Origin of the sequence: Candidatus Lariskella endosymbiont of Hedychridium roseum, assembly GCF_964020185.1 — a bacterium.
Taxonomy (GTDB): Bacteria; Pseudomonadota; Alphaproteobacteria; order Rickettsiales; family Midichloriaceae; genus Lariskella.
The window spans coordinates 1-57,671 of record NZ_OZ026538.1 but is presented as its reverse complement, the minus strand read 5'-3'; the positions used below and the strand labels follow the sequence as shown (position 1 = coordinate 57,671).

General features: G+C 35.1%; 48 protein-coding genes and 3 pseudogenes. 28 read left to right on the top strand and 23 right to left on the bottom strand.

Annotated features, from left to right (window positions below; genetic code table 11):
- The first annotated feature begins 33 nt into the window (after nt 1–33).
- From coaE to mtaB, 4 genes are all read left to right on the top strand, one after another.
- A complete protein-coding gene (coaE, locus tag AACK98_RS00255; protein ID WP_339041392.1) occupies nt 34–750 on the top strand; it encodes a dephospho-CoA kinase in 717 nt (238 codons plus the stop codon).
- On the top strand, nt 744–1,433 hold the full coding sequence (dnaQ, locus tag AACK98_RS00250) for a DNA polymerase III subunit epsilon (protein WP_339042711.1): 690 nt from the start codon (nt 744–746) through the stop codon (nt 1,431–1,433). Before coaE ends, dnaQ begins: the two co-directional genes overlap by 7 nt.
- A gap of 432 nt (nt 1,434–1,865) precedes the next feature.
- On the top strand, nt 1,866–2,294 hold the full coding sequence (locus AACK98_RS00245) for a DUF2335 domain-containing protein (protein ID WP_339041390.1): 429 nt from the start codon (nt 1,866–1,868) through the stop codon (nt 2,292–2,294).
- A gap of 16 nt (nt 2,295–2,310) precedes the next feature.
- Entirely contained in the window at nt 2,311–3,600 is a 1,290-nt protein-coding gene (gene mtaB / locus AACK98_RS00240; RefSeq protein WP_339041388.1) for a tRNA (N(6)-L-threonylcarbamoyladenosine(37)-C(2))-methylthiotransferase MtaB, read from the top strand.
- A gap of 35 nt (nt 3,601–3,635) precedes the next feature.
- Here mtaB and AACK98_RS00235 read toward each other — a convergent pair whose 3' ends face one another.
- The 5 genes from AACK98_RS00235 to AACK98_RS00215 form a co-directional block, all read right to left on the bottom strand.
- The gene (locus AACK98_RS00235; protein ID WP_339041385.1) at nt 3,636–4,868 is read right to left on the bottom strand and encodes an MFS transporter; all 1,233 of its coding nucleotides are present in this window, start codon (nt 4,866–4,868) and stop codon (nt 3,636–3,638) included.
- A gap of 926 nt (nt 4,869–5,794) precedes the next feature.
- Nucleotides 5,795–6,787, bottom strand: a complete 993-nt coding sequence (locus AACK98_RS00230) for a DMT family transporter (protein WP_339041383.1) — start codon at nt 6,785–6,787, stop codon at nt 5,795–5,797.
- 120 nt (nt 6,788–6,907) lie between these two features.
- Complete coding sequence (locus AACK98_RS00225; RefSeq protein WP_339041381.1) at nt 6,908–7,342, bottom strand: transcriptional repressor; 435 nt, start codon at nt 7,340–7,342, stop codon at nt 6,908–6,910.
- A 97-nt stretch (nt 7,343–7,439) separates the two neighbouring features.
- Nucleotides 7,440–8,261 carry an inositol monophosphatase gene (locus AACK98_RS00220; RefSeq protein WP_339041379.1) on the bottom strand — a complete coding sequence of 274 codons (822 nt, stop codon included), beginning with the start codon at nt 8,259–8,261 and terminating at the stop codon, nt 7,440–7,442.
- On the bottom strand, nt 8,258–8,809 hold the full coding sequence (locus AACK98_RS00215; protein WP_339041377.1) for a cell cycle transcriptional regulator TrcR: 552 nt from the start codon (nt 8,807–8,809) through the stop codon (nt 8,258–8,260). The genes AACK98_RS00220 and AACK98_RS00215 overlap by 4 nt, the downstream gene beginning before the upstream one ends.
- Nucleotides 8,810–9,218: 409 nt before the next feature.
- Between AACK98_RS00215 and AACK98_RS00210 the strand changes: the two genes are divergently transcribed.
- The 3 genes from AACK98_RS00210 to AACK98_RS00200 are packed head-to-tail and all read left to right on the top strand — an operon-like array spanning nt 9,219 to nt 9,876.
- The gene (locus tag AACK98_RS00210; RefSeq protein ID WP_339041375.1) at nt 9,219–9,533 is read left to right on the top strand and encodes a hypothetical protein; all 315 of its coding nucleotides are present in this window, start codon (nt 9,219–9,221) and stop codon (nt 9,531–9,533) included.
- Nucleotides 9,470–9,601, top strand: a complete 132-nt coding sequence (locus AACK98_RS00205; RefSeq protein WP_339041373.1) for a hypothetical protein — start codon at nt 9,470–9,472, stop codon at nt 9,599–9,601. Before AACK98_RS00210 ends, AACK98_RS00205 begins: the two co-directional genes overlap by 64 nt.
- Entirely contained in the window at nt 9,598–9,876 is a 279-nt protein-coding gene (locus AACK98_RS00200) for an IS1 family transposase (RefSeq protein ID WP_339040346.1), read from the top strand. The genes AACK98_RS00205 and AACK98_RS00200 overlap by 4 nt, the downstream gene beginning before the upstream one ends.
- A 41-nt stretch (nt 9,877–9,917) precedes the next feature.
- Here the strand turns inward: AACK98_RS00200 and AACK98_RS00195 are convergent, their stop codons facing one another.
- Nucleotides 9,918–11,579, bottom strand: coding sequence for a cation:proton antiporter (locus AACK98_RS00195; RefSeq protein WP_410519909.1), 1,662 nt, complete (start codon nt 11,577–11,579; stop codon nt 9,918–9,920).
- Between the two features lie 1,347 nt (nt 11,580–12,926).
- On the opposite strand from AACK98_RS00195, the gene groES reads away from it, so the two are divergent.
- The 3 genes from groES (at nt 12,927) to AACK98_RS00180 (ending at nt 17,019) form a co-directional block, all read left to right on the top strand.
- Entirely contained in the window at nt 12,927–13,223 is a 297-nt protein-coding gene (gene groES / locus AACK98_RS00190) for a co-chaperone GroES (RefSeq protein ID WP_410519910.1), read from the top strand.
- Nucleotides 13,224–13,310: 87 nt separating this feature from the next.
- Nucleotides 13,311–14,951 carry a chaperonin GroEL gene (gene groL, locus AACK98_RS00185; RefSeq protein WP_339041369.1) on the top strand — a complete coding sequence of 547 codons (1,641 nt, stop codon included), beginning with the start codon at nt 13,311–13,313 and terminating at the stop codon, nt 14,949–14,951.
- A 775-nt stretch (nt 14,952–15,726) separates the two neighbouring features.
- Complete coding sequence (locus tag AACK98_RS00180; RefSeq protein ID WP_339041367.1) at nt 15,727–17,019, top strand: folylpolyglutamate synthase/dihydrofolate synthase family protein; 1,293 nt, start codon at nt 15,727–15,729, stop codon at nt 17,017–17,019.
- A 442-nt stretch (nt 17,020–17,461) separates the two neighbouring features.
- On the opposite strand, the gene obgE is transcribed toward AACK98_RS00180, so the two are convergent.
- The 3 genes from obgE to ndhC form a co-directional block, all read right to left on the bottom strand.
- On the bottom strand, nt 17,462–18,451 hold the full coding sequence (obgE, locus tag AACK98_RS00175) for a GTPase ObgE (RefSeq protein WP_339041365.1): 990 nt from the start codon (nt 18,449–18,451) through the stop codon (nt 17,462–17,464).
- Between the two features lie 13 nt (nt 18,452–18,464).
- Nucleotides 18,465–19,001, bottom strand: a complete 537-nt coding sequence (locus AACK98_RS00170) for an NADH-quinone oxidoreductase subunit B family protein (RefSeq protein ID WP_339041363.1) — start codon at nt 18,999–19,001, stop codon at nt 18,465–18,467.
- A gap of 588 nt (nt 19,002–19,589) precedes the next feature.
- Complete coding sequence (ndhC, locus tag AACK98_RS00165; RefSeq protein ID WP_339041361.1) at nt 19,590–19,955, bottom strand: NADH-quinone oxidoreductase subunit A; 366 nt, start codon at nt 19,953–19,955, stop codon at nt 19,590–19,592.
- Nucleotides 19,956–20,293: 338 nt separating this feature from the next.
- Here ndhC and AACK98_RS00160 point away from each other — a divergent pair.
- A pseudogene (locus tag AACK98_RS00160) lies at nt 20,294–21,287 on the top strand (IS481 family transposase).
- Nucleotides 21,288–22,003: 716 nt separating this feature from the next.
- Here AACK98_RS00160 and AACK98_RS00155 read toward each other — a convergent pair.
- Nucleotides 22,004–23,074 (bottom strand): transposase, encoded by a 1,071-nt coding sequence (locus AACK98_RS00155; RefSeq protein WP_339041359.1) that lies wholly within the window; start codon nt 23,072–23,074, stop codon nt 22,004–22,006.
- Nucleotides 23,075–23,278: 204 nt separating this feature from the next.
- Between AACK98_RS00155 and AACK98_RS00150 the strand changes: the two genes are divergently transcribed.
- From AACK98_RS00150 to AACK98_RS00100, 11 genes and pseudogenes are all read left to right on the top strand, one after another.
- Nucleotides 23,279–23,662 (top strand): hypothetical protein, encoded by a 384-nt coding sequence (locus AACK98_RS00150; RefSeq protein ID WP_339040485.1) that lies wholly within the window; start codon nt 23,279–23,281, stop codon nt 23,660–23,662.
- Complete coding sequence (locus tag AACK98_RS00145) at nt 23,566–23,937, top strand: IS1 family transposase (RefSeq protein WP_339042707.1); 372 nt, start codon at nt 23,566–23,568, stop codon at nt 23,935–23,937. The genes AACK98_RS00150 and AACK98_RS00145 overlap by 97 nt, the downstream gene beginning before the upstream one ends.
- A gap of 373 nt (nt 23,938–24,310) precedes the next feature.
- Entirely contained in the window at nt 24,311–24,724 is a 414-nt protein-coding gene (locus tag AACK98_RS00140) for a hypothetical protein (protein ID WP_339041173.1), read from the top strand.
- Complete coding sequence (locus AACK98_RS00135; RefSeq protein ID WP_339040222.1) at nt 24,646–25,020, top strand: IS1 family transposase; 375 nt, start codon at nt 24,646–24,648, stop codon at nt 25,018–25,020. Before AACK98_RS00140 ends, AACK98_RS00135 begins: the two co-directional genes overlap by 79 nt.
- A gap of 290 nt (nt 25,021–25,310) precedes the next feature.
- On the top strand, nt 25,311–27,692 hold the full coding sequence (gene topA / locus AACK98_RS00130; RefSeq protein ID WP_339041357.1) for a type I DNA topoisomerase: 2,382 nt from the start codon (nt 25,311–25,313) through the stop codon (nt 27,690–27,692).
- Between the two features lie 160 nt (nt 27,693–27,852).
- Nucleotides 27,853–28,251, top strand: a complete 399-nt coding sequence (locus AACK98_RS00125; protein ID WP_339041355.1) for a hypothetical protein — start codon at nt 27,853–27,855, stop codon at nt 28,249–28,251.
- 15 nt (nt 28,252–28,266) lie between these two features.
- A pseudogene (locus tag AACK98_RS00120) lies at nt 28,267–29,260 on the top strand (IS481 family transposase).
- A gap of 539 nt (nt 29,261–29,799) precedes the next feature.
- Nucleotides 29,800–30,534: a CDP-diacylglycerol--serine O-phosphatidyltransferase gene (gene pssA / locus AACK98_RS00115; RefSeq protein ID WP_339041353.1), complete on the top strand. Its 735-nt coding sequence runs from the start codon at nt 29,800–29,802 to the stop codon at nt 30,532–30,534.
- Between the two features lie 417 nt (nt 30,535–30,951).
- A complete protein-coding gene (locus AACK98_RS00110) occupies nt 30,952–33,657 on the top strand; it encodes an AsmA-like C-terminal domain-containing protein (RefSeq protein WP_339041351.1) in 2,706 nt (901 codons plus the stop codon).
- A 117-nt stretch (nt 33,658–33,774) separates the two neighbouring features.
- A complete protein-coding gene (locus AACK98_RS00105) occupies nt 33,775–34,251 on the top strand; it encodes a hypothetical protein (RefSeq protein ID WP_339041349.1) in 477 nt (158 codons plus the stop codon).
- Entirely contained in the window at nt 34,214–34,468 is a 255-nt protein-coding gene (locus AACK98_RS00100) for an IS1 family transposase (protein ID WP_339041347.1), read from the top strand. Before AACK98_RS00105 ends, AACK98_RS00100 begins: the two co-directional genes overlap by 38 nt.
- On the opposite strand, the gene AACK98_RS00095 is transcribed toward AACK98_RS00100, so the two are convergent.
- On the bottom strand, nt 34,448–35,221 hold the full coding sequence (locus tag AACK98_RS00095; protein ID WP_339040242.1) for an IS982 family transposase: 774 nt from the start codon (nt 35,219–35,221) through the stop codon (nt 34,448–34,450). The two genes, AACK98_RS00100 and AACK98_RS00095, sit on opposite strands and share 21 nt — an antisense overlap.
- A 528-nt stretch (nt 35,222–35,749) precedes the next feature.
- Nucleotides 35,750–36,620 (bottom strand): IS630 family transposase gene (locus AACK98_RS00090; protein ID WP_339040258.1). Its coding sequence is split into 2 segments (ribosomal slippage): nt 35,750–36,295 and nt 36,297–36,620, totalling 870 coding nucleotides; the frame shifts between segments, so codons are not numbered across the junction.
- A 767-nt stretch (nt 36,621–37,387) separates the two neighbouring features.
- Here AACK98_RS00090 and AACK98_RS00085 point away from each other — a divergent pair.
- The 3 genes from AACK98_RS00085 (at nt 37,388) to pdxT (ending at nt 40,416) form a co-directional block, all read left to right on the top strand.
- Nucleotides 37,388–38,206 carry a sulfite exporter TauE/SafE family protein gene (locus tag AACK98_RS00085; protein WP_339041345.1) on the top strand — a complete coding sequence of 273 codons (819 nt, stop codon included), beginning with the start codon at nt 37,388–37,390 and terminating at the stop codon, nt 38,204–38,206.
- A 105-nt stretch (nt 38,207–38,311) separates the two neighbouring features.
- The gene (tolB, locus tag AACK98_RS00080) at nt 38,312–39,658 is read left to right on the top strand and encodes a Tol-Pal system beta propeller repeat protein TolB (RefSeq protein WP_339041343.1); all 1,347 of its coding nucleotides are present in this window, start codon (nt 38,312–38,314) and stop codon (nt 39,656–39,658) included.
- Nucleotides 39,659–39,843: 185 nt separating this feature from the next.
- The gene (gene pdxT, locus AACK98_RS00075; RefSeq protein WP_339041341.1) at nt 39,844–40,416 is read left to right on the top strand and encodes a pyridoxal 5'-phosphate synthase glutaminase subunit PdxT; all 573 of its coding nucleotides are present in this window, start codon (nt 39,844–39,846) and stop codon (nt 40,414–40,416) included.
- Nucleotides 40,417–40,557: 141 nt separating this feature from the next.
- Here the strand turns inward: pdxT and AACK98_RS00070 are convergent, their stop codons facing one another.
- The 4 genes from AACK98_RS00070 to AACK98_RS00055 all read right to left on the bottom strand — a co-directional run bounded on the left by AACK98_RS00070 (nt 40,558) and on the right by AACK98_RS00055 (nt 45,721).
- The gene (locus tag AACK98_RS00070) at nt 40,558–40,827 is read right to left on the bottom strand and encodes an IS1 family transposase (RefSeq protein ID WP_410519987.1); all 270 of its coding nucleotides are present in this window, start codon (nt 40,825–40,827) and stop codon (nt 40,558–40,560) included.
- A gap of 142 nt (nt 40,828–40,969) precedes the next feature.
- Entirely contained in the window at nt 40,970–41,248 is a 279-nt protein-coding gene (locus AACK98_RS00065; protein ID WP_339041339.1) for a succinate dehydrogenase assembly factor 2, read from the bottom strand.
- A 651-nt stretch (nt 41,249–41,899) separates the two neighbouring features.
- Nucleotides 41,900–43,573, bottom strand: a complete 1,674-nt coding sequence (locus AACK98_RS00060; RefSeq protein ID WP_339042703.1) for an ABC transporter ATP-binding protein — start codon at nt 43,571–43,573, stop codon at nt 41,900–41,902.
- Nucleotides 43,574–43,687: 114 nt separating this feature from the next.
- Nucleotides 43,688–45,721, bottom strand: a complete 2,034-nt coding sequence (locus AACK98_RS00055) for an Rne/Rng family ribonuclease (RefSeq protein WP_339041337.1) — start codon at nt 45,719–45,721, stop codon at nt 43,688–43,690.
- Between the two features lie 1,610 nt (nt 45,722–47,331).
- Here AACK98_RS00055 and AACK98_RS00050 point away from each other — a divergent pair.
- A complete protein-coding gene (locus tag AACK98_RS00050; RefSeq protein WP_339041335.1) occupies nt 47,332–47,952 on the top strand; it encodes a hypothetical protein in 621 nt (206 codons plus the stop codon).
- A 165-nt stretch (nt 47,953–48,117) separates the two neighbouring features.
- Here the strand turns inward: AACK98_RS00050 and tnpA are convergent.
- From tnpA to lgt, 3 genes and pseudogenes are all read right to left on the bottom strand, one after another.
- Nucleotides 48,118–48,519 (bottom strand): annotated as a pseudogene (gene tnpA / locus AACK98_RS00045) (IS200/IS605 family transposase); the annotation flags it as partial.
- A 301-nt stretch (nt 48,520–48,820) separates the two neighbouring features.
- The gene (locus AACK98_RS00040) at nt 48,821–50,122 is read right to left on the bottom strand and encodes an ankyrin repeat domain-containing protein (protein WP_339041333.1); all 1,302 of its coding nucleotides are present in this window, start codon (nt 50,120–50,122) and stop codon (nt 48,821–48,823) included.
- 637 nt (nt 50,123–50,759) lie between these two features.
- The gene (lgt, locus tag AACK98_RS00035) at nt 50,760–51,557 is read right to left on the bottom strand and encodes a prolipoprotein diacylglyceryl transferase (protein WP_339041331.1); all 798 of its coding nucleotides are present in this window, start codon (nt 51,555–51,557) and stop codon (nt 50,760–50,762) included.
- Nucleotides 51,558–52,332: 775 nt separating this feature from the next.
- On the opposite strand from lgt, the gene AACK98_RS00030 reads away from it, so the two are divergent.
- Both AACK98_RS00030 and AACK98_RS00025 read left to right on the top strand, forming a co-directional pair.
- The gene (locus tag AACK98_RS00030) at nt 52,333–52,581 is read left to right on the top strand and encodes a hypothetical protein (RefSeq protein WP_339041329.1); all 249 of its coding nucleotides are present in this window, start codon (nt 52,333–52,335) and stop codon (nt 52,579–52,581) included.
- The gene (locus AACK98_RS00025; protein WP_339042701.1) at nt 52,485–52,856 is read left to right on the top strand and encodes an IS1 family transposase; all 372 of its coding nucleotides are present in this window, start codon (nt 52,485–52,487) and stop codon (nt 52,854–52,856) included. Before AACK98_RS00030 ends, AACK98_RS00025 begins: the two co-directional genes overlap by 97 nt.
- A 537-nt stretch (nt 52,857–53,393) precedes the next feature.
- On the opposite strand, the gene AACK98_RS00020 is transcribed toward AACK98_RS00025, so the two are convergent.
- The 4 genes from AACK98_RS00020 to hemE form a co-directional block, all read right to left on the bottom strand.
- Nucleotides 53,394–53,648 carry a DUF2312 domain-containing protein gene (locus AACK98_RS00020; protein ID WP_339041327.1) on the bottom strand — a complete coding sequence of 85 codons (255 nt, stop codon included), beginning with the start codon at nt 53,646–53,648 and terminating at the stop codon, nt 53,394–53,396.
- A 54-nt stretch (nt 53,649–53,702) separates the two neighbouring features.
- Nucleotides 53,703–54,761, bottom strand: a complete 1,059-nt coding sequence (locus AACK98_RS00015) for an AI-2E family transporter (protein WP_339041325.1) — start codon at nt 54,759–54,761, stop codon at nt 53,703–53,705.
- Nucleotides 54,762–55,113: 352 nt separating this feature from the next.
- Complete coding sequence (locus AACK98_RS00010) at nt 55,114–56,562, bottom strand: replicative DNA helicase (protein WP_339042699.1); 1,449 nt, start codon at nt 56,560–56,562, stop codon at nt 55,114–55,116.
- Nucleotides 56,563–56,592: 30 nt separating this feature from the next.
- Nucleotides 56,593–57,636, bottom strand: a complete 1,044-nt coding sequence (gene hemE, locus AACK98_RS00005) for a uroporphyrinogen decarboxylase (protein ID WP_339041323.1) — start codon at nt 57,634–57,636, stop codon at nt 56,593–56,595.
- Between the last annotated feature and the right edge of the window lie 35 nt (nt 57,637–57,671).

The window sequence follows — 57,671 nt, the reverse complement described above, 5'->3', positions numbered from 1 at the left end:
GTAGTTTTGCGGTATATTTGATGGCACTCTGGGATGCTTTTGATCAAGAATGGTGAGCTTATATTGAAGAAGTTCTCAAATATAGACAAGCTCGTTCCAAATAAAGGACAGATGATATTGCTCACAGGCGGTATTGCATCAGGAAAAACTTTCACTCTAAATTTTCTTAAAAACTGCGGGTTTGCTACTTTCAATACAGACGCTGCAACAAAAAGCATTACACAGTCTGATGCGCGCGCTATTGAAGAGGTGCTGGAGAATTTTCCGGAATGTAGAATTCCAGGAGATAATAAATCACAGTGCAAGCATTTTATAATAGATAGAGCAAAGCTTTCTGATGTGGTGTTTGCGAATTCAGCCAAAAGACAGCAACTTGAGAATATAGTCTATAAGTATATCAGATCTGCAAGGGCAGACTTTATTAGAAAGGTAAAACAGGAGTACGGCGTTTCTAAATCCATAGTTATAGAGATTCCGATGCTGTTTGAAAAACTTAAGATTTCTCCTGAACAATTTTATCCGATTTTTGCATTTGCAGAACGCTGTTTTATAGTATCTACCATATCAAGTATGGAGGCAAGATACGAAAGAGTCATGCAGCGAAAGAATATGACAAAAGAAAAATTTCATGCTACAGTCATGGTGCAAGTGTCAGATGATTACAGAGCAAATTTCTCGGATTATTTAGTGTCTACTGTGGGTACTGTATCTGGAACTCAACTATCAATTAGAGGCATTGTACAATTGTGAACAATTTGAGAGAAGTGGTGCTAGACACTGAGACTACAGGGCTTAGCGCAAAGGATGGGCATAGGATTATAGAAATTGGTTGTGTTGAATTAATAAACAGAGTGAAGACTGGCAAAACCTTCCATGCATATATAAATCCACAAAGACCTGTTGCGCCAAACGCTTTTGAAGTGCATGGAATATCAGATGAATTTTTAGCTGATAAACCTTTGTTTAAATCTGTCGTGAGTTCTTTTTTGAACTTTATAGGGAATAGCTCACTTATCATCCATAATGCGTTGTTTGATATGCAGTTTTTGAATAATGAACTGGCAATTATGGCATTTCCAACTCTACCTATGCATAGAGCTATTGATACACTGGTAATAGCAAAGAAGAAATTTCCTGGTTCTCAGTATAGCCTTGATGCACTTTGCCGCAGATTCAACATTAGTTTGCATACGCGAGAGAAGCATAGCGCACTTGTAGATTCTGAGCTCCTTGCTATGGTTTATCTTAGAATGCTTGCTCCGGAGCAGTCTATAATGCAGCTGCGCGCGAGAAGTGATTATTCTGCTCATGAGCAGAATACTGGTCGTACTGGTACTCGTCATAAGAGACACTTTAAAGTTAGTGACTTAGAACTTAGCGAGCATAGAGAATTACTTAGTAAGATTAAAAACCATATATATGGCAGTGATTGATATGACTACTTAACATCACCGCTTGATTATAAGCCTGAGGCAAAAAGAAGATGCTCTATTCTTAGAAGCGGGATTAGAAGAGGAGCTTTGTATTCAAGATGCCATAATATACATAATTTATAAAATCATTATTATATTTCTTCAGAAGATATATTTATTTTAGATAAAAATGGTAAGCGTTTTATACAGTGCAAGTAATACTTTGCAGAAGGCAGTAGGGGTTTATGCGATCTAAGCAGCCTAGTGAGTGTAATGATGTATGTGCTTTTAAAATGAAAGTCCTACTTAAAGGCTTTGCTTTTGCGCAGGCGTTCTACTATAAATTTATTTCATGTTATGGTATATACAGAAACGATTTCAATCCATTCATATCTGATTGCAGAATGGTGCGCAGGGAACTTGAGGGAGCGCTTACAAAATTAATGGGGAAGCATGAAAAAAGGTAACTACCACAGAAGTAGGTTTGGTCAGGGTTATAAGCAGAATCACCAAGATTTCTCTATATTACCACCACTAGCTTTGCTAGAAAATTACGAAGAAATGGCTCCAGGAATTACGCAAAAGCTTATGGATATGATGCAGAGCGAACAAGCAAATAGGCATAAAAGGCAAGAGCTCTACTTTAAAAACAAGAGCAATGTAATCAGATTTGGTCAGTTTTGTCATTTGATTGTCGCAATGATGATACTTATTACCACTGTTGTGCTTAGCAAATTTAATCTCTATCTTGCTGCGCTTGTTGTTATAGCTGGGTTTAGCTTTTTGCTACTTGTGCATATAAAAGCTATGAAGTACTATCCTTCTGACTCAGAGAGACGTAAGCATATTAGAAATAGTTCTAGTGAACGGAAAACGGCTTAAACCGCAAGTAGTTTTTATGAATGAAAAAGTACTAACCTTTGGGTGTCGCCTTAATATCTACGAAAGCGAACTAATCAGGAAACATTTATCTAGTCTAAAAGCTGGAGATGATGTCTTGGTTATGAATAGCTGCGCTGTCACAGCTGAAGCTGAGAGGCAACTACGACAAGCTATCAGAAAAGCTCATAAAGAAAACCCTGATTTAAAGATCGTTGTAACAGGCTGTGCTGCACAGCTTGACCCTCTTAAATACGCAGCGATGCCCGGTGTTTTACGTGTTATAGGGAACCAGGAGAAGTTAAGCGTAGAATCTTATAAGAATCTTAGTTCTGATGGCAATGATACTATAGCACAAGCACAAAAAATTTCTGTTAATGATATAATGTCAGTTAGTGATACTGCTTTGCATCTAATAGATGGTTTCGAAAATAATGTTAGAGGCTTTTTACAAATTCAAAATGGTTGCAACCACAGATGTACATTTTGTATTATACCATATGCAAGAGGAAATAGTAGAAGTGTACCAGTAACAGATATAATTGATCAGGCTAAGATCTTGGTTGATAGGGGATACAATGAGATAGTATTAACAGGGGTTGATATTACTGATTACGGTAATGATTTACCTGAAAAGCTTAGTTTAGGAGTTGCAGTTAAATCACTTTTAGATGGAGTTCCCAATTTGCAAAGGCTGAGATTATCTTCGATAGACGTAGCTGAAGTAGATGAAGAGCTAATCAAACTCTTTGCTTCAGATTCCAGAATGATGCCAAATATTCATTTGAGTCTGCAATCTGGAGACGACATGGTATTAAAGAGAATGAAACGACGCCATTTACGAGAAGATATAAAAAACTTCTACTACAAAATTAAGGAATTGAGACCTGAAATAACATTTGGCGCAGATATTATAGCTGGCTTTCCTACAGAAAGTGATCTGATGTTTCAGAATACTTATGATCTATTATCTGAACTCGATATTATTTTTATGCATGTATTTCCATATTCGGAACGCCAAAATACTCCTGCTAGCAGAATGCCACAAGTAGCAAAAGAAGTCAGGAGAGAGAGAGCAAAAGCTCTAAGATCGCTTTGTAATACGAAAGTGCTCAATCATTATAAAAACAGTGTACGAAAACGAGCAAAAGTATTGATTGAAAAAAATGGAGCTGGAAGAGCTGAAGACTTCTCTCAGGTGCGTATTGCTGGCGCGGAATCAAAAAATCGTGATTTAATTGGGAAAGTACTCCAAATATCTCTTACGGAACTCAGTTCTGACGGAGTATTACTTGGGAATATTGTATAAATATCACTCTGATAAAGAGTATATACTTATGAAAGCTATAGTTTAGCGCTATATTTAATAGCATAATTAACAAGTAAGAAAATTACTGCTATCGCTATAAGGTAATATGCAGGCGCATGCGGCCCAAATTTCTCAGCAAAAATGGTTTCTATACCAGGCGCTGTTCCACCAAATAAAGCATTGCCTATATTCCAACTAAAAGCAACACCAGAATATCTAAGTGAAGGGGTAAAATGTTGTATAGCATATGGATAGGCCGGGGCAGATACTGCAGCTGCCAGTATGCTAATCCCGAAAGTTCCAAGCAATACATGTGCTGCGTCTTGATGACTAAGCAATAAGAATATTGGCAGAGCTGTAAAAATCACAGCATAGCAACTAATATGCAGAAATCTGGAATAGCCTATTTTGTCCGCAGCAAGACCAAACACAGGCAATATAATTATAAAAGTTAACACTGCAAGAGAAGTAAGATATAAAGCTTCAAGATGAGTGTAATGTGTATATTCAACAAAAAACACTGCAAGATATCCACGAATAGTATAAGCAACAGACGTTGCAACACCCCCTATGCAAGCTACTATCCATATTCTACGCCATTTTTTCCGCAATACCTCTATTATTGGAACTACTGCGTTTTTATTAGTTCTAGCCCTAAATGCAGGAGTTTCATCTATGCTATGCCTTAGATAAAGACCAGACAGCCCCATTACCCCGCCAAAGAGAAAGCAATACCTCCAGCTAAAGTCATCATTGCCAAAGAAATGAGTGACAATTAAGCCAATAAATGTTGCAAAGAGTGTTCCAATCATGTTAGAAGCCATAACAAGACTTCCAATAAGTCCAGGTTTATACCCATCAAGATGTTCTAAAATAAAAATAGCAGAGCCTGCACCTTCACCACCAATACATACACCCTGTATTAGTCTTATTAGCACAAGCAAGAACGGCGCAAATATCCCTATTTTTTCATAAGAAGGAAGTAACCCTATACAAAAAGTAGCAAAAGCCATACCAAGAATAGAGGCTGTTAATGCTGTCTTTCTGCCGATCTTATCTCCTATATGTCCAAAAATGACTCCACCAAGCGGTCGCATTAAAAAACCAAATGCGAATATAGCGAAAGCTAAAAGCAATTGTATGAACGGATCGTGTGCAGGAAAAAATAATCTCCCTATTGTTGGCACAAATACAGCATAAATACCAAAATCGTAATATTCAATTATGTTGCCAACTATTGCCGAACCAACTATCTTATGTTTACGCATCCAAACCCAATAATCACTAATGTGAATAATCTTTCACTTTACTCATCAAAATTAACATCTACAATGCTAGAACCTTAAATAACAAAGTAGTATCATTTTCCTGCTCTAAAACCGATAAAATAATTAGTATAATAGCTTATTTGAACACATGTGATACGCGTTATCTTTGTCGTTTATATAGAAATCCTCAAACTTTGCTTGAGATCAATTATAAAATTGCAATTAAGATAAGGTACAATGAAATCTTAGCATTTAAATTTATAGCACTAGTAAAAAATCAAAAAAGTTAACACTAGTAGCAATACTATGAGATTCTAGTCTCCATAAATTATTTTGTCCATAGCAATCAACCTAATGAAGCTGTATAATGCAGTGTTTTTCATATATTTTTAGCAATTTATTTTGAAACGCAAAAATTGCTTCAGTTGCTTTAAGAAACTCAATCATCAACTTGTGAAGCGGAACACTGCTGCTAGAGCAGAATAATCATTCAACTTAATTCAGCTCTATTTTCTAAAATATTATGACATACAATCAAATTTCACATTACAGTGTGCAAATTTTCCTGATTCATAAATATACTCGTCATACTTTTCAAAATTGGCACCTTTAGAATGTTCCTTATATATTTTGTATACACATACATCCATATTCTTCTTAGCTTTTATACATATAACAAATACCAACTCTTCATTTATCAGAAATATGGCAGTGCTGGTGAAGTCATTCTGCAGATCTCAAATCTCATCTTAAATTTTCTAAAAAATACACAGCAAATATATGCTGTTATTTGTGAGAGCTGGTATTACTTCGTTAATTTCTTCGTAAATATATATAATATATGACTCAGAAATGAACTGATTCTCTAAAAAATATGCCTTTCAAATTCATGCGCGTGCACTTACTTAAGCCAGTGCCATAGCATATCACTTGTCTTTCTCTATCTTTGCCATCTTTTTTTTCATCTTTATTCGCTCTCTTCTCTTTCTATGCACTTCTTCAATAGCAAGCGCTTTACGTTCACTTTCCTGTGTAAAGCCTTTTTTCTTGGCTTCAGACTGAATAAGGTATAAACCACCAAATATTATCAAACAATAACCAATGATTGAATATTTATCTGGGACTTCACCGAGAAACATAAACCCTAATACGCCAGTAAAAATCAATCTTAGATAATCAAAAGGCATCACAATAGAAACATCAGCAAATTTAAATGCTTTAAATAGGGCGACAACATGAATGATATGAAAAATTGATAAAAAAGCTATATACTTAAGATGTGCAAACTCAAGAGGTTGCCAGACTTTGAGCGCGAGCTGGAATGATAGTATGGAGCCTACAAGCATCGTATAAAACAATTGAGGTTTTGTCCGCTCAGTTTTGCCTAAAATCTTGATCGCCACATTATTTATAGCCCAAAATACTAGAGCTAAGAACAGGTATATATAGTGATTATTGAATTCTTGAAATCCTGGCTTAATTACAAACAATACTCCTACAACACCAAATGTAATCAACACCACTTTTGCAAATGTAAGCCTTTCTTTGAAATATAATACGCCAGCAGTTAGGACCAAGGCATTTTCCAGATATGCAACAGCCGCCGCGTCCATTGCTTCAACCTTTGAAAGCCCATAGAAAAAACAAAGAGAGCCCAGCACACTGAATGTGCCCCTAGTTATATGTACTCCTAAACGAGTGGTACGAAGATTATTAATAAATCCACCTTTCATACACCAAGGTATTACAGCGATCAAAATGCTGAATTTATATAAGAAAGCTACTTGCTTAGGTGGAATATCATGCATTAGGTTCTTCGCAGCAATATACAATGCAGCCATTGAGGCTGCGTGCAACACCATCAGAAGAACGCCTGATATTGTGTTACCAAGCTTAAAATTGCGGATTTTACTATACATATTTTGATTTGCTCGCGAATTAAGTAACCCGGACGGCGGAATTATAACAGCGCTAAATGCGAATTGCAATAGCAACTCACATTTAAATAATATTTTTTCAATTTTTTTGAAATAAAAACTTCATTTTTTAATCTTCACACCGTACAACTCCAGCCTATGATCAACAAGCTTATACCCAAGGTTTCTTGCTATCGATACCTTTAATTCTTCAAGATTGCAATCATAAAACTCTATAATTTCACCAGTCTCTACATCCACTAAGTGATGATGATGTTCTCTTTCGCTTGTATTATCAATAGGTTCATACCTTGACTTGCTATCTTTTATTTCCAGCTTTTGAACTGCACCGCATTCTTCAAATACATTCATCGTTCTATAAACTGTCGTTAAGCTGATATTAGGATACATCTTGTGGGCCCTTTTGTGAATCTCATCTATATCTGGATGGTCTTTTGACTCTAATAAAACTTTGGCAACCACCATCCTCTGCTGCGTCATCTTAATGCCGCTTGCTATACATATGCGCTCTATGCTGGATATTTTCTTCTTTTTCATAAAAAGTTTTTACATGCATGTATCTAAGTAAGAAAAAGCATAAACCATTTACTAATATGATGCTATATCCTATTCTTCAGCTTACGCAACAACTTAACTAATAAATCTTATCACAAAGATCTGTATTAGACGTTATAATACTTGCGCCATCATCAAATGGAGTATTGCCTACTATATTGCGCACCACTCCTCCAGCTTCACGTATTAATAATAGCCCAGCTGCTATATCCCAAGGCTTCAGTTTTGAGTATACAGCCATATCAAGTCTACCACAAGCAACATACGCAAGATCCAGTGCAATCGATCCTGAAATCCTCATTTTTACGTGATTTTCTTGTAATTTATTTAAAATAAGCTGTATATCGTCAGATCTCAGTTGCGTGATGCTGCTAATTCCACACAACGTTGCCAAGAAATTTGGTCTCATCCCAACACGCATTCTAGATTGTTGACCAATATAATTGATATGATAAGCTCCTTTCCCCTTTTCTGCCCAGTAAGACTCATGCAAGAAAGGACAGTGAATCACAGCAGAAACTATCTCCTTTGCAGATGAAGCAGCTGCCGTTCTTTCAAGTGCGATGGAAATGCAAAAATTTGGGTTGCCATGCATAAAATTCACTGTTCCATCAATTGGATCGACTATCCACCTGTAAGCTGCTGCAGCGCTATCTTCACTACTATTGCTGTGCATCTCACCTGTTTCCTCGAGCAGAAAAGAGCAACCTGGCTTTAGACGTCCGAGCTCTGATACGAGCAACTCTTCGGTTTTGACATCTGCCTGAGTGACAAAATCAGATAAACCCTTTTTAGAGATCTGCAACTTCTCTAATTCTGAAAAGTCGCGTATCAATCTCACGGAAGCTTTACTGCAAGCCTTTAAAATTCCAGATATTATAGGTGGATATGTTTGAGTCATGATAGAGGCACGTCATCAGATCCTGATCTTTTACTAGACTCAGCTTTTTGCTTCACAACACCATATACAGCATTAAGCTCTGTCTGCGTACAAAGTCCAAGTATCACTGGATCTTTAGCCTTTATATTTTGGGAATTCCAGTGTGTTTTATTCTTTACAGATTGTATAGTAGACTTTGTTGTTCCAATTAGCTTCACTATTTGAGCTTCGGTTAATTCTGGGCAATTCTTCAGCAGCCACATCACAGCGTCAGGTTTGCTATTTCTCTTTGCCACAGGAGTATATTTGCTCTTCCTCTTTTGCTGTGAAATAATATTCTGCATATCAGCCAGCAATCTAAGTCTTAGTGTGCTATCGTTTTGACAACGTAATATCTCGTCTTTCTCGAGCTGTCCCATCGTTACTGGATCAACACCTATTATACCCTTGGCAACATCTCCATCGGCTATTCCAGTCACTTCAGCCACATGCAAGTGGCAGAAATCTGCTATTTGTTCGAAAGTGAGCGTAGTATTTTGTATCAACCACACAGCAGTGGCCTTTGGCATTAAAGGTGCTATCATTTCACTATTCTTTTATTTATTAACAAATGCCACCAATTATTAAAGTGTGCTTGGTGTGAATTATAGCATAGCATGTCATGCATTGTCAAAATCACACATGTAGCATGTGCTACTTTCTTTTTATGACTAAAATCTATCTTATAGCTTTGCTTCATCTCTTGAAAAATGCTTTTCAATTCATAATTGGCACATTCTTTTGTAGCATAACAATTTATAATATGCATGTTATAGCGATAAAAGAGACGTTATATAGCGCTTTAGTTATATATTGGAGAGTTTTCACAATTAGATAGAAGTATGATATGATCACTTTTTTAAAAACTAAAGAGTGATTTTATGGTTTGTTGTAATGGATGTTGCTCTGATATCTTTGTAAAGAATGGCATTGTGAGGGGTGTACAGCGTTATAAGTGCAGATCATGTTCTAAATTTTGTTGAGGGCGATCTGGGCAAGAAGCCTCAAACAGCTGTTAAGAAAGCATTATGCGTTATGCTATATAGTCTTGGTAATGGCTCTTTTTCTATGTTATGCAAGATATTATGGCATTCGCCGTCCATAATTTATCGCTGGGTAGTAGAGGCGATGGGCAAGACTCAGGAGCCAGTTGTCTCTTCGGATATTATGGAGATGGAATTCGACGAGATGTGGCATTTTATTGGTTCAAAAAAAACAAGCTTTGGATCATTAAGGCAGTTGATCGTAGTATAAGGAGAACAGTTGCCTGGGTTACAGGCAATCGTGATACTGCAACATTCCAAAAGCTCTACAAAAAGTGAGTCATCTGAAAGAATGTCATTTTTATACGGATGATTGGGATGCTTTTTCTAAAATTTTACCCAAAGAGCGTCATACAATTGGAAAGTCTGGCACAGTATGTATCGAGAGAGATAATAGCAACACGCGACATCATTTATGCCGAATGACACGGCGCACTAAAATCGTTTCTAAAAAAGAGTCAATGGTATACGGATCCATCAAGCTTTGGTGCGCTCTTACTATTACACAAATATTCAAACAATATCAAGAACAGCTCTTATCTATCTTTATGTGAAAACTCTCTTATATTGATTGACCTTTAAAGACATGCTCTATTTATTCAAATAATTCTATTTCTTCTGTTAAGGCATAATTATTTTTTCTTATTTTTTCTTTTATAGCCAATACAACTTGGTCTATTACTCCAAGGTTTTTGAGTATCACTCCGCCAAGTTGTAGACCCGTTTCAATTGTAGTTGGTACAGTCTCAGAGGCCCCTAATTTTTTGATACCTTTGCTATGCTTGAGATCTTCAACTCTACTTACTAATGTGAGATTTTTATAATTCGCATGTATATTCTTTGTGGATTTGCGAATAGAAACTTTATCACTCATTGTCAAAATCACAGCTGCAGCCCTATCTGCCCCTATTGCTTTTAATGTATCTGAATCACTTAAGTCACCGTGATATACTGGAAAGCCTTCTGACCTTGCTCTTCTTGCAAGCATAGCATTACTGTCAACTGCTATGTAGCTAATTTGTTCTTGCTGCAGCATATAGGCAACAACTCGACCAACTCTGCCAAATCCTGCTATCACTACATGCTCACTTAAATCGCTAACACCTTTAAACTCTTGATTCCCATCAAACGATTCTTGCGTATCAAGGTGTTCCTCAATCTTATTCCCTATTATAGAAAGTAGAGGTGTAACTGCCATAGTGATTGCAACTGCCATCAGAAGGAACTGCCCTGTACTTTGATCTATCGATCCTTGTTTTACAGCTAGACCAAACAATATGAAAGCAAATTCACTTCCTTGTGAGAGCAATAATGCAGCATGCAGCGAAAGTCCTAGACGCATTCTGAAAAGCATGCATAGCATTAGCATAATAATAAATTTTATCGATATCAGTGCGCCAGAAAATAATAAAACGCCACGTAGATGTTCTACAATAAACCTCCAATCTATAGACATCCCAACACTCAAGAAGAAAAGACTCATAAATAAGCCTTGAAACGGCATTATACTATCCTCAACCCTATTTCTATACTCTGTTTCTGCAATCAAGAGACCAGCTATAAAAGCTCCCATAGCTGTGGAAAGACCAAGTTCACTAGTAATCCAAGCGGCTCCTAGAACTATTAACAGAGTAGTTGTGACATATACTTCATCTGTTTTTACAGATGCTATCAAAGAAAAAAACGGCCGCAGAAAAAGTCTGCCACAAACCGTTATAACAAGTATCGCACCAAGAGCTTTCAATCCTGCAATCTCTATTGTAAACAGAATATTTCCCTCTTGTTTTCCGAGGATGGGTAGTATGGCAAGCAGAGGCACAACTGCAAAATCTTGCATCAGTAACACAGCAAGAGATAGCCTTCCTACTGAAGTTGCCTGTTTTCCACCTTCTGCCAGTACTTTTAATATGATTGCAGTAGAAGATAGCGAAAGCGCAGCGGAGATCACTATTGCGACATAGAAATCTATCTTAACCCAACTACTCAATATAAAATGGAATATAGCTATCAATATAGTGGTCGTTAAAATAAGCTGTAACCCTCCAAAACCGAACACATGCAAGCGCATCTTAATTAATCTTTCAACTGTCAACTCAAGACCAATGACAAATAAAAGAAATACAACACCAAATTCAGCAAGTGCAGCAGCATAGGAAGGCTCTGCTATTAAATTAAATCCGTGTTCTCCAATCATCGCACCGACGATTAGGTAACCAAGTACAGGACTAATTTTTAACCTATGCAATAAAACAACCACAAAAATTGATGCGCACAGTAAACGTAATACATCTGGCAAATATCCGAGATCATGCATATTTAAATCTATTTAAATAAAAAATAAAAAAACTGAGAACCAATCATGTCATCTAGTTAGTCGCTTGCATCATAACTATTGAAGTCCAGGATTTATCTTGGCTGCAAGCAATTATGATGCATATAAATCCAGCAGAAAAAGTGGCAAAATTGCCAAAAACCTTATGGATTTTGTTAAGTAGTATTTGCTAAGTGCAGGATAAATTAATATATCCGAAAATTAGCGCAGCAAATTGATTTTTGACGAACAGACTAGTTAATAAAAAAAAGTAAGTAATACCTGTAATGAACCTAGTGCTAGAATACATTACGTTTGGCGAATTACTACATCTAAAATTTTCTTTGCAAAAAATGAGAAATAATTATTACAAATGCACAAGTGCTTTTATACACATTATAATACTTTTCAAAATTGCGCCGTCAAAATGCTTCTTATGTATTTACGTATACACATATGCTATCATTCTTCTTAGCTTCTTTTGAATATGGGCTAATAAACATTAATTCTTCATTTGCCTGAGGCATATCTCCAACATTTATGCATCTTATTTGAACAGAATTTTACATTAGACCTCTTGCATAACCTCATTCTGAGGTAGAAATTCTTATAGAGTAGATTTTTGCAAAACGTCACCAAACAATGATCCACGTGAGTGTTTTTATGTTTTAGTGACAATCAAATCACAGTTTGGAACAGGTTATGCAAGAGGTCTATTCTATTTCAGTATAACATAATAATCTTTATGACTCTATTAGACGACTGCAAAATATCGAAGGCTGACTTACAAAAAAATAATAATATACGAAATAGAGCGTAAGTCTAGAAATCATGATTTGACTGAAATTTCTTCTTATTATGATAACGCAAGTTACAAATTATTTTATAATTAAGTCCCTAGTCTCAATATGTGTAAAATCGAGTAAAGATCGAGCTTCCTAAAGTTTTTGAAATATAAAATTCATACTATTTTTGCAGTGAGTAGATATGTTTGTAGCTAACACTAACTTATTTGTATTACTAAAAAATCTATCATACACTCTGGTTATAAGTAATATGAAAGACAAAATATTGAATTTGAAAAGCAATTACAAGATATTTAATGAGTTTAATGCATTTGATTGAAAATTCATTTGCTCTTATGAGTAGTCATTAAAAAAATTGACCACGCATCTTGGTATAGAAATAGCACAATTAATAAATTTGTTTCAGATGCGACTTGAAATCGTAATGTCATCTTACTATATAGCAAAATATCAAGAAACAATACTATTTCAGGCGAGGTAAAAGAATATGAAAATCAAAGTGAGACCATTGCACGATAAGCTGCTTGTGCAAAGAGTTGAGCAGGAAACTAAGACTGCTGGCGGAATAATCATACCGGACACAGCTCAAGAAAAACCTATGCAAGGGAAGGTGTGCGCTGTTGGAAGTGGTACTAGAGATGAATCAGGCAAAATTCATCCGCTAGATGTGAAGGTCGGAGATAAAGTTTTGTTCGCTAAATGGGGCGGAACAGAGATAAAGATCGACGGAGTTGAGTATCTTGTACTCAAAGAGTCAGATGTGCTTGCTATTATTGAAGAGTAATTTACAAGTTTTTGACTAAATTTTGCTACAATTGTGGCTTAGAAGACTTAGATGGTAAAAATAACTACTTTGTATTTAGGATAAAATATGGCTGGAAAAATCATAATGAAAGGGGCTGAGGCTCGTGATAAAATTTTAAGAGGAATAGAGACGGCATATGAGGCTGTTGGTGCAACTCTTGGTCCGAAAGGACGTGATGTAATTATAGAGAAATCTTTTGGTGCTCCAAAGATTACAAAAGATGGCGTAAGTGTTGCCAAAGAAATTGAGCTTTTGGATAAAGTTGAAAATATGGGGGCTCAGATCTTAAAAGAGGCAGCTAGCAAAGCGAATGACAATGCTGGAGATGGAACAACTACAACCGTTGTACTAGCTAGGTCAATTGCTAAAAACGGTATTAAAGCTGTTGCAGCTGGTATGAATCCAATGGATTTAAAACGCGGTATAGATATAGCATCTAAGGTTGTCATAGAAGAGATCAAAAAAGTTTCAAAAGCTATAGCATCTTCTGAGGAAGTTGAACAAGTTGCTACTATCTCTGCAAATGGAGATCATGACATTGGCAAAAAGTTAGCAGAAGCATTTAAAAAAGTTGGCAAAGACGGCGTAGTAACAGTTGAAGAAGCAAACAGAAGTGATGAATTTGAAGTAGATGTTGTTGAGGGCATGAGCTTCGATAGAGGATATCTCTCTCCTTACTTTGTCACAAATGCGGAAAAAATGACATGCGAACTTGATAATCCTTATATTCTAACATTTGAGAAAAAAATTAGTAATATACAGCAAATGGTTCCACTACTTGAATCTGTAGTGCAAACAGGTAAGCCGCTGTTGATTATAGCTGAAGATGTGGAAGGAGAAGCACTTGCAACGTTAATTGTCAATAAGTTGCGTGTTGGCTTGAAGGTGGCTGCTGTAAAAGCTCCTGGCTTTGGGGACAGAAGAAAATCTATGCTTGAGGATATAGCATTATTGACGGGTGGTCAGTTGATCAGCGAAGACCTAGGAATCAAGCTTGAGAATGTTTCATTAGCACATCTTGGTTCTGCAAAAAGGGTAGTCATTACTAAAGATGATACGACTATAGTAGATGGTTCAGGCAAAAAAGAGCAAATAGATGAACGTCGTCAGCAAATTAAAACTCAAATCGCTGATACAAAATCTGACTATGACAAAGAAAAACTACAAGAAAGACTTGCTAAGCTTTCTGGTGGTGTTGCAGTGCTTAAGGTAGGCGGAGTTACAGAAGTAGAAGTTAAAGAGAAAAAAGATAGAGTAGAGGATGCGTATCACGCAACTAAGGCTGCTATCGCAGAAGGAATAGTCCCTGGAGGTGGGTGTACTTTACTTTATGCATCAAAAGCTTTAGATGGAATAAAAGGAAAAAATGCTGATGAAGATGCTGGTATTGATATTGTGAGAAAAGCACTTTCATCTCCTATACACAAGATCTTGGAAAACGCGGGTATTGATTCAGGGTTGATAGTTGCAAGGCTTTTAGAAGCGAGTGACAACAAAAAGATCTTTGATGCGCAAAATGTGCAGGTAGTTGACGCTTATCAAGCTGGGATTATCGACCCAACAAAAGTTGTCAGAAGCGCTCTGCAAAGTGCAGTTTCGGTTGCAGGTTTGTTGATTACAACAGAAGCTGTAATTTTTGAGAAAGCTGAAAAGAAACCTGCCGCTCCTATGCATGGGCATGGTGGTATGGATGATATGGGCTTTTAAGTTTAGCCAATTGAAACATACTCATAAAAAGCTCAGTTTTTTATAAATTTAAGATGCAACTATAGACGATAGCTTCCTTTATTCTAGGGAGCTTTGCGTCTATATGTTATTGTTATTAACAAAATGCACGTTCAAGGATTTTGAAGGCATAATTTTTTAGAGCGCCAGTTAATTTCTGTGAATACTTTTATAGTCAAGGAAGTTGGAGATATTATATATTTCAAGCAAAATCTACGATGTACTAGAAAGCGTAGAAATATGGAGTAAGGACCCAATTTTAGCCTAAAACTTAAAAGCCATATATCAGTCTATAACATCTTTTACTTCCCTGATTATATATATTTGCGAAGAAATTAACGAAATATATTGAAAAATTAGGCAAAAAAGGTCTGCGCAAGTGGATTTGCCGGTTTGTCGCAGGGCTATATCAGAAAATCAGTGCATGGCATTTTAAAAATGCTAATCTTTGTACATTGAACTTGCCACAAAAATTTATTTGTGCAGTAAATCGATTTTTGAAAGACATACTGCTTAAGTTGCTGATTATAGCTAAAACACTATAAAGTAGGCATGGCAAACGAGCATTTAGAATAAAAATTCATTCGTTTGGACGCCGCAATATAGCTGCTATTTCAGGTGAAAAGCTGACTTCAAATTTATCCAAAAGACAAAGTTTGGCATGACTTTTTATGCTGCTTTAGCTGATATTTTATAAGCAGCAACTCGCGTTAAAGTATCAGTCTTTGTTGTTCATATCTCAAGTATTAGGAGATTTATGGTTAAGATGCCGCATTGGCCAATTCCTTATGGAAAAAGCGTCATTGACCTTGAGTTATGGAGGATTAAAGCTCTTTTATCAAAACTTGGTGAGCCACAAAAAAAAATTCCACATGTAATACATGTTGCTGGAACTAATGGAAAAGGATCAACTATAGCATATTTAAAGGCAATATTTGAATCTGCTGGATATTCAGTGCATCGTTATACATCGCCACATTTAGTAAGGTTCAATGAACGTATAGTAATAGCTGGCAAAGAAATCGAAGACGAATTTCTTTACCAAATCGCAGAAGAATGTAGATTTGCCGCTGGTGATCTTGAGTTAACCTTTTTTGAAGGCACGACTGTAATGGCATTTCTTGCTTTCTCCAAGATTGAAGCTGACGTAGTCCTGTTAGAAGTTGGTCTAGGTGGAAGGTTAGATGCAACAAATGTAATAGAATCTCCGCTTCTCTCTGTAATTACGCCAATATCAATAGATCATACAGAATACCTTGGTTATGATTTATGTCAGATAGCATCTGAAAAAGCTGGGATTATAAAACAAGGTTCATTATGCACAGTAATTGGTTGGCAAGAAGAACGTGTTCTTGAACTATTACATAATTGCTGCATGCTGCGTCAAGTCCCATCTTTTGTTTGCAGACAAAATTGGAATTTTCAGAAGACAGCAAATGGTTTTTTGTTTATTACGCATGATAATATACTAGAATTACCAAATCCCTCTCTTCAGGGGATACATCAAATAATGAATGCTGCTTGCGCAGTTGCCGCTGTACAACAATTAAGCAACATTTACACTATTTCAATTGAAAATATTAGAAACGGTATAGAAAATACTTCATGGCCTGCAAGGATGCAGCTTGTGCAAAGCGGAGTGCTGCATTCTCTTATTCCTCAAGGTTCTGAACTTTGGGTTGACGGTGCTCATAATGTAGGTGGTGCTCAAATGCTTGCACTAAGCATTGCGCAGTTAGATGAACAAGATAAATTACTCTATCTAATAAATGGCAGAACTAAGCAAAGGGATATAGAAGGGTTTTTAGCACCCTTTTTAGGATGTGTTGAAATGTTATGTGCTGTTAAAGTTATATCAGAACCTTTAAGCGAATCAGCTAAAAACATAGCACTTGTATCAGAAAAGATGGGCTTCAGGGCAAGGGAATGTGAAGGTTTAAGGCATGCTATTGATTTAATAACAAAAGATGCAGGAAATAGGAATTTCAGAATACTTGTATGTGGGTCATTATACCTAGCAGCTGATCTCTTAGCTGAAAATGTTATATGAAAATAGCGGTTGCAATATCTCATGTATTGCAACAATCATTGGTCTATGCACCAAAAATCAGCCCTTAGATCGGCCGGCATTGTTGCATAATGCGTAGTGCATATTCTTGAGTTTATCGCTAAATAGATCAGCTAAATAAACTAACAAAGCTGGTATTTCAATAGCAGATAAACACAAGATACACAACTGGTCGGAATATAACACAAATTTAGTAAATAGAGGTAATATTTATTTTGTATTTGAGCAAGAAAGGGATGTGTTGATCAAGTATTGTGGCAAAGGAAGGATTCGGAAATACTTGTGATGATATAATTATCATGTGCCATCAGATCAAATATTTGTTTAAATTACCTTATAGACAGACTGGGATTGTTGCACTTCGTTTTAGAATGCAAGGGACTGACTATCTAAATCTAAAAGCTAGAATTTTAACCCCATCAAACTAACTTATAGACAATACTTTAAACAGCTGCATTATTATATGCTCTACTCCTGCTTTTGTTGCTCCAGAACAAGTAAGTACTTGTTTGTTTGTATGTGAGCTTAATATAGATGTCTTCTCCTCTAGATCTTGTGTTGTAACTAAATCACTTTTACTTAGTACTATAACTTCGAGCTTATCGCACAGCTCTTCCTTATACGAATTTAACTCATTATGTACGGTTTGATAGCTTAGTAAAACGTCCTGTCCAGTAGCATCTACCATATGTAACAAAACTCTGCAACGTTCAATGTGCTTTAAAAATCTGTGACCAAGACCATGTCCTTGACTTGCCCCTTCTATGAGCCCTGGAAGGTCAGCGATGACAAACTCCCTATGGTTCGCTCTGACAACACCAAGTTGCGGCCGCAGAGTTGTAAATGGATAATCTGCCACTTTTGGCCTTGCAGATGTAACAACTGATAAAAATGTCGACTTACCAGCATTTGGCAGGCCTAGTAACCCAACATCAGAAAGTAATTTCAACTTCAGCCATACCCACAGCTCATCCCCATCTTTGCCAAGAGTAGTTCTTCTTGGCGCTCTATTTACAGAACTTTTAAATGTGTGATTACCTCGGCCTCCATCTCCTCCTTTAGCTATGACGACTTCCTGTCCAACTTCTATCATGTCATGCAGCAGAACGACACCTGACTCATCCAACACTTGAGTCCCTACAGGAATATCTATCAACATAGTTTCGCCAGAAGCCCCTGTACATTTTGCCCCAGCTCCACTGCTACCACTTTGAGCTTTGAAGTGTTGCTTATAACGAAAATCTATGAGTGTATTTAAGTGATCAACCGCTCTTAGCACTATATCACCGCCTATCCCACCATTACCACCGTCGGGCCCACCAAATTCTATAAACTTCTCTCTGCGAAAACTCATTGCTCCATCTCCGCCCTTCCCGGCCTTAAGATAAATCTTCGCTTCATCAATAAAATGCATCTAAATCTAACTTCTATCTGTATATTGCTTTTCCTGTACGTTTTATCTTGCGTTGTAATACAAGCAGGCCGTACATTAATGCCTCTGCAGTAGGCGGACACCCTGGTACATACACATCAACAGGGACTATTCGATCACAGCCTCTCACAACAGAATATGAATAATGGTAATAGCCACCACCATTTGCACAGCTTCCCATAGACAAGACCCACCTAGGCTCTGGCATCTGATCATAAACCCTCCGCAAAGCTGCAGCCATTTTGTTAGTCAGAGTCCCAGCTACTATCATTACATCAGACTGCCTCGGACTCGGTCTAAAAAGCATGCCAAACCTATCCATATCGTATCTGCTAGCTGCAGCATGCATCATTTCAACTGCACAACAAGCAAGTCCAAATGTCATGGGCCAAAGTGAACCAGTCCTCGCCCAATTAATTAAATCATCAAGCTTCGCTGTTAAAAACCCCTTATTCTTTATTTCATCCCCAACATTGCTGAGCAATATATCTTGGTTCTGGTTAATAATTGGGTAATGGTTATGCGAAATCATACTATGTAATGAACTAAAATTTCAAAATTCTTCTTTGCGCAGTCAGTCTAAGCCATGATGATATAAAAACTGCGCTATTGTCATTATACATCAAATTCAAAAGCTAATGAATATAAACTAATGCTAGTTGCCAATTATTTTAATTCGCCTAAATATAGCACGGTTAACTGTGCTATTGCTAAAAAATCTGCTCTACACTCGTGTTATTAATCGGAAACCGACGTTATACTAATTCCCACAAATAACAGAATATATGGGCAAGTATTTTTTAGAAAAATTAGCATGAGATCTGAGTCATCTGTACTAGAAGTCCAGCGGCGAAGGGCGCACTTAAATTTTCAAAAAAGATGACGTACAGATGTGCTGTTATTTGCGGGAGTTGGTATTAAACTATGGCACTGCTCATCAAAGCCACTTGTACAGATCTTTTTGGCACTATTTTCCATATTACTTCCTTCATTTCTTCACAAATATATCACAATATCTGATTCAGAAATTAACTGGCACTCTAAAAAATCATGCCATTAAAATTCTCGCACGCGCCCTTATTTGAGGACAGGGCTATATGCTGCGCTAAAAAACAATTAGCTATTCCCACTCCAGAGCTCCGCTTTTCCATTCATATATAAAGCCAACAGCAAGCACAACAAGAAATATCATCATAGAGATAAAGCCATACATCCCAATCGCTTTCAAACTAATTGCCCATGGAAAGAGAAACGCAATTTCAAGGTCAAATATTACAAATAAAATAGCAACTAAATAAAATCTGATGTCAAATCTGGAACGCGGACTTGCAAATGCCTCAAAACCACATTCATAAGCAGACACCTTATCTGAGTACGACTTTGCACGATTTGTAATAAATGGCAGTACCACTAAAATAAACGCAAGACCAAAAGCAATCGCCATAAATATAAGAATGGAAAGATAACCTTGTAAATAATCAGACATATAGAGTTACAAAAATTGGTTAGTGTTGAAGCAAAGATATAGTGTCACATGCAGTTTAGCTTCTTGTTTCTCATTTGCAAAGAGATGTTTTTGCTACACACTTCATAAAGATGTACGAAAATTCAATGATTTTTGCAGGATAGACATGTTACTGCAGCTATGGCAGCACCTACCATCTTAGTTTTGTATTAGTCGACATTTTATCTTACATTTAGTAAATTAAATTAGTTATTAAATGGAGATAAGCAATGAACTTAAATCAAAAAATCATCAAACCGAAACTAGGTTTACTTGAATTGGCAAAAAGCCTTGGTAGTATATAATCTGCATGTAAGGCAATGTGTTATAGTAGAGATAGCTATTACAGATTTAAAGAACTATATGAAACAGGAGGAGAAGAAGCGCTATACGAGATAAGTCACAAGAAGCCAATAATCGCTAATAGAGTAGATCCTGCAGTAGAAAAAGCAGTAGTTGATATGGCGATGGAGTACAGCATATGGACAACTTAGAGTATCAAATGAGCTGAAGAAGAGTGGTATACTTGTTTCTCCTGGAGGAGTAAGATCGATTTGGTTACGTAATGATTTGAATAATATCAATAAAAGATTGAAAGCCTTAGAAGCTAAGATGGCCCAAGATGGTATTATATTGACCGAAGCACAGCTGCAAGTACTAGAGAAACGCCGTAATGAAAAAGAAGCACATGGAGAAATTGAGACACAACATCCAGGTTATTTAGGTTGCCAAGACACATATTATGTAGGCAATTTCAAAGGGATAGGAAAGGTTTATGCTCAGGTATTTATTGATAGCTACAGTAGATTTGCTGATGCTAAACTGTATACTGACAAAACTGCGATTACTGCTGCTGATATGCTAAATGATCGAGTGTTACCATGGTATGAGAGTCAAGGGATACCGATGCTTCGTATTCTTACAGATCGTGGAGGAGAATATAAGGGAAATATAGAACATCATGCTTTTGAGTTATTTCTCAGTATAGGAGGTATAGAGCATACAACAACTAAAGCATATTCACCTCAAACTAATGGTATGTGTGAACGTTTTAATAAAACTATGAAACAAGAATTCTTTGATACAGCTATGCGTAAAAAGATTTATACATCATTGGATGACTTGCAATTAGATCTTGATATTTGGTTAGAATATTTCAACAATGAAAGACCTCATTCTGGTAAATATTGTTATGGAAAAACACCTATGCAAACTTTTTTGGATAGTAAAAAGTTAGCTGTGGAAAAGAATAATGAAATCTTGTATCTCAGTTACATATCTGACAGTCAAAACTTAACTGACAAGCAGATATAAAATTTATAACTGTCTGTAAGATCAAATCTTGACTTCTACAACTAAAGACTTTCTGAGTATTTTATCTCCAAAACTTTCTTTACTTGTTTTACATCTGGTTTGTAATTAAATAATTTGATCAGAAGTACAATTAATAGAGCGATCTTCAGCACAATCACGACAGTTGAAACTTTTTTGATTGATATTTTTTTCATATCACGAATACTCTGATTATCTAACAGTTACTGTTAATTACATTTTTTAAGCAACAATAATTTAATTCAAAGCTTACTTTTCAAAATCAATGCTTTTTATACAGCAAATTTTGCAAGCATAGAGTCCATTAGGCGCTGATTTAAAACACTATTTAGACACTATAAGCATCATTTTATGCTGCCTCTGAGACTTTTGGTGCGTGTATCAGCGCAAGTGCTATTCTTTTACAAAGAAATATGTTGAAACACAGCATGTATTAAATATACAAGCAGATTTTATTACTGGCTCACTCGTAAAAGTTATAGCGCTGGCTCAAAGTCATGACATTGCAAGCCAAAGCTTTACTTATGCTGCGCAGTACATCATAGCACATGTGTAATATGCGCTGCAAAATTAGCATCTATTAACTCGTAGTTTTTGTTGCATATGATACTCTTTATATTATTTAAGCAATAAATACTACAACTAAAACTTTAAACTTTGCTCTTCTATTCAATCGCACTTTTGATTAATAACTCACCTTACGCAAGAGCATTATTTTTGCGTAAATTTATCAATTCATTCATAGATGCTATATTCGCTGCTACTAACAATTTATATTTAATAGCAAAATGATTGGTTGCAGTGGCAACCTTTATAATTTCTAACTTGCAAAATGCTACGATTGAAGCAAATATATGGTTTGCTTGAGATCGCATCTTTTTCGTTGGAGATTTTGCAAAGCTTGTATTTTCTTTGATAGATTTGTGATATTCCTCAATTCTCCATCGTTTTTGATAGATTTCGTACAAATAGGCAGCATCATGTTCTGTATCATTAGAAGCAAGGTATAGAATACCAGTTGATCCGTCCTCGTTTATGAAAACTTTTTTGATTAGTAAAACTTCAAAAGATACTCCTTTCAACCATACCTTCTTTGATTCTCCATCCTGCATATCTAATGATGAGATTTGTTGAAACTTCCCCAATTTTTTATCTTTACATGATAATGCAATAATTCTATTTGATTTAATACCTATAATAAACTTTTTACCAAGCGATTCTATGAATTCCATATTCTCTTTAGAACCAAACCAATTGTCGGCTAAAATATGCTCAAACAACACTTTGTTCTCTGTTGATCGTTTTATGAGATTGCGAAAATGTTGGTTTTTGCTAATGCTAGATTTACGCTGTACTTTTCCTGTCTCAATATCAGAAAAACTAACATCTTTACGAATGAGTGCGTACCCAAACGGAAGCACTACGTCACCATACGAAACTAAGCACGATAAAATGTTTATCCCCTTTACATGCATTCCTTTAGCATAAGAGTGATGCCATGCTACTATCTCATTTTCATCCGTATAAGGTTTCTCTTCTATTGAATCATCTAATATCAAAACACATCCCTTGTTAAGCTCATGCTTCCTAATTTCTGGCTTGATGTATAACCATAATTCTTTTGATCCTAAATCTTCAGAATTAAGATATTTTGTAATCTTGTCGTGGCTTATATCTCCAGACAATAAATCTGATAAACCAGTAGCTGTTGCATACTTATTTTGACAAATTAAATAGTCTGAATATATATCCAATATTTTCTTAGACATACTTTATTTTTTTATTTCGCTTACTTTTACTACCTTTATACTGATTTTGTCAATTTTGCGTAAGGTGAGTTAATAATATTTGAGAGTTTTCACAATTAGATAGAAGTATGATATGATCACTTTTTTAAAAACTAAAGAGTGGTTTTATGGTTTGTTGTAAGGGATGTTGCTCTGATATCTTTGTAAAGAATGGCATTGTGAGGGGTGTACAGCGTTATAAGTGCAGATCATGTTCTAAATTTTGTTGAGGGCGATCTGGGCAAGAAGCCTCAAACAGCTGTTAAGAAAGCATTATGCGTTATGCTATATAGTCTTGGTAATGGCTCTTTTTCTATGTTATGCAAGATATTAGGGCATTCGCCGTCCATAATTTATCGCTGGGTAGTAGAGGCGATGGGCAAGACTCAGGAGCCAGTTGTCTCTTCGGATATTATGGAGATGGAATTCGACGAGATGTGGCATTTTATTGGTTCAAAAAAAACAAGCTTTGGATCATTAAGGCAGTTGATCGTAGTACAAGGAGAACAGTTGCCTGGGTTACAGGCAATCGTGATACTGCAACATTCCAAAAGCTCTACAACAAAGTGAGTCATCTGAAAGAATGTCATTTTTATACGGATGATTGGGAGGCTTTTTCTAAAATTTTACCCAAAGAGCGTCATACAATTGGAAAGTCTGGCACAGTATGTATCGAGAGAGATAATAGCAACACGCGACATCATTTATGCCGAATGACACGGCGCACTAAAATCGTTTCTAAAAAAGAGTCAATGGTCTACAGATCCATCAAGCTTTGGTGCACTCTTACTATTACACAAATATTCAAACAATATCAAGAACAGCTCTTATCTATCTTTATGTGAAAACTCTCTAATCTTTATGTGCTCAAATAAAAGATTCAATTCCTAATTTTCAAGGTGCTGTATATCATCTTATTAGTTTGTTTGCAAATACGAAGCACAATATATGCTGCAGGCGAATGAAGAGTTGGTAATTTAGAATTTGATACGAAGCTCCATTTTAAAAGAGCTAGAAAGAACTTGAGAGCAGTGTATAAATACATAACAAGCAGTTTGACTATGACAAATTTTTAAAATATAGCGAGTATACTCATGTTTATAGGATTGATACAGCTTTGCTAATAGGTAGGCATTGCTAACCAAGAATAGATTTTGCTTTTAAATTCGCGTATATCGTATACTGCCTTGATAGTAAGTTATATTGGAAGCATTATATATGTTAAGTTGTAAGCATTGTGGCAGGATAGGAAGCACAAAGAATGGCTATATTAAAGGTCGTCAGAGGTATAAGTGCCTAGAGTGTAAAAAGAGCTATAAGTCTGGAGATATGAGAGTAAAGTACAGCCTTAATAAAAAGATGAAGGTTGTTAGTATGTATCTGGAGGGAGTTGGAATTAGATCAATCGAGAGATTAGAAAAGGTCTCGAGTTCACTTATAATAAAGTGGATTAGAAAATTCTCAAAGCTTCTAAAACAAAGGCTGAATGATGTTACGATACCTGAGGATGCCAAGCAAATCTCAATTATTGAGCTGGATGAGCTTTTTAGTTATTGCCAAAAAAAACTAACAAAGTCTACATTTGGCTTGCTGTTGATAGGGACAGAAATAAAGTTGTTGATTTTGAAGTGAGCATTGTCAGGGATTTTGCATCCTATCTTCCGATTGCCATGCGATTACAAAGTAGCTACGAGATAGAGATATCATGCAGTGACCATTACGACGTTTATGAAAAATTTAGGATTGCTAAAAAACACTATTCTACTAAGGCAGAAACGTCTTTAGTGGAATCATTCAACTCATTAATACGGCACTATTTAGCCAGGTTTCATCGTAAAACCAAACGTTACAGTAAGGCCATAGATATGATCTATAACTCTATCCTAATGCTTTTTAATAAAGACTTGCTGATATCTATCTTTAGTTAGCAATGCCCATAGGTATGGATTTTTTATTGTTCGTTACATATAGCATGTATATATTGATACTTCTTGTGATAAAGAAAGAGTTAGTATACGAAGTTAGACTTCAAAAGAAGTTAGGAAGAATGCGCAATGTATACAAAAATACATAAGGAACATTCCGCACTGTGCCAATTTTGAAAAGTATAACGAGTATAAATACGAAACTTACAAGTCTCATTTAAAGAAAGCAGCGACTAAAAAACGACATGTTAACACTTATAGGATAATAAAATTAAAGAATATTTTTAGTTTATATGAAATTACTGATAGTAGAGTCTCCGGCAAAAGCAAAAACAATAAATAAGTACTTAGGACAGGACTTTAAGGTTATATCATCCTATGGTCATATTCGCGGCCTGCCTTCTGAAAAAGGCGCTGTAGACCCTGATAACGGGTTTGCAATGCGTTATGAAATCAATGATGGCGCAGAAAAACGAGTGGAAGAAATTATATCATATGTAAAAAAAAGCGATGAAATATACCTTGCAACAGATCCAGATAGAGAAGGAGAGGCAATTTCATGGCATATAATAGAGGTGCTAAAAATACGCGGAGCGTTAAAAGAAGAGGCTACGATAAAAAGAGTGGTATTTTATGAGATTACAAAAAATTCTGTGCTGGATGCCATAAAAAATGCAAGATCATTGAATGATAATCTTGTTAATGCGCAGAAAGCGAGGCAAGCATTGGATTATCTTGTGGGGTTCACTCTCTCTCCAGTTCTCTGGCGTAAGTTGCCTGGAAGTCGCTCTGCTGGCCGTGTTCAATCTGTAGCTCTTAGAATGATCGCAGAAAGAGAATCTGAAATAGAAAAATTTAAAACTGAGGAATATTGGACGATTACCGGAATATTCCAACCAAAGGCAAAGGCAGAGTTCAGTGCACAGCTAACTGTTTTTAATAACGAAAAACTTGATAAACTCAGTATTAAAACGCAAAAGGATGCAAATCATATAAACGATCTGCTAAAGCAATTTGCTTACCATCTCTCAGAAGTAAATAAGAAGCAAATTAAACGGCATCCTAACCCACCTTTTACTACAGCAACACTTATCCAAGAAGCCTCAAGAAAGTTTGGCTTCTCTGCAAAAAGAACTGCACAAATAGCTCAAAAACTTTATGAAGGGATAAATATTGCTGGCGAAATGATTGGACTCATCACATATATGAGAACAGATAGCGTTAATATATCGCAAGAATCGATAGCCGCAACACGCAACTTGATTAAAAACACTTATGAGAACAGTTACCTTCCAAAGTCTCCAAGGATATATAAGACGAAATCTAAAAATGCACAAGAGGCGCATGAAGCAATTCGTCCAACCGATGTGGATAAACTCCCTCAAAACATAGCTTCTTACCTTGAACCAGAGCAGCTGAAGTTATACGATTTAATATGGAAGAGGCTTGTTGCAAGCCAGATGGAAAGCGCAATTCTTGACTCTGTTTCTATTAATATTCAATCCGAAGACAAAAGCATATCTTTTAGGGCAACAGGCTCTACAGTTGCGTTTCCTGGATTTTATATTCTTTACTCAGAAAGTCATGATGACAAAGAGCAAGAAGAGAGTGAAAAGGAAAATAGGCTACCAAAGCTTGAAGAAAAAGAAGAATTAAAACTCAAAGAAAGCAATCCTCTACAACATTTTACACAACCTCCACCAAGATATACTGAAGCAAGTTTAGTGAAGAGTATGGAAGAACTCGGAATAGGGAGACCTTCTACATATCCGTCAATTATCTCAATATTACAAGACAGAAAATATGTGTCACTTGAAAAGCGAAGATTTTTTACAGAAGCGCTTGGAAGACTAGTGAACGCATTTCTCACTGCATTCTTTGCAAAATATGTAGAATATAACTTCACAGCAAATCTTGAAGATCAATTAGATGATGTTGCATCAGGTGGACAAGATTGGAAAGAATTAATGCAACAGTTCTGGCACCCATTTAAAGAAAAAACAGATACTGTACTTGGCGTACCTAATGCAGAAGTTCTATCACACATACAAAAATCTTTGGAGTATTATATATTCGGTGATGAGCAAGGAAATGAAACCAGAAAGTGTCCATCATGCAGTAGCGGAACGCTTGAACTCAAAACAAGTAAGTTTGGTTCATTTGTTGGCTGTAGTAATTACCCAAATTGTAAGTACACAAAAAAACTACATGCGATACAAGAAGAAACAGGACAAATTAGTGACGCTAAAGTGCTTGGAGAAGACGCAAATGCAAGTCAAATCAGCTTGAAGCGTGGGCCTTATGGGTTTTATGTTCAAATCGAATCGTCTGAAAGTAATAATAAAGTTAAGAGAATGCCTGTACCCCAAGGTGTTGATATAAGTTCAGTTGATTTAAAATATGCAAAGGCATTACTAGAGCTCCCAAAATCACTTGGTATACACAAAGAGCTAGGTTATGAAATCAAAGTTTCCATAGGAAGGTTTGGTCCGTATGTTGAGTGTAACAAGACATATGCTTCTATTACTAAAAAGAGCGGTATAGATTTTTTAAATATCACACTTGATGAAGCCATAAAATTAATTGCTGAAAAGCTAAATAAAATAAAAGATCAGCCAAGTAAACCAAGAGCAGCAAAAAAGACAGCAAAAAAACGTGGTATCAAAAAAAAGTGAAATTGATCACTCTAATCAGATTTTATTAAATAAATCGAGAGTTTTCACAATTAGATAGAAGTATGATACGATCACTTTTTTAAAAACTAAAGAGTGGTTTTATGGTTTGTTGTAAGGGATGTTGCTCTGATATCTTTGTAAAGAATGGCATTGTGAGGGGGTGTACAGCGTTATAAGTGCAGATCATGTTCTAAATTTTGTTAAGGGCGATCTGGGCAAGAAGCCTCAAACAGCTGTTAAGAAAGCATTATGCGTTATGCTATATAGTCTTGGTAATGGCTCTTTTTCTATGTTATGCAAGATATTATGGCATTCGCCGTCCATAATTTATCGCTGGGTAGTAGAGGCGATGGGCAAGACTCAGGAGCCAGTTGTCTCTTCGGATATTATGGAGATGGAATTCGACGAGATGTGGCATTTTATTGGTTCAAAAAAAACAAGCTTTGGATCATTAAGGCAGTTGATCGTAGTACAAGGAGAACCGTTGCATGGGTTACAGGCAATCATGATACTGCAACATTCCAAAAGCGAATTGGCAAAAAGCCTTGGTAGTATATAATCTGCATGTAAGGCAATGTGTTATAGTAGAGATAGCTATTACAGATTTAAAGAACTATATGAAACAGGAGGAGAAGAAGCGCTATACGAGATAAGTCGCAAGAAGCCAATAATCGCTAATAGAGTAGATCCTGCAGTAGAAAAAGCAGTAGTTGATATGGCGATAGAGTACAGCATATGGACAACTTAGAGTATCAAATGAGCTGAAGAAGAGTGGTATACTTGTTTCTCCTGGAGGAGTAAGATCGATTTGGTTACGTAATGATTTGAATAATATCAATAAAAGATTGAAAGCCTTAGAAGCTAAGATGGCCCAAGATGGTATTATATTGACCGAAGCACAGCTGCAAGTACTAGAGAAACGCCGTAATGAAAAAGAAGCACATGGAGAAATTGAGACACAACATCCAGGTTATTTAGGTTGCCAAGACACATATTATGTAGGCAATTTCAAAGGGATAGGAAAGGTTTATGCTCAGGTATTTATTGATAGCTACAGTAGATTTGCTGATGCTAAACTGTATACTGACAAAACTGCGATTACTGCTGCTGATATGCTAAATGATCGAGTGTTACCATGGTATGAGAGTCAAGGGATACCGATGCTTCGTATTCTTACAGATCGTGGAGGAGAATATAAGGGAAATATAGAACATCATGCTTTTGAGTTATTTCTCAGTATAGAAGGTATAGAGCATACAACAACTAAAGCATATTCACCTCAAACTAATGGTATGTGTGAACGTTTTAATAAAACTATGAAACAAGAATTCTTTGATACAGCTATGCGTAAAAAGATTTATACATCATTGGATGACTTGCAATTAGATCTTGATATTTGGTTAGAATATTTCAACAATGAAAGACCTCATTCTGGTAAATATTGTTATGGAAAAACACCTATGCAAACTTTTTTGGATAGTAAAAAGTTAGCTGTGGAAAAGAATAATGAAATCTTGTATCTCAGTTACATATCTGACAGTCAAAACTTAACTGACAAGCAGATATAAAATTTATAACTGTCTGTAAGATCAAATCTTGACTTCTACAGATATTCCGTCACACTTTTCACAATTGGTACTTTTAGAACGATCCTTACGTATCTTGTTAACACTTGGCGCACCATTCTTCCTAGCTCTTTTTAAAGCCTCACTTGTCTGTCTTTCAAAAATCTATTTGATGCGCTAATTTTCGGATATATAATTTGTCCTGTACCTAGCAAATACTATTTAACAAAATCCATAAGGCTTTTGACAATTTTACCACTTTTCTTGCTGAACTTTCAGTACACTATAATTGCCTGCAACAATCGTATGTGCATAATACCAACCCTTCATTTACCTGCAGTAAATAATGTTCGTACAAACTAGAGAAATATGCCTTATAGTATTGTAATGTAATATCATCTTGCTATCAGGATTCTTTTCTCGTAACAGATTTTCTTTAATAGATAATTGCTTTTTGTAACAAATAGTATATTTTTACTGCATGTTGTGCATAAGTTTTTAACACTCTGTTATATTATTTTATATCGATTCACAATTTTAAAATGCTAAAAAATAAAAAATATAAGATACCTACAGTTCCGCTATCACAGCTTTTCCCAAGCATCGTAACAATGCTAGCTCTTTGTTTAGGTATCACAGCAGTTAGATATGCTCTTGATGACAAATTTGATACTGCAGCAATCTTAATAATAGTTGCGTCTGTCATGGACGGCCTTGACGGCAGGCTCGCCAGATTATTGAATGCCACCACAGCATTTGGTGCACAGTTAGATTCGCTAGCTGACCTCGTGAGTTTTGGTGTTGCTCCTGCAATTGTAACTTACCTCTGGTCTTTATACCAAATTCCATATAAAGGCGTCGGTTGGGCGGTAATACTACTTTTCATCACATGTGCAGCGTTTAGGTTAGCACGCTTTAATATATCTCGTTCAGATCCAAAGAACTTCTCTATAGGAGTACCAATGCCTGCAGCAGCCTGCCTTTGTATAACCCCAATGATTCTTTCATTCCAGATATTAGATTTACATGAGAATTACTGGCTTATTGCAATTTATATGATATCTGTTGGTATCTTAATGGCAAGCCGTGTTCCAACGTTTGTGCTAAAACATATGCATATACAACGCAATAAGATTTTGCCTATAATGTTAATGTTCACTATCTTAATAATCTTGCTATTAATAATGCCGTGGATAGTATTTCCTATATTGTCTGCTGCATATTTGATATCAATACCGTTTAGCATCATTTCATACAAAAAAATTAGAGTAAATTAAATCAGCTCATTTGACCTCACTATTATTATGCAATACACGTACAGGAAAATACTAAAGTCTTTATTATATATTCCTTTACTGTGTACATTGTTCTCATTTGCATTATTCCTGTATATTTATACAGGAATAAGAAATATACCTATGCTCTCAAGGTATATTAGCAGTTACATCAGTAAGCAACTGGAGTTTGTACAGCTTAACATAAATAGTGTAAATATTTCTTGGAATAAGCAAGAATCTGAATTATATACTGAATTTCAGCAGGTACATTGCACTTTCGGAGAAAAAAGCGAAGTCTTTGTCCCAAGTATTGGTCTTTCATTAGATATATGGGGGGTCCTAGGCAGTTTCGGTACAGCCAACAATTTTGTAAAATCTATAGATATTAGCGGCGAGATCGGATTCAAATTTGAAGACGTGCTTAACACACACCCTAAGCACATAACGAATTTTCAACATCTGATAGGACATAATGCATCTGCTGCATTTCAAAAAATTGGCAACATTTCAGAAGAAGTGTCTGATGCTTTGAATGGTATTGAAATAAAATTTACACTAAAACAAGACGCCCAACCATTATCTCTTGCACTAAATAAAATAGTTATAGAACCAATTACATATAATGGACTCACTTCTCTACAACTTTATCTAGATGGGCATATAGCAAATGACCACGTAATATTGTCAGCATATTTAGATACCAGTAGATTGAATGAACTTTACGTACGCGGCGAATTTAAAAACATTTCCCCACATATGATAGCTCATGTGATCTTTCCAAAAGAAATAGCGGAGGAGATGAAATACTATTTCGATGGCATATTTAATTTCGTTATAGATGATAACTATGGATTGGACACAATCCAATTTTCCATAGTAAATTTCCCAAGATTTCTAAAAAAAGGACTAATATTCGAACAAGAAATAAAAGTTGAAGATTTTGCAATGTCAGCAAAGTGCTCAGGCAATTATACCGATATTCTCATAGATCAATTCATGATTAAAGCTGGAGATTTAAATCTAAATGGTACTTTTAATAAGAGCTCAAATGACGTAATGGTTGGATCTATACAAATCAATGATTTGGAAGTTTCCAAGTTATATCAATATTGGCCTAAACCAGCAGTAGGAATAGTTCGAGATTGGTTACAACAACACTTAAAAAATGGCCTCGTGAAAAATGCTAGAGTGGAATTCTTTTTTGATTTGCCTCAGCTTTTATCAGGTGTCATATCAAAAGATACTGTAATCGCTACGTTTGATTTAAATGATGCTAAGCTTAAGTATATGGAGCAAATTCCAGAACTGAGTCTTGCTAATAGTAGAGTTATAATTTCAGCAAATGATGTTGAAGTCAAATCAGAAGAAGTATCATTCCTTGGTAGCAAAGTTAAAGATTTAATAGCAACAATAAACTACTTTCCAAAACAAGTACTAGTAGAGAATTTACAACCGACTAAAGATACTAATCAACAATATCATGGGGTTGGTCTTACTATTGCAGCAAAAGTATCTGGCCCTCTGCAAAATCTAATTAATATAGGCTTTTTACACACGGGGAAGCAAAATGAAAAGTTAATCGGATATAAGGGAAATTCTGAAGTAAATCTAAAATTCTTTGTTCCATTTGATGATGAAGTAAGCCTTGATACAATGCATATGCAAATAGTGGGCAAATCATTTAATACCAGCACACCAAAAGTAGCTGGAAATTATCATTTGAGTGCTAAAGAAGTAAATCTATCATTCATCGGTAGAGCTTTGGATATAAATGCTTCAAGCGCAATAATCAATAACGCACTTCCAGCAGCAGTAAATGTTAAGTATCTAGTCACAGATGATCTAGATATATCAATAAAATGCACCTCTAGTGCAAACGTTCACACCTTTAGACAAGCAGACATTTACGTGCCAGATTTTATAAGTGGAACTGTCAAATTTAACGCTTCAGGCACTATTAAAGCAAATGATGCATTATATAATATAGGTATCGATTTACAGAACTCACATATAGACCTAGGAATTATAGGCGTGCACAAAAGTATAGGTGTTTATGGACAAATGAATGTGACTGCCAAAAATCAGCCGACAACAAAAAGTCTATTTGATATAAAGTATCAGCTCACTTTACCATATCTTCAAAGCGAAGGAGATGGGATTATTTCTGAGGACTTGACTAGCTCCATTTTAATAAAATCTCAGAATTCACTTTTACGTGGTCATAGCATGTCATTTAATTATGATGCATCGACAAAAGCTGAAAAACTACATCTCAAAGGAAATGTACTAGATCTCAGCACAGCTAATTTTACTAAAGTAGATAACGTTACTAAAAGTTCCAGAGCGAAAACATTTGAGTTAACAACTGATTTTAAAAAAGTAATACTGAAATCTGGAGTAGAATTGATTGCACCTACAATATCTATGAGTTGTACGCTTGAAATGTGCAATGATTTCCATGTAAGAGGGAACTTTGCAAAAACCGGATATGTAAATATATTTTATAGATATCCAACCATTGCGGTGATATCTAATGATGCAGGAAGTATACTGAAAGCCTTTGGTATATATGACCGTATATCAAACGGCAGCTTGGAATTTAAAGCTGAATTACTCAATAATCAGTCACTACAAGGTAAATTTCTTATAGAAAAGTTCCACGTTAGCAACACCCCTTTGCTCGCTAAATTCTTAAGCATGGTAGCGGTCACTTCTGCATCTTTTAAGGGCCTTGGTGACTTTGTAAGTGGCAGAGGTATGGGGTTTGATAAACTATCATGTGATTTAGAATATGAATTTCCAGCTATATACTTTAAAGAATGTAGAGTGAGCGGTCCAATATTACGCGTTAAAGGATCAAGCGTTATAAATCACAAAACAAAACTCATAAAAGCTGCAGGAGTCTTGGTTCCAACTAACATAGTAAACACAGTAATACAAAGCATACCAATAATAGGCAATTTAGTTTCTGGTGGAAAGGACAATGGAGTAATATCCACAAATTTTTACGTTTCTGGAAATTTAGATAAAGAAGTGCAAATTACAATTAACCCATTGTCATTGTTGACTCCTGGATTTTTAGGCGAAATTTTTAATCAGGAAAGCTCGATATTGCGCAAATGATTTGCGAACTCACTAAAAAAAATATAAATTTTGATTGCTTGAAAATATTTTTGAGAGTTTTCACAATTAGATAGAAGTATGATATGATCACTTTTTTAAAAACTAAAGAGTGGTTTTATGGTTTGTTGTAAGGGATGTTGCTCTGATATCTTTGTAAAAAATGGCATTGTAATGGGTGTACAGCGTTATAAGTGCAGATCATGCTTTCTAAATTTTGTTAAGAGCGATCTGGGCAAGAAGCCTCAAACAGCTGTTAAGAAAGCATTATGCGTTATGCTATATAGTCTTGGTAATGGCTCTTTTTCTATGTTATGCAAGATATTAGGGCATTCGGCGTCCATAATTTATCGCTGGGTAGTAGAGGCGATGGGCAAGACTCAGGAGCCAGGTGTCTCTTCGGATATTATGGAGATGGAATTCGACGAGATGTGGCATTTTATTGGTTCAAAAAAAACAAGCTTTGGATCATTAAGGCAGTTGATCGTAGTACAAGGAGAACAGTTGCCTGGGTTACAGGCAATCGTGATACTGCAACATTCCAAAAGCTCTACAAAAAGTGAGTCATCTGAAAGAATGTCATTTTTATACGGATGATTGGGATGCTTTTTCTAAAATTTTACCCAAAGAGCGTCATACAATTGGAAAGTCTGGCACAGTATGTATCGAGAGAGATAATAGCAACACGCGACATCATTTATGCCGAATGACACGGCGCACTAAAATCGTTTCTAAAAAAGAGTCAATGGTATACGGATCCATCAAGCTTTGGTGCGCTCTTACTATTACAACCTCAGTTCGATATAAGAGCTAAGTTTATTATTTTATTTTTCCATGAGACTGCTGGTTTATTTGGTTTTAAAGTATAAGCAGTTATTCCAGCAAATAAGTTAGCTAAGAAATTAGTTGTTGATCTATGCCTTGTGTGCTGTATATGACAGATATTCTTCAGTTGTCCTATAGCTGTTTCAATAAAGTTACGCTTGTTTAAAAAGGATTTTTGAGCTTCAGAATATAGCTTTTCTTTCATGTTTTTCTTAAGTCTAGTAATTAGCTCTAAACCTTGAGCACGTAGCTTTTTAGCTATGTTCTTGCATATATATCCACGATCTCCAAACAGCCATCCTTTCAAGTTGCGTGCAAGATTCTCTACAACTGCTCTATCATCTTTATTACCAGGTGTTATTGATATATTAATAATTTCACCACAATCATTCATGATAATATGCAATTTAAATCCAAAGAACCAACCAGTTGATGTTTTCCCACGTTTTGCTATATCTTTGAAAACTTTGTGTCTTCTTATGCGCATATTATGACAAACCTCAAGCTTTGTTGAATCAATATAGTATTTACCAGTCTTACTTCCAGATAAAGAGCGTAGCATAACCATCTGTGGCACAACAGCATGCTTCATAAGCTCAACAAATCTATTGTAACTCACTAATCTTGGAAATTCCGACGCATAGTGTATGCTTAGACAGTCTTTATAAAAATCTTTAAATGTTCGATAATGACTAAGTTGGAACATCACAAGTATTGTAATGATCTCTGATAAGCTCAGCATGTATTGCCTATGTCTTAATCTTCTCTCACTGCATAAACCTCGATTCTGCAATTGCTCTTCAAATAGCTTGCAAAAGTCATCTATATAACAGTATAGCTCTAATAAGGGAACCATGGTATATCCTCAAAATGTAGTGGTTTTGGAGGAATTCTAATGGTTCCATTCTTATGCCGCTAATCTTATTTCTCTATTCCTTACGTCGAACTGGGGTTATTACACAAATATTCAAACAATATCAAGAACAGCTCTTATCTATCTTTATGTGAAAACTCTCAAATTTTTATTTCGTATATAATCCGCACATCGAAAAAACACACTAGTTGTATAGTTAATAATAGACTTCTTCTTAAAACTTGCTTCTAGTCAAACAAGTGCAAAGAACATAGGAAAGCGCGAGGAAGCGCAGTGTATAAGAAGTACATGAGCATCTTTAGCAAAGGCAGTGACAAAGCAATTGCTTGACTGGAACAACGTTTGAAGAAGAAATCTAATATTATATCTTCTTGGCAGCAGATATAGCATAAGTGACTAAGGTGCTGACAATTTAATTGTATTAAAAACAGCATCATAAAGAGTATCAAATAAATCTATAGTTTTTCTAATTTCATTTTTTATCTTAAACCAGTAATGCTCTATAGGATTTAAATCAGGAGAGTAAGTTGGTAAAAATAATATGTAACAACCCACAGATTCAATTAACTCTTTCACTTTAGGATTCTTATGGAAGTTAATGTTATCCATAACAACAGTTTGTCCAGGTTTTAATTCTTTAATTAACATCTCCCTAATATAAGCTTCAAAGACCTCTTTATTGCAATTACCCTCAAATATTACGGGAGCAATAAGATTACAATTACAAAGACCAGCTATCATACTTATTCTAGTTTTATGTTGATACACCTTTTCCCCATAGCACCTTTCTCCTAAAATACTACAACCATATCCTTTACAAGCATTATCTTCTATTCCAGATTCATCAAGATATACTATTTTATCTCTTGTGATGGTTTTTATCTTTTCAATAAATTCATGTCTTAACGGAATATCTCTTTTCGGATGAAGATGAGTTTTTTTTATAGCTATAACCAAGTTTTTTTATCGCCTGTAAGATCGTTGTAGGTGATATATTACACCACTTCTTTGCTAGTTCTTTTGATGTCATAGCAATATTTAATTCAAAAAATTCTTTAAAATCTTCTAGATTTTTGATCTTATGACTGTGACCTTTTTGATAACCACTTGCTGCTTTCAAAGAACCGTGCTTATCTTGCAGAATTTTCCACTTATAGATAGTATCACGACTCACTCTAAATAGTTTACTCACTTTAGTGATTCTTGCACCATTTTCTAATGCTTCTATTACTCTTACCCTAAGTTCTATTGGATATGCTCTTGCCATAATTTTATGCTTTTTATTTCATACTCACTTTTTATATCTTAATTCCTAACTTTTGTCAGTATCTTAGTCACTTATGCTATACTGTGTATTTTTTAGAAAATTTAAGATGAGATTTGAGTTTAGCTGTACTAGTGATAAGACTTTGAAAGACTTGTATTGAAACTACTGTTTCACTACTTGTATTTCACGCACGAGCTACAAATTATAAAATACTTGGCAGCTCACATAAACTGTTTTGAAAACTGAGTCATGAGCAGCTTTCTTAAAATTTTCGAAATATAAAATTCAACGATTTTTGCATAGCAGAAGCCTCACAAAGGGCTTGTGTGTTGTGTTAAGACTTTGATGGCATGATTTTTAGAGTATATCGCAGGTCAATGAAGCATTGGTATTAACAATAAAAAGTCACTTGAAATATCTTGGATTTTCAATCTTTCAGTGTTACATCTCAATTTTGAGATGTGTTAATGCACTGTAAAGTGATAAGTCTGGAAGTAATGTGTACTTGGAACTCCATTCGAATAAGCAAGTATCATAATGAAAAAGCTTATATACATGATATCATCAGAAAACTAGTGCTTTCTTAATAACAAAAGAATGCGAAACATAATTACATGTCTGAATTCGCAAAATCGACATAGTATGTTGCTTAAATATAGGAGTAACGATGAAAATACTATTAATAATGTCACAAAAGCCAAGTGATACCTACAATCTAAATAATTTTAGTTGTACTGTCACACTTTTGTTTTTCTACTATACATTTCATGTTTGGAGATTTTGCCATGCACTATCACGATAGTCAGCTAGTCTTAAATACTTTAGATCCCACTTATCTACAGCTCTGCACAACATTATTTTTCTCCGGGCTAGCAGGTAGTTTCTCACACTGTATATGGATGTGTGGCCCTATAGCAATCAGCCAAATGAGTATGCGCATGATGCTTATACCAAATTCTCAGATGTCAGAATTGAATAAAATCAAAAGCGCAGCAGCGGCACCTTACTACATTGGTAAAGCCATAACTTATTCGATCCTCACACTTTTCGCTTCAATAATATCTATACATTTTAGATCTTATCCATTTTTCCAGTACTTTGGAGCTTTAGTACTTTGTCTAGCTATGTTTTTTTTCATAAAATCTGGAATTAGTGCAGCGCTATCTGTGATATCAGAAAGTGTATATTCTAAAGGCCTTAGTCAATATATAGGACGTACGGAAATTTCCAGCATGCGCAGAGCAATAAAATTTCTAGAAGCTAGTCTTGTTAATAAAATCTCTGTAAAACACATAAGCCCTTATAATATCAAAGGTCTTATTCTTGGTATGATACTTGGTCTCATCCCTTGTGGACTGGTTTATGCAAATATAAGTCTTGCTCTATCTGCAACAGATAATTCTTTACTTGCGGCATGGGCTATGTTCATTTTTGGTATTGCAACAATTCCAGGACTGTTCATTGTTTCATATATAGGCAGTAGCATGTTCGAAAAATACAAGAAAGCATTTTCTTTATTGCATATGTGCGCTATGTTTTTTAACACATATTTGCTAGTAGTTTACATCATGAGGATATTAAATTAGAAAATTTTCTCTATGATGCGAGCATATAGCGCTCTTGATCGACGATTATAAATTTAGTACAATCCATAAGTTGCTTTTATAAAACATTCTTGAACATAATTTGATATGCTTATAAGTGGACAGAAGAAGCTCAATTTAGCTGCTAAACTGATTCAATCGCGACTCTTAGCTGTTGCGTTCTTTATCATTGTTTTGCACTATTCTACAGCAGTTGCTCTGCTAAAAGTTGGAGTCAATGAAGGAAATGCTGAACCTATGCCAATAGCAATAGATTACTTTGATGGACAAACTTGGGAAGAAAAAGATATTGGCAGAGAAATACATGACGTGATAGTAAATGACTTGCAAGGATCTGGACTATTCAGAGCAATAGATAGAGCGGCTTTCCTAGAAAGACCATCAATGTCACAGCGCCCAAATCTATCAAATTGGCGTAAGATAAATGCTACTGTTTTAGTAGTGGGTTCTGTAAGTATTACAGGTGATTACGCGAAAGTGCAGTTCAAAGTTTGGGATCCATATGCAGCAAAACAAATTGAAGGAATAGAATATAAGTTTGGCCGTTCTATGTGGAGAAAATATGCTCATAGAATTGCTGATGTTGTTTATAACAAACTAACAGGAGAATCTGGATATTTTGACACCAAGGTATTATTCGTATCTGAATCTGGCCCCGCTTATAAAAAAGTCAAAAAATTATCTATTATGGACCAAGATGGTGCAAATTATAGAGTTTTGACTGATGGAAAGTCAATTGTTATCACCCCAAGATTTGATTCTAAGAGTAGACATGCTATTTACGTCGGATATTATGGAAAAAGAACACATATATACATGCTAAACCTGGCAACTGGAGTACAGAGGCTAGTTGGACATTTACCAGGGATTGCATTCGCTCCCAGATTCTCACCTGATGATTCTCATGTTATATTTTCTATTGCAATGAATGGTTCAACTAGTATATATGAAATGAACCTTTATACAGGTTATGTACGCAGATTGACTGGTGACATAGGAACAATTAGTACATCCCCTTGCTATTCACCAGATGGAAAGCATATAACATTTAGCTCTGACATGAACGGTAAGCCTCAGATATATGTCATGAATAGAGATGGAAGCAATGTCATGAAGATCAGTCAAGGCGCAGGTTCTTATAATACTCCTGTTTGGTCTCCTAGAGGTGATTTTATAGCTTTCACTAAAAAGGAAGAAGGAACTTTCTATATAGGTGTTATGAGAATGGATGGAAGTGGTGAAAGACTTCTTACAACAAGCTGGATGGACGAAGGCCCAACTTGGTCACCAAATGGAAGAGTGATAATGTTTACAAGACAAAAGCCAAATGGAGCTTCTAATCTATATGCAATAGATCTAACAGGATATAATGAAAGATTGATGTCGACACCGATGTATGCATCGGATCCATCATGGTCCTCCTTGCTGCATTAATCTTTCATAAGTTGCTTATATACTTCTGATAAATGATGAGTTGGTGTTGCATTAGCAGGCGCTGCCCCGAAAGTGCATATTATCAATACATCACAAGCAGTCTTTAAGAGGCGCTAATTTTGACAAGTATGACTAGTATACCAATTTTCATATGAAACCTGACATAATTTTTTAGTAATTAAAAGATGTACGTAGGAGTAATGGGTTATCAAGGTGCAGGGCATCTGCATATAACCACACTTAAAACGCTTGGGCTTAAATGTTGCTATGTCAGAAGCAAAGATGATTTTAGGCAAGATCTTGATGCTTTAATAATGCCAGGTGGAGAAAGCTCAGCTCAGTATAAATACTGCATTGAACATGATATTTTCGACGAAATAAAGAATTTTGCTAAGGCTGGAAAAATCATTCTTGGTACATGTGCAGGCCTAATATTACTATCATCATATAAGTCACAGCTTGTGAATGGAATTGGTCTTCTAGATCTTGAAGTTGAGCGCAACTGTTATGGCAGACAAAACGCAAGTGGTGTGATGTTATCTGACAGTGGACAGCAAGTGTCATTCATTAGAGCACCTGGAATAACTTCTCTAGGAAAGAAAGTAAGGGTTATAGATACATATAATGGCAGTCCAATTTTCGTCTCACAAGCGATTCCTGGATCCGCAAAACATACCATATATGGCGCAACATTTCATCCAGAAATACCTATAGATTCAAAAATCAGCAATTATTATACCGAACTATTTTATCATTAATCCAAACCATTACTCCAAGGGAACAAACAGCTAGTCCGCCAAAAATTTATATACGTTATATACGCAAACAAATCAATTTTTGTGGAGAAGTGAAATGTGCAAAAATTAGCCTAGGATTCGGCGGCATTGTGGCATTGCTAACTAAAGATAGATGTCAGCAAGTCTTTTTAAGATGGAATTGAAGATCATATCTATGGCCTTGCTGTAACGTTTGGTTTTACGATGAAACCTGGCTAAATAGTGCCGTATTAATGAGTTGAATGATTCCACTAAAGACGTTTCTGCCTTAGTAGAATAGTGCTTTTTAGCAATCCTAAATTTTTCACAAACGTCGTAATGGTCACTGCATGATATCTCTATCTCGTAGCTACTTTGTAATCGCATGGCAATCGGAAGATAGGATTGTTGCACTTCGTTTTAGAATGCAAGCGTACGAGTAAGACCTTGAGCTTCTGCATCTGCTTTAATTTGTAGTGATATTTTATCATTTTAGCACTTGCTGAATGCTTTTAAGCACTGGACTAGCTAACCCAAGTATCAAAAAACAAGCCAATTAAACACATTTAAAAAATCTTGCAAATTCTATGAAATCTTGCATCACTTTATTATTATGTTCAAATGGAACTTGAGTCGTCCCAAGTATATAGTCATATATTACACTATCTTCCATTTCCAATAATTTGGAATATAGCAATAGATCTCCTTCTGAAAAGTTATTTAATCTAGATTTGATATATCCTTCCATAATTATGTCAAGTTCTTTACATCCTCTATGCAAGCTTCTATAAAGGCATAACTTTCTTAGATCCTTTTGCTCTATACTAAGATGCATTGGTATATACCTCTGGTAAATGAAGAGTTGGTATTTAACTTACACACATACGAAATTAGACTTCAAAAAGCGCTAGGAAGGACTTGTGTGGTAATTTAGTATCACAATGCGCTAATTTGAAAAGTATGATTAGTATATAATTTCCAAAATAACGACGTTCCTATACTACTTTGCTTATGCGTGTATAAAAACATATTTTAAAACTTTATCGCTCTAAATCAATAAGCATGAGACTATAAATCCTATAAAACCGCATTATGGATTAAGCCAGGTTGCCAGAATATAGATAAATTTGTAACAACAATCGAAACCTACCAATAGACCTCTTTCGAAACTAGCTTCTAGCAGAGAAATGGCAGGAGATTTAGGCCGTAAGAAAGGACTGGAGTGTATTTGATAACATTGAGGATCCGAGCCACGAAATCAACGCACCAGTTCTCACAAGGAAGTAGAGTTTCGAAAGAGGTCTAATGAAAAAAGATATCACAAATTTATTTTTCAGCTCAAACATTCAAAGCATAGGTCACCAGTCAATGCTTTTATTCATATCATTTCTACTTTAATTGCTTTATCAATTAAAGGCTAAAAATCACTCTATTGCTAATCCATAATTCGTGTTTTAAATAAAAATAAATAAAGGTTAAAGCTTAGCTATATAACCTGTACTTCTCTATATTGCTTATACAATCTTGCATATGCTCCAGATTTTTCTAGCAGTACTTTATGAGTTCCATGCTCTACGACTCTTCCATCTGCAAACACATATATTATATCGGCAGTTTCTATAGTAGACAACCTATGAGCTATAACAATTGTGGTGCGCCCTTTTTTTAGATAATCCAATGCTGATCTAATCTGTTTTTCTGAGATTGCATCCAGAGCACTAGTTGCTTCATCTAACATTAAGATGGGTGCATTCTTCAATATAGCTCTTGCTATAGCAATTCTTTGACGTTGCCCCCCGGATAATTTTATACCACTTTGCCCGATCTGTGTATTATACCCAAGCTGCGTGTTTATTATGAAATCATGTGCAGCAGCAGCTGTCGCAGCTTCAATAATTTCATTGTAACTAGCATTCAGCCTTCCATACCTAATATTTTCTAATATGGTATCATCAAACAACGCTACATCTTGGCTAACAAGCGCGATTGAATTGCGCAAAGAAGAGATTTTTATATTTTGTATATCGATTCCATCTATTGTGATCAAACCGGATTCTGCATCATAAAGTCTCTGAAGAAGACTAAGAACCGTAGATTTTCCAACGCCAGACTCTCCAACGAGCGCAACAGTTTTTCCTTCTGGTATATCCATATAAAAACCATCAAGAATTTTTTGCTCTGATTTATATGAAAAATGTACATCATGAAATTTGATGTTGAAACTTTTAAAGTTCGCATTTTGCTTGTTTGGATCACTTACTATCTCTTGTTTAGCATCCAAAATCACAAACAATCTTCTAGAAGCTGCAAGACCACTTTGAAATACTGAATTTAGTTTTGAAACTATTTTCAGAGGTCTATATGACATCAAAAGTGCCGCTATAAATGAGAAGAAAGCTCCTGGCGTTGTAGAGCCACCTATCACTTGAGAGCCACCATAACATATAACAACAACAATTGCTATGCCACCAAGTGTATCCATGATAGGAGAAGATGCTGACTCTATATAAACACCCTTATTATAGAGATCCAAAAACCTCTGCATTGCCTTCTTTGCTCTTGCAATTTCATACTCCTCTCTACAGTATGATTTAATAATTGATGTATTTTGAAAAGTTTCATCAAGCCTTATTATAAAGCGACCAATTTCTTCTTGCATACTATATGCAATTTGATGCATTTTTTTTCCAAGTTGTATTATTGGATAAAAAGCCATGGGAAATATAAAGAAAGCTATTAATGCCAGGCTCACACTTTGATAAAACATAATGCATATTAAGCCTATAATAGTAAGAAATTCTTTTGATATCCCCGTTAAAACTTCAGCAACACTACGCTTCATTGCATTTATATCACTAGTCATATGAGAGACTAGATGACCTGAAGAATATTCTATCAAGAATTTTGTATCAGCATACATCAAGTGTGAATAAAGATGTAGCTGTATATCAGCTAATATCTTCTGTTCAGTTCTTTTGATAAATACGTCTTCATAAAAAGAGGCAATGCCTTTAACTACGCTATTTAGAAAAACTATAGCTGGTATAATATAAAGCATCTTGATTTCTTTTTGTACAAAGATACTGTCTAATATAGGCTGTATCAACCATGCTTGTACAGCTGTAGTACAAGCTACTACTATCATACAGAAGATCGCCATCAAAAGTTGTGATGAGTATGGTTTTATGTAACTATGAAATAGTCTACTAAGAAGATAGGCAGTGCTCTCATAATTTTTCTCTGTATTTTGTAACATTGCTTAAAATGCCGCATTTTATTCTGTTATTTTCTTCCATATTTTTTTAAGTATTGAGCTATCATCCGTAGTGATAACGTTGCCTGTTGATCTTTTCGAAACATCAGCTTCAACTATACCATGCGGCTTATATCTGTTGCCGGCTTGATATTGCGGTCTAGGTAAAAATTTGCGTCTTCTATCCCTATTGCGTTTATCAACAATTTTGCCAACTACTGCTGTATTATTAGAGCTATCTGAAGAGTTTTCTATTTCTGCAATAGTGTTTACTTTGTCTTGTGCTTTTTCTATGGCACGTGCAGTACTATCAGAATTTTGTGGATTATTGCCATATTGATTGGGATTAATCTTTCTCTTTTTAGGCCCTTTCTTTTTGGATTTTTCGCCTAAGTTTTGTTTGTTTTCGGTTTCCTCTACATTTATTGCCTCTATTTGTGGAGTGCTGTAATCAAGGAAAGACATAGGCCCAGCCTGTTTTATGTTATTCACTTTTCTTTCTATGAAAAAGCCATCAGCACCAGCTGACTCATCTATCTGAACGTGAACATTAATATTGTATTTTTGCTCAATAGATAATATCTCACGGCGCTTTGTATTCAATAGATGCATAGCAAGATCTCTAGAGGTCATTACTTCAATTGTCTGACATTGTTCTTCTGTAATTTCTCCCTCTATCGCCCTTAATATCGCAATAGCAGTTGCATTCAGCGGTCTAATTCTTCCCCTGCCACTACAGTATGAACATTCTAGGAGATGTGTTTCAGTAAAGCTTTGTTTTAGATGTTGTCTTGACATCTCAAGCAGTCCAAATTCGCTTATCTTCCCTATTTGCACTCTAGCTCTATCGTGTGCAGTCGCATCCTTAATCGCTCTTTCAACGGCTTTTCTATGATCAAATTCATTCATATCTATGAAGTCGATCACAATCAGGCCTGATAGATCTCTAAGTCTTAGCTGTCTTGCAATTTCAGTGGCAGCCTCAAGATTTGTTTTTAAAGCTGTATTCTCTACACTTCTTTCAGCAGTTGATTTGCCTGAATTTACGTCTATTGCAACTAAAGCTTCAGCTTGGTTGATAACTATATAGCCACCAGAGTGAAGAGAAACTCTATTATCATAGAGGCTTGCTAGTTGCTCTTCAACTTTATACTTGGTAAAGATCGGCACATTATCTTGATATTGCTTCAATTTTCCAATGTATTTTGGCAGTATACCACTCATGAATTCAAGCGCATTTTCATATACTTCATTGCCTGAAACAACTATTTCATCTACCTCAACGCTGTAAAAATCTCTTATTGCCTTACGTACAACATTACTTTCTTCATAAATAAAAGCAGGTGTACTAGCAGATGATGCATGGCTTTTGATGCTATTCCACAGTTTTTTTAAGTAGCCAAAATCTCTCTTTATATCGATCTTTGCTCTATATTCACCAGCAGTTCTGATAATCACACTTAAGTTGTTGTTTTGCTCACGCAATTCATAAGCAAGGCTTTTAAGGCGTTCTCTTTCGTCCGTATCAGAGATTTTCCTAGAGACACCAATAGACTGAGCAGCATTAGGCATCACAATACAATAACGCCCTGATAGCGTTATGTATGTTGTCATACTAGCTCCTTTATTGCCTCTTTCTTCCTTTAATGCCTGTACCAGGAGCACTTGATCTTTCTTTATTACATCTTGTATCTTATACTTGTGATGCACAACTGGTTTCAGCAAAATATCTGTCTTGCTACCTGCTGAATCTTCCTGTTGACTTTTAACTTTATTTGTAGACTCTATAAGCTCCTTTTTTTCTGCGGCCGGTAACTGGTAATACTCGCAATGTATATCTTCAAATGGTAAAAACCCTTGTTTCTCTGCTCCGTATTCCACAAAGGCTGCCTGTAAAGATGGTTCTATTCTGGTTACCTTAGCTAGATATATATTTCCCTTTATAGATCTCTTTTCTCTGCCTTGGTATTCAAAAGCTATCACCAAACCATTATCTACAACAACTAGCCTAATTTCATCTTTATAAGATGCATCTATTAGTATTTTTCTCGACATTATTTATTTCATTATTACATAATTTGTTTGTTCATAAATGAACTATCAGTTTATGAGTAGTTAAAGATGTGCTTTTACACTACTCATTATGCTCGTTTTCTGCACCATATCGAATAAGGATATCAAAATCTCTGCGAGACGAATATGTACATAAACAGCTCTTTATAAAAGCGGTAGTAGAGCCATATCAGTGGACAATATAAAGTAAGAAAAGCTTTAAATAATTAACATCACAACATTGTAAGCTGGGTATTTTATACTTCATAAATGATTTTAACCATAAAAAGCTAGTGTTATACTTCTCAAGTATTTCAGAACAACAACTAAAATCACTGGCTTTAAGATAAGATCTTTAAAAAGCAACCATAGTAACAATATTATATGCCAAGAAGCATGTTCTCTATAATCTCATTTATTATGGCCTTTGCGCGCCCACTTTTTACTAGCAGTGTCATATATTCTGCTCTTGCGGTATTTTCGATGCCATTCCCAGATTTATAATTATTCTACAAACGACCACAGGCTAATTTGCGCAAATTATTACATGCAAATCAAATCGATTTAACAGAAATATTTTATTACACCTTGACAACATATCATTATACCACTAAGGCAATTGTCAAAAACAAGTTTTAGCTTACTCACAACGCTGTAAACAAAAATCAGCTATGCTTTTTTGCACATACTTAGTATTTCAAATTACACTTACCCCTTGTTAATTTCAACCAATCCGCTAAATGCTTTGTATATCGAGTACCATAAGACCTAGCTCAACACATACACAACCAAAAGCAAAATAATATTGTTTATGCTATAAAGCTCTTTATAAAACCAGTTTTGCCTATGTCTCATTCAAGCATTTTTTAAACTAAAACTACTAGAATCAGAACACGTAAAAGTGCTTAAATATACCAACACATAAATCGATATTAAAATGTAAGCAAAGCAACACACCGAAGAATCACAACAATTTGCCTGTCCAATCAGCCGTAACGCCACTATTTATTTCATTCAGCCTAGCACCCTCATAGGACCATATTTAACATGTTCTAACGAAATGATATATAAGAATTTTTCTAAATAAATAAATTAGTACTAAAATGCCTCACACTCCAGCCAAGTGAAAATAAAATGCTTTGCTAAAATATAGAAAAAATATTGCTAAATGTAGAGCTGATTGGAGTCTAACCGTATGTGCTAGATCATGTGACAGATAGCATTTTCGACTTTCTTGCTCCATAGCCTTTGTACTCAAAGTACGACATTAAATGTAACTCCAAGCACACTGCAGAATAGCCGGGAAATTCCGCATTACAGTATAGTTTTACGAAATATTTCATACAAGTACACATTGCACGACACTGTCATCCTAAATATCCTGCAGCTACATAAATTTTTGACATGCATATAACTACATCATTTTTGATACAATATGGCGTATGGCGCCGCAGGAATGGCAGCATGTTTACATATTACCTAGGAGAAGGCATGATGTGCGCTATAAATTCGATATTTTATAATATTAATCTCAGTAATATATTATTATTTGAGATCTTTATATGTTATTGTTATACTTACAGCGTGCTACACACTTGTTATTACTGAATCTTGTGTTAAAGAATATAGCTGATTACATGTTGGGTAATAATGACTTCGCCCATAGAGATCAAAAAGAGCACAGAGAGCAGAACGATCTGCTATCTTCCGTGGCAGACGGCGCGGTATCTGGCATTGTATTAGCTGAAGCATTCTTGACTTTCGCCCCTACCAGCGTAGTTGAAAAAAGTCTTGCAATCGGTATAGCGGGAGCTGGACTTCCTCAAGTTTTAAGTAACAATTCAAGCGATAATACAACGACAACTATCTCTGCTGCGTTGTATATATCTGCGATAATCACGGCAAAACATGTGATAAAATATAAGGCAGTAGATATTGCAAGTTACCTAATATCTCCTGGACATCTAATGACTTTTTGTTTAGGAGGTGCTGCGGCATATGCAGCACATGATGTATACAACAATACAGCTTTGGATGCTATGCGCTTAGCATACAAGGCGTCTCAAGGATGTATTAATGTTGCAGCATATGAGGTATATGATTTTGGTGAGAAGTTGCCACGTATATCAGGAGCATTAATAGAGGCTTTTGATAGTTTTTTGTCAGACGTAATGTCATACTTTATACATGAAAAAGTAGAGCATGAAGATATGGTGTTAGATGTATATCTCTGATAAATGAGTAGTTAGTATGTGCGCTAAAAGTCTCAGAAGGGGCACGAAATGATGTTTATAGTATCAAAATGGTGCTTTAAATCCGTAAGAAAATGTTATCAATTACTACCGGCTAAAGCGCGGTAGTTTGTGTAACGCTTGCAAAGCAGATTAAAAGCGTAAACGCTAAAACTCTGATATTCTAAAATCATCTTTTTTGTGATGTTCCTCATGCTGTTCTATATATTTTTGCACTTCTTCTGAATTCACATTGCCAACTGTCACAACAAAATACCCTCTGGCCCAAAGATGTTGCCCACAATACCGCTTACGGAGCAGTGCAAATTCCTGTAGCAACTTACGACTACTTATACCTTTAATATATTGCACAGCTTTAGATATTGATATACTAGGCGGAACCAATGCTAATATATGTACGTGATCAGGACTCATACTGCCACTAATTATATTTATGTAATTAGCAGCACATATTTCTCGGATTACTTCCCTAGTTCTAATCGCAACTTGCCCAGTTAAAACTCTATACCTATACTTAGTACAAAATACTATATGATACTTTAGGTCATATAGGCTGTGGGATCATCTCCTATATTCCATTCGTCCTCCCTTAGCACATTTCCTAGATAACTAATACTAAAGTGTTCGCCTAAAGGCGAGGGTCTTAACCATATCACATATAACTACATAAAAGACCAAAAAACCTTACAGATTTTGTGAAAGTAGTGTTTGCTTAGGCGCATGAGCAATTAATATATCCAAAAATTAGCGTAGAGCCGAGTTCCGTGCTAACTTTTGTATATTTAACTTCTCCACAAACATTGATTTGCGCAGCAAATCAATGTTTGGCAGAGGGACTATCTGCACATCGTTACAGATCATAATGAAGCAACACGTCGCTATCATCATAATGCTCTTGTTCATCAAGAATTGAACGCGCATTATCTTGCGATTGTGGTTGTGTGTTATACGAAATTGCTTGTTCAATTTGCGCACTGTGATCAGATGTGTAGAACAGATTAATAGTGTCTGTTTGCTCCTGTGTTGTTTCAACAATGTTAGTGTAACCTTTTTCTATGGCCATACGAAGCGGTGCCTTGCCGTCTTTATCCTTTATTTCTAAAAGCGCTGCAGCTTTATCATCAGTCGCAGAAACTATTGCTTTAACAACATCAGCATCCTCTTTTGCTACAGCAGTACGAAGCGGCGTATCATCATATTTATTTTGTGTTTTTAAAAGTTCTATAGCTTTATCGCCAGCTACAGCAAGCATTTCTTTTACAATATCAGTGCGGCCTTGCGAAACAGCGATATGAAACGGCATATCACTACAATTACTTTGCATTTTTAAAAGTTCTATAGCTTGATCACCAGCTGCAGAAAGCATTGCCTTAACAATCTCAGCATCCCCTTTTGCTACAGCAGTACGAAGCGGCGTATAACCATATTTATCTTGTGTTTTTAAAAGTTCTATAGCTTTATCGCCAGCTACAGCAAGCATTTCTTTTACAATATCAGTGCTGCCTTGCGAAGCAGCCAAATGAAGTGGCGTATAAAGTGTGGCAACACCAAACTGTAATGACGATGTCTGTTGTGTTTGTAATAATTTCATTGAATCTACGCCTTCTGCTGAAAGCATCACCTTAATAATATCCTGCATGTTATGATAAATTGCAAGTTCAAGCGCAGTATTACTATTTTCATTTTGGATTTCTAAAAGTTCTGTAGCTTTATCACCAACTGCAGAAAGTATTAGTTTAGCAATAACAACCTTGTTTTCTATCGTATCAGCATCAGTTCTCACCGCAGCAATATGAAGCGGTGTATAGCCTTTTTGTGCCATCTGTGATAATGTCATTGCGTCTACATCTTCCGCAGAAAGCATTGCTTGAACAATATCAACGCTGCCATTTACAATTGCAAGCCCAAGCGCGGTAAATCCATGCTCATCTCTAATTGATAAAAGCTCTTGAGCTTTATCCTCAGCTGCGGCAAGTATTATTTTAACAATATTAGCGTTGTCTTGCGAAGTAGCGATATGAAGTGATGTTTGACATAATTTCTTTGCATACAATAAGTTTAGCTTATTATCCTGTTGCAATATTTCTTCTACTAGCGAAATATTACCTTCGTGAATTGCATGATGCAGGTCATCGTGACTTATGCAGGTCATCGTGACTTAAATTACCGACGCTTATTTTTGTCTTAGACATATATGTAACTCCATCAAGAATTGAAAGATACGTACTTTAAGATATGCTTTTAAGTTGCATATACATTACATAAATTCAACATATGTAACGCATTATTAGTTGTGCGGGATAAGGCAGCAAATATATCGAGTGACGTGCAGTCTAACATTCGTATCTTAAGCGTGCAATGAGAAAATATCTTATCTATTCAGCTATTCGCAAAGTAATTTTAGTATTCTAGCATGTTGTCATGTGATATAAGAAACTTTGTTGAACTTATGTTTAATATAAGAAAATGTTCTATTAGCGAATGTAAATTTAAAGAATTAATTGAGCCAGCCGTTCATATTAAGAGGGCAAGAAAAAATGGGAGGGCAGTATTATGGCACCGTTAACAGTACCATCTACTAGAAGTAGAATTTTTAGCAGATATATTTAATTGCATAGACCACTGTTTGCATCTAAACTCAAAAATCATTATTGACGATTTAGATAGGCCTGATACAAAATTTAGCATATCTATTTTTTGCAATTTTTTCTGCTAGACTTTCGGTGCATCAGCTAATCTTGAAAGAACGTAACAGTCTCATCATATAAAGGTATTTTAGTTTGCGAGTTCTACATTTTGTATTTCAAAAGTAGATTCTTCCAAATTATATATCCACCTATAATAAACATTGGAAATGTAACTAGCTGCCCCATAGTAAAGTTTTCTAGTATGAAGCCTATGTGAGAGTCTGGCTCTCTATAATTTTCCACTATACTTCTCGCTAAAGCATATAATATTAAAAAAATTCCAGATGTTAAACCACTCCTATCTCTGATAGCTTTATAAGAAAAGCAAAGGTTTAACAGGAAAAATAATCCCACTCCTTCCAAAAGCGCTTCGTATATCTGGCTAGGGTGTCTTGGAGCTCCGCTAGTTCCTGGAAAAACTACCGCCCATGGAACATCTGAGATTCGGCCATATAACTCCGCGTTGATAAAATTTGCTATACGACCAAAAAAAAGACCAATTGGTGCAGTGCAAGCTATCAAATCCGTTATATGAAAAAAATTTAGTTTATGTATTTTGGAAATTATATAAAGTGCAATAATGATTCCGATAAGACCACCATGAAATGACATACCGCCATCCCACGTTTTTAATATATTAATTGGATTTTCCACTATAATAGTTGGCATATATATTATAACATAACCAACCCTGCCTCCTATTATAACACCCAGGACACAATACGTAGCTAAGCTATCAAGAACACTCGTAGTTAAATCTTCGTAATTATATTTGCGGCTTAGCATTTTTATAAAATAATATCCGATTATAAAACTAATCATGTATGCAAAGCCGTACCACCTTATCTCCAGCGGACCAACTGTAAACATTATAGGATCTATATTTGGAAAGAGAAGCATATGTTAAAAAGATTTACTTTTAAAAAATCTGTGCGTTTATATAACAAAATCTGTTTATTATAACGAAACATTCTACTGGTCGATAGATGCATCCTAAATAAGTATATGTTTATAGGTTACTATACTTATTATATTTCAAAAAATTGCGTCGTTAACACGCTTCTTATCTATTCTGTATACATCACACCAACTCTTCGTTCATAAAACTCTTTTTGAGGCCCCACTTCATATATAGCACCGTTAACAAAATCATTGCGTAAGCCTTTTTTGCTTAACTTTCCATATTACTTCGTTAATTTCTTTACAAATATGTAAAAGTATATTACGCGCAGAAATTAACTTGTACTCTAAAAAATCAGGCTCAAAAACCTTTACATAAGTACTTGGTTAATAGTGCAATACATAATAAATATAAACTATTCATTGATAATAAGTATATATCTCTCTAATACATGAAGAGTTGATATTGAACTTGTACACATACGAAGTTAGATCTCAAAAAGAGCTAAGAAGAACTAAGGGAGCATGCATATAATCAATATATAATGAGTGATCTTTCACGCGTCAATTTTGAAAAGTGTGACGAGTATACGTATAGTATTTATTTTAATATGATAAGAGCATAGTAAAGATATCATACTCAATGCTGCGTTATAAGTGCAGATCATGTTCTAAATTTTGTTGAGGGCGATCTGGGCAAGAAGCCTCAAACAGCTGTTAAGAAAGCATTATGCGTTATGCTATATAGTCTTGGTAATGGCTCTTTTTCTATGTTATGCAAGATATTATGGCATTCGCCGTCCATAATTTATCGCTGGGTAGTAGAGGCGATGGGCAAGACTCAGGAGCCAGTTGTCTCTTCGGATATTATGGAGATGGAATTCGACGAGATGTGGCATTTTATTGGTTTAAAAAAACAAGCTTTGGATCATTAAGGCAGTTGATCGTAGTACAAGGAGAACATTTGCCTGGGTTACAGGCAATCGTGATACTGCAACATTCCAAAAGCTCTACAACAAAGTGAGTCATCTGAAAGAATGTCATTTTTATACGGATGATTGGGATGCTTTTTCTAAAATTTTACCCAAAGAGCGTCATACAATTGGAAAGTCTGGCACAGTATGTATCGAGAGAGATAATAGCAACACGCGACATCATTTATGCCGAATGACACGGCGCACTAAAATCGTTTCTAAAAAAGAGTCAATGGTATACAGATCCATCAAGCTTTGGTGCGCTCTTACTATTACACAAATATTCAAACAATATCAAGAACAGCTCTTATCTATCTTTATGTGAAAACTCTCAATTTTTCATTGGTAAGCTTCGATTATTGTTACAAACTTATCTTTACCTACTTATCCATATTCTGGCAATTTTGCTTAATCTATAATTCTGGTTACTATATAAGATGAGTTGTTAATTATTTTATGATTAGCCCACAATATATGTAAAAATTGAGTTATGAGTGGCTTTCCTAGTTAAATGTGCCGCAAACACTACTTTCACAAAATCCGTAAGGTTTTTGCGTTTATTATAACATTTTATTACGGATTTAAAGCGCTATTTCATGCTTGTCCCGAGACCACTTTTGACGCGCATTATTCAATAATATAGCTAAAGCTCTATAAAACATGCATGGCAAACGAGCACTTAAAATAAAATTTTATTCACTTGAAATATGCAATATAACTCTACTTTAGGCGAGAGGCTGACTATTAAATATTTAACAGAGATTTTGACTTAATCAATTTTGAAGAGTATCACTAGAATATCATAATAACTTCTAGACTTTTAAAGCATGTTTATATTGATGATCTTGTAAAACTGAATTTATTATACTTCCATACCAATGGCACGCTTGTATATATCAAGAAGTTCTTCTTGCTCACTCAACTTACTCTGATCCATTTGCCTTTCTCTTATAATCTGTTTCATAATTTTTGTATCCAGACCAGATGATTTAGCTTCTGCATAAACATCTTTTATTAGATCAGTAACTTGCTTTTTCTCTTCCTCCAGCCTCTCTATTCTTTCTATATATTGCTTTAGAGTTGATCCTGAAATTCCACCAATCACTATGTTATTCATATAATGTATTGTAAATTATTATTTTATCAGCAGCATTATAATTCTTTTCACTATTTACAGCAAATTATAAAACGTGCTTTTGTAATATTTTTTCATTAAGTACTTTCCTATAACCATGAGTACAGCAGCAGTTGGTACAGCAATTAGAACACCAGTAAGACCAAACATATTACCGCCAAGCAGTAAAAAGAAAACTATAAATACAGGATGCAGACCTGTTTGATCACCTATTAATTTTGGTGTAAGAAACATTCCCTCAAGTAATTGTCCAATTGAAAAAATCAATACTAGAATGCCAAAAGACTTTAGAGTCCCTATCTGCAATACAACAATAATTGCAGATGTAATAAAACTAGCAACTGGACCAAGGTAAGGTACAAAAACTGAAAAACCACTCATTATGCCAAGAGCTATTTTAGTATCGACGCCTAAAATGTAAAATCCAATTGTGTAATAAACAGAAAGAATAGATGCTACATAGAACTGCCCACATAAATAAGAAAAAAGCGCATTATTTATATCAGATAGTATTTCACATACTTCGTTCCTATATCTTTCTGGAATGATATTATTTAAAAAACTTTTTATCTTTTCTAAATCCTTCAATATAAAAAATGTGATAAAAGGTGCTATTAAAATGTAAGATATAGTATTGAATATAGTCATGCTAGACTTTATTACACCCTTTGTTAACCATCCAGAAATAGTAAAAAATTGTCCCATTGTTTCCTTAATTCCAGATTTTAATATATTCCCTAGCTCAGGAAATGTATCGCCTATATATGTAAGAGCATATGATACATATTGATTTTTCATTATTGAATTGTAAGAAGGTATATAACTCCCAACCACAACTAGCTGTCTATAGATCATAGGAATCACCGAAAAGCATATAACAATCAAAAATATGAAAAATATAGCTATCACAAGAATTCCAGAATATTTTCTTTTTATTCTTAAAACAGAAGACAACTTCTCAACTATAGGATTGAGTATATAACAAAATACCATAGATAACACAAAAGGTGTAATCACAGGCAAAACAAGCCACACAGCCGCAAGAAACAGCAGAGCAAAGCATGTAACTGCAACAATATTACTACTTTTTGTCATATTTCAGCTTTTATTGTATTAAAATGTAGATTATTAAAAAACTTCACTTCTCAAAGTTAAACTTATTACGGAAAAAGAGATATAAGCTGAGAAATTAGCCGGCTCTATTCTTTCTTAACACTTATCACAGTAATAAATACTAATTTCAAAACAACTTCTTTAGATATAAGCTGAAAATAACATTTTTTATTCTAAATTCTTATATTTATTTAATGCTTCACTCATTAAAAACTTTTCAATATTACAACTAATGTTATAACTTAATATTATTTTTGTTATTTAATTTTTACTCCTATATATTGTTCTTTATTTTCTGTTTGAGAGATTTATTTAAATATTTCAACACTTTTATTTACATATTCTGACTACCGGCAACATACATATTTTGAAAATTTGTAGTTTCATTATCAAACCTTAAGAAACAGTTTCCTGTTGGTCCATTTCTCTGTTTTGCAACTATTATTTCCGCAATATGCTTAACTGCATTTACCTTTTCCTGCCATTCCATGTTCTCCTGATTATCAATTGGAGTCTTTTTATCTAAATAATACTCCTCTCTATATAAAAACATTACAACGTCTGCATCTTGCTCTATGTTTCCGCTGTCCCTTAAGTCAGAAAGCTGTGGTTTTTTGTCAACTCTAAGCTCTACTGCTCTTGATAATTGCGATAAAGCTATAACTGGAATATCAAGCTCTTTTGCTATTTCCTTAAACCCTTGTGAGATCTCTCCAATCTGTTCAACCTTACTCCTGTTTTGAGAGGCGCTTGAGGGTCTCACAAGCTGAAGATAATCAACTATAAGAAGCCCTATGTTATGTTGACGCTTCATTCTCCTTACTCTACTTTTTATAGTAGATATTGAAAGAGCTGGTGTATCATCTATAAAAATAGGTAATTCTTTTATGTTACCAGCTTCGTAGATTAAATTTTTTAACTCATCTTTATTAAATTTTCCTGTTCTTATTCTCTTCCCTTCAAGCCCAGTTTTGATAGATAAAATACGATTTACAATTTGCTCAGCAGACATTTCAAGAGAAATTATGGCAACAGATTTCTTTTTTTCATTCTCTCCATCTTCACTTAATTCATTGACAAAAAATTCTGCTGCATTCAATCCTATCTTGATTGCAAACGCTGTCTTTCCCATAGAAGGCCTTGCAGCAACTATTAATAAATCAGAGGATTGCATTCCACCTATTAACTCGTCTAGCTTATCAAATTTTGTAGGTATTCCTTCAAAAAGCCTTCGATTTTTTGATAAATATTCAATCTTATGTATAGAATTTGATATTGAAGTATTGATATGTAAAAAATCATATTCCCTAGTACCTACAGATGCTAGATTGAATAGCTCATGCTCAACTTTTTCTATTCTATCATTAATTGAGATATCTAAATCATCTTTATAAGAGGTATTTACTACATCCTCACCGACTCTTATTAATTCACGTCTAACTGCAAGTTCATGTATTAAAACAGCAAGATCGCGCACATTTAATATTACTTGAGCGTTTGTGACAAGCTTTACAAGATATTCATAAGGACTTATTCCAGAAACTTTAAATACTTCATCGTCTTCCAAAAACTTTTTTAAACTCAGTGGATTAGCACTTATTCCTTTCTCAGAAAGCCTTTCAATCATGCTATATATTTTAGCATGCAATTCATTGAAGAAATATTTAGGCAAGAAGAAGCTATTTATTTGATCTATTTTTTCATTATCATTTAGCAGTGCACCTATTAGAGCTTGCTCCGCTTCTTCATTGCTTGGCATTGTTCTAATTACAGGCGAATTCATTAGCAAAATATAAAATTAAAATTTATCTAATTACCTTCTATAGCTACGCACTAAATCAATAAGATATTCTACATTTTCAGTTGGAGTATTTTTTAGAATTCCATGGCCGAGATTAAATATAAAACCACCGCAAGACATTTTTTCTAGTATCAAATCAGCTGCAGATTTAATATCACTTTTTTCGCAAAGGAGCAATACATTATCCATATTCCCTTGTAATACAAAATTATTATGCAGCTCATTTAGTGCCCAATCTAAAGGTATTGTATGATCTATAGCTATGCAATCTGGTGATACTTCATAAGCATATCTTTTATATAAAATGCCAGATCCTTTTGGGAAACAGATTATTGGAATTTCAGGAAACTCAAGTTTAACCTCATGCACTATTCTTTTTGAAGGAGAAATCACCCACTTTTCAAACTCAGCTTCTGGAAGAACTCCAGCCCAAGAGTCGAACAACTTTACTACAGAAGCTCCATTTTTTATTTGACCTTTTAAATAATAGATTGTGATTTCTGTTAGTAAATCTATAAGCTTTGCAAAATCATTTTTATTTTTGTATGCAAATTTTCTCACTTCAGTAAAGTCTTTATCTTTTCTTGAATCAATCATATAACATGCAACAGTCCATGGAGAACCAGCAAAGCCTATTAACGCTTTTTCAGGAAAATTTTTATTCAGTTCTTCTCTAACTAAAGCTATAGCAGAAAAAATTTTAGAGAATACCTCTTCTAAATCTTTATACTTAGTTTTTAACGCACTTATATTTGATTCGTTAATGAGTGGTGTAATCTGCGGTCCATATTCTTCCACAAAATCAACGTTTAAGCCCATAGCCTTTGGTAAGATTAGTATATCCGAAAATATTATAGCAGCATCCAAGTCAAATCTTCTTAAAGGTTGTAATGTTGCTTCAAGCGCAGCGTTTTTATTCAAACAAAACTCTATAAAGGAACTAAAGCCTTTCCTCAAAACAAGATATTCAGGAAGGTATCTTCCTGCTTGTCTCATAAACCATATTGGTATTTTATTCGTCTCTTTTTTTCTTAGAACATCTAATAATATATTCATAATAACTGATTCTTTATATATATGTTGTAGTAACA

What these genes read in the sequence shown, in the direction of transcription:
- coaE (WP_339041392.1), top strand. Translation starts at nt 34, where the DNA reads ATGCTTTTGATCAAGAATGGTGAGCTTATATTGAAGAAGTTCTCAAAT.
- AACK98_RS00245 (WP_339041390.1), top strand. Translation starts at nt 1,866, where the DNA reads ATGAAAAAAGGTAACTACCACAGAAGTAGGTTTGGTCAGGGTTATAAG.
- mtaB (WP_339041388.1), top strand. Translation starts at nt 2,311, where the DNA reads ATGAATGAAAAAGTACTAACCTTTGGGTGTCGCCTTAATATCTACGAA.
- AACK98_RS00235 (WP_339041385.1), bottom strand. Translation starts at nt 4,868, where the DNA reads ATGCGTAAACATAAGATAGTTGGTTCGGCAATAGTTGGCAACATAATT.
- AACK98_RS00230 (WP_339041383.1), bottom strand. Translation starts at nt 6,787, where the DNA reads ATGTATAGTAAAATCCGCAATTTTAAGCTTGGTAACACAATATCAGGC.
- AACK98_RS00225 (WP_339041381.1), bottom strand. Translation starts at nt 7,342, where the DNA reads ATGAAAAAGAAGAAAATATCCAGCATAGAGCGCATATGTATAGCAAGC.
- AACK98_RS00220 (WP_339041379.1), bottom strand. Translation starts at nt 8,261, where the DNA reads ATGACTCAAACATATCCACCTATAATATCTGGAATTTTAAAGGCTTGC.
- AACK98_RS00215 (WP_339041377.1), bottom strand. Translation starts at nt 8,809, where the DNA reads ATGCCAAAGGCCACTGCTGTGTGGTTGATACAAAATACTACGCTCACT.
- groES (WP_410519910.1), top strand. Translation starts at nt 12,927, where the DNA reads ATGAAAATCAAAGTGAGACCATTGCACGATAAGCTGCTTGTGCAAAGA.
- groL (WP_339041369.1), top strand. Translation starts at nt 13,311, where the DNA reads ATGGCTGGAAAAATCATAATGAAAGGGGCTGAGGCTCGTGATAAAATT.
- AACK98_RS00180 (WP_339041367.1), top strand. Translation starts at nt 15,727, where the DNA reads ATGGTTAAGATGCCGCATTGGCCAATTCCTTATGGAAAAAGCGTCATT.
- obgE (WP_339041365.1), bottom strand. Translation starts at nt 18,451, where the DNA reads ATGCATTTTATTGATGAAGCGAAGATTTATCTTAAGGCCGGGAAGGGC.
- AACK98_RS00170 (WP_339041363.1), bottom strand. Translation starts at nt 19,001, where the DNA reads ATGATTTCGCATAACCATTACCCAATTATTAACCAGAACCAAGATATA.
- ndhC (WP_339041361.1), bottom strand. Translation starts at nt 19,955, where the DNA reads ATGTCTGATTATTTACAAGGTTATCTTTCCATTCTTATATTTATGGCG.
- AACK98_RS00155 (WP_339041359.1), bottom strand. Translation starts at nt 23,074, where the DNA reads ATGTCTAAGAAAATATTGGATATATATTCAGACTATTTAATTTGTCAA.
- AACK98_RS00140 (WP_339041173.1), top strand. Translation starts at nt 24,311, where the DNA reads ATGTTAAGTTGTAAGCATTGTGGCAGGATAGGAAGCACAAAGAATGGC.
- topA (WP_339041357.1), top strand. Translation starts at nt 25,311, where the DNA reads ATGAAATTACTGATAGTAGAGTCTCCGGCAAAAGCAAAAACAATAAAT.
- pssA (WP_339041353.1), top strand. Translation starts at nt 29,800, where the DNA reads ATGCTAAAAAATAAAAAATATAAGATACCTACAGTTCCGCTATCACAG.
- AACK98_RS00105 (WP_339041349.1), top strand. Translation starts at nt 33,775, where the DNA reads ATGGTTTGTTGTAAGGGATGTTGCTCTGATATCTTTGTAAAAAATGGC.
- AACK98_RS00095 (WP_339040242.1), bottom strand. Translation starts at nt 35,221, where the DNA reads ATGCTGAGCTTATCAGAGATCATTACAATACTTGTGATGTTCCAACTT.
- AACK98_RS00085 (WP_339041345.1), top strand. Translation starts at nt 37,388, where the DNA reads ATGTTTGGAGATTTTGCCATGCACTATCACGATAGTCAGCTAGTCTTA.
- tolB (WP_339041343.1), top strand. Translation starts at nt 38,312, where the DNA reads ATGCTTATAAGTGGACAGAAGAAGCTCAATTTAGCTGCTAAACTGATT.
- pdxT (WP_339041341.1), top strand. Translation starts at nt 39,844, where the DNA reads ATGTACGTAGGAGTAATGGGTTATCAAGGTGCAGGGCATCTGCATATA.
- AACK98_RS00065 (WP_339041339.1), bottom strand. Translation starts at nt 41,248, where the DNA reads ATGCATCTTAGTATAGAGCAAAAGGATCTAAGAAAGTTATGCCTTTAT.
- AACK98_RS00060 (WP_339042703.1), bottom strand. Translation starts at nt 43,573, where the DNA reads ATGGCGATCTTCTGTATGATAGTAGTAGCTTGTACTACAGCTGTACAA.
- AACK98_RS00055 (WP_339041337.1), bottom strand. Translation starts at nt 45,721, where the DNA reads ATGTCGAGAAAAATACTAATAGATGCATCTTATAAAGATGAAATTAGG.
- AACK98_RS00040 (WP_339041333.1), bottom strand. Translation starts at nt 50,122, where the DNA reads ATGACCTGCATAAGTCACGATGACCTGCATCATGCAATTCACGAAGGT.
- lgt (WP_339041331.1), bottom strand. Translation starts at nt 51,557, where the DNA reads ATGCTTCTCTTTCCAAATATAGATCCTATAATGTTTACAGTTGGTCCG.
- AACK98_RS00030 (WP_339041329.1), top strand. Translation starts at nt 52,333, where the DNA reads ATGCAAGATATTATGGCATTCGCCGTCCATAATTTATCGCTGGGTAGT.
- AACK98_RS00020 (WP_339041327.1), bottom strand. Translation starts at nt 53,648, where the DNA reads ATGAATAACATAGTGATTGGTGGAATTTCAGGATCAACTCTAAAGCAA.
- AACK98_RS00015 (WP_339041325.1), bottom strand. Translation starts at nt 54,761, where the DNA reads ATGACAAAAAGTAGTAATATTGTTGCAGTTACATGCTTTGCTCTGCTG.
- AACK98_RS00010 (WP_339042699.1), bottom strand. Translation starts at nt 56,562, where the DNA reads ATGAATTCGCCTGTAATTAGAACAATGCCAAGCAATGAAGAAGCGGAG.
- hemE (WP_339041323.1), bottom strand. Translation starts at nt 57,636, where the DNA reads ATGAATATATTATTAGATGTTCTAAGAAAAAAAGAGACGAATAAAATA.